General features: G+C 40.6%; 48 protein-coding genes and 1 pseudogene (2 of these 49 only partly in view). 29 read left to right on the top strand and 20 right to left on the bottom strand.

The window, feature by feature from the left end:
- From polA to PTRA_RS14345, 3 genes are all read left to right on the top strand, one after another.
- Positions 1-2176, top strand: partial view of a DNA polymerase I gene (gene polA / locus PTRA_RS14355; RefSeq protein WP_058374292.1) — the 3' portion only. 560 nt of this gene lie to the left of the window's left edge; the window shows 2176 of its 2736 coding nt (coding positions 561-2736); its start codon lies off the left edge, out of view; it ends in the stop codon at positions 2174-2176.
- Positions 2177-2646: 470 nt separating this feature from the next.
- A complete protein-coding gene (locus PTRA_RS14350) occupies positions 2647-3234 on the top strand; it encodes a YceI family protein (RefSeq protein ID WP_058374291.1) in 588 nt (195 codons plus the stop codon).
- The gene (locus PTRA_RS14345) at positions 3231-3749 is read left to right on the top strand and encodes a DUF1285 domain-containing protein (protein ID WP_058374290.1); all 519 of its coding nucleotides are present in this window, start codon (positions 3231-3233) and stop codon (positions 3747-3749) included. The genes PTRA_RS14350 and PTRA_RS14345 overlap by 4 nt, the downstream gene beginning before the upstream one ends.
- Before the next feature lie 443 nt (positions 3750-4192).
- Here the strand turns inward: PTRA_RS14345 and yihA are convergent, their stop codons facing one another.
- Positions 4193-4861 carry a ribosome biogenesis GTP-binding protein YihA/YsxC gene (yihA, locus tag PTRA_RS14340; protein ID WP_058374289.1) on the bottom strand — a complete coding sequence of 223 codons (669 nt, stop codon included), beginning with the start codon at positions 4859-4861 and terminating at the stop codon, positions 4193-4195.
- Positions 4862-5128: 267 nt separating this feature from the next.
- On the opposite strand from yihA, the gene PTRA_RS14335 reads away from it, so the two are divergent.
- From PTRA_RS14335 to PTRA_RS14325, 3 genes are all read left to right on the top strand, one after another.
- Positions 5129-5761, top strand: coding sequence for a c-type cytochrome (locus tag PTRA_RS14335; protein WP_011329395.1), 633 nt, complete (start codon positions 5129-5131; stop codon positions 5759-5761).
- 750 nt (positions 5762-6511) lie between these two features.
- On the top strand, positions 6512-7096 hold the full coding sequence (gene yihI, locus PTRA_RS14330) for a Der GTPase-activating protein YihI (protein WP_011329394.1): 585 nt from the start codon (positions 6512-6514) through the stop codon (positions 7094-7096).
- Positions 7097-7109: 13 nt separating this feature from the next.
- On the top strand, positions 7110-7625 hold the full coding sequence (locus PTRA_RS14325; RefSeq protein ID WP_058374288.1) for a DUF2489 domain-containing protein: 516 nt from the start codon (positions 7110-7112) through the stop codon (positions 7623-7625).
- A gap of 87 nt (positions 7626-7712) precedes the next feature.
- Here the strand turns inward: PTRA_RS14325 and hemN are convergent, their stop codons facing one another.
- Positions 7713-9086, bottom strand: coding sequence for an oxygen-independent coproporphyrinogen III oxidase (gene hemN / locus PTRA_RS14320; RefSeq protein WP_058374287.1), 1374 nt, complete (start codon positions 9084-9086; stop codon positions 7713-7715).
- 118 nt (positions 9087-9204) lie between these two features.
- A complete protein-coding gene (yjgA, locus tag PTRA_RS14315; RefSeq protein WP_011329391.1) occupies positions 9205-9738 on the bottom strand; it encodes a ribosome biogenesis factor YjgA in 534 nt (177 codons plus the stop codon).
- Positions 9739-9883: 145 nt separating this feature from the next.
- On the opposite strand from yjgA, the gene pmbA reads away from it, so the two are divergent.
- From pmbA to PTRA_RS14300, 3 genes are all read left to right on the top strand, one after another.
- Positions 9884-11233: a metalloprotease PmbA gene (pmbA, locus tag PTRA_RS14310; protein ID WP_058374286.1), complete on the top strand. Its 1350-nt coding sequence runs from the start codon at positions 9884-9886 to the stop codon at positions 11231-11233.
- A gap of 80 nt (positions 11234-11313) precedes the next feature.
- Positions 11314-11793: a DUF721 domain-containing protein gene (locus tag PTRA_RS14305; protein WP_011329389.1), complete on the top strand. Its 480-nt coding sequence runs from the start codon at positions 11314-11316 to the stop codon at positions 11791-11793.
- A 249-nt stretch (positions 11794-12042) separates the two neighbouring features.
- Positions 12043-14115 carry a M13 family metallopeptidase gene (locus tag PTRA_RS14300; protein WP_058374285.1) on the top strand — a complete coding sequence of 691 codons (2073 nt, stop codon included), beginning with the start codon at positions 12043-12045 and terminating at the stop codon, positions 14113-14115.
- 136 nt (positions 14116-14251) lie between these two features.
- Here the strand turns inward: PTRA_RS14300 and mutT are convergent, their stop codons facing one another.
- From mutT to PTRA_RS14285, 3 genes and pseudogenes are all read right to left on the bottom strand, one after another.
- Positions 14252-14650, bottom strand: a complete 399-nt coding sequence (mutT, locus tag PTRA_RS14295; RefSeq protein ID WP_058374284.1) for an 8-oxo-dGTP diphosphatase MutT — start codon at positions 14648-14650, stop codon at positions 14252-14254.
- A gap of 72 nt (positions 14651-14722) precedes the next feature.
- A complete protein-coding gene (gene secA / locus PTRA_RS14290) occupies positions 14723-17431 on the bottom strand; it encodes a preprotein translocase subunit SecA (protein ID WP_058374616.1) in 2709 nt (902 codons plus the stop codon).
- Between the two features lie 417 nt (positions 17432-17848).
- Positions 17849-19884: pseudogene (locus PTRA_RS14285) on the bottom strand (methyl-accepting chemotaxis protein).
- 112 nt (positions 19885-19996) lie between these two features.
- Between PTRA_RS14285 and PTRA_RS14280 the strand changes: the two are divergent.
- Positions 19997-20767, top strand: a complete 771-nt coding sequence (locus tag PTRA_RS14280; protein ID WP_058374283.1) for an NAD-dependent epimerase/dehydratase family protein — start codon at positions 19997-19999, stop codon at positions 20765-20767.
- Here PTRA_RS14280 and hutH read toward each other — a convergent pair.
- From hutH to hutC, 3 genes are read right to left on the bottom strand one after another with little or no spacing between them, the layout of a single operon-like run.
- Positions 20764-22296, bottom strand: a complete 1533-nt coding sequence (hutH, locus tag PTRA_RS14275) for a histidine ammonia-lyase (protein ID WP_058374282.1) — start codon at positions 22294-22296, stop codon at positions 20764-20766. The genes PTRA_RS14280 and hutH overlap by 4 nt on opposite strands.
- Positions 22297-22298: 2 nt before the next feature.
- Positions 22299-23972 carry a urocanate hydratase gene (gene hutU / locus PTRA_RS14270; RefSeq protein WP_058374281.1) on the bottom strand — a complete coding sequence of 558 codons (1674 nt, stop codon included), beginning with the start codon at positions 23970-23972 and terminating at the stop codon, positions 22299-22301.
- Positions 23973-23992: 20 nt separating this feature from the next.
- Positions 23993-24706, bottom strand: a complete 714-nt coding sequence (gene hutC, locus PTRA_RS14265; protein WP_058374280.1) for a histidine utilization repressor — start codon at positions 24704-24706, stop codon at positions 23993-23995.
- A gap of 120 nt (positions 24707-24826) precedes the next feature.
- On the opposite strand from hutC, the gene hutI reads away from it, so the two are divergent.
- Both hutI and PTRA_RS14255 read left to right on the top strand, forming a co-directional pair.
- Entirely contained in the window at positions 24827-26074 is a 1248-nt protein-coding gene (hutI, locus tag PTRA_RS14260) for an imidazolonepropionase (RefSeq protein ID WP_058374279.1), read from the top strand.
- 41 nt (positions 26075-26115) lie between these two features.
- Positions 26116-27885 carry a GGDEF domain-containing phosphodiesterase gene (locus tag PTRA_RS14255; RefSeq protein ID WP_418055002.1) on the top strand — a complete coding sequence of 590 codons (1770 nt, stop codon included), beginning with the start codon at positions 26116-26118 and terminating at the stop codon, positions 27883-27885.
- Here the strand turns inward: PTRA_RS14255 and PTRA_RS14250 are convergent.
- Both PTRA_RS14250 and rraA read right to left on the bottom strand, forming a co-directional pair.
- Complete coding sequence (locus tag PTRA_RS14250) at positions 27882-28931, bottom strand: formimidoylglutamase (RefSeq protein WP_058374278.1); 1050 nt, start codon at positions 28929-28931, stop codon at positions 27882-27884. The genes PTRA_RS14255 and PTRA_RS14250 overlap by 4 nt on opposite strands.
- A gap of 1 nt (position 28932) precedes the next feature.
- Positions 28933-29430: a ribonuclease E activity regulator RraA gene (rraA, locus tag PTRA_RS14245; RefSeq protein ID WP_011329377.1), complete on the bottom strand. Its 498-nt coding sequence runs from the start codon at positions 29428-29430 to the stop codon at positions 28933-28935.
- Positions 29431-29764: 334 nt separating this feature from the next.
- Here rraA and PTRA_RS14240 point away from each other — a divergent pair, with 334 nt between their 5' ends.
- On the top strand, positions 29765-31645 hold the full coding sequence (locus PTRA_RS14240; RefSeq protein WP_058374277.1) for a methyl-accepting chemotaxis protein: 1881 nt from the start codon (positions 29765-29767) through the stop codon (positions 31643-31645).
- 27 nt (positions 31646-31672) lie between these two features.
- Here the strand turns inward: PTRA_RS14240 and PTRA_RS14235 are convergent, their stop codons facing one another.
- The 5 genes from PTRA_RS14235 to priA all read right to left on the bottom strand — a co-directional run bounded on the left by PTRA_RS14235 (position 31673) and on the right by priA (position 36787).
- The gene (locus PTRA_RS14235) at positions 31673-32047 is read right to left on the bottom strand and encodes a gamma-butyrobetaine hydroxylase family protein (RefSeq protein ID WP_058374276.1); all 375 of its coding nucleotides are present in this window, start codon (positions 32045-32047) and stop codon (positions 31673-31675) included.
- Positions 32048-32114: 67 nt separating this feature from the next.
- Positions 32115-33443: an HslU--HslV peptidase ATPase subunit gene (gene hslU, locus PTRA_RS14230; protein ID WP_058374275.1), complete on the bottom strand. Its 1329-nt coding sequence runs from the start codon at positions 33441-33443 to the stop codon at positions 32115-32117.
- Positions 33444-33454: 11 nt separating this feature from the next.
- Positions 33455-33973, bottom strand: a complete 519-nt coding sequence (hslV, locus tag PTRA_RS14225) for an ATP-dependent protease subunit HslV (RefSeq protein ID WP_011329373.1) — start codon at positions 33971-33973, stop codon at positions 33455-33457.
- A gap of 79 nt (positions 33974-34052) precedes the next feature.
- Positions 34053-34580 carry an SPOR domain-containing protein gene (locus PTRA_RS14220; protein WP_011329372.1) on the bottom strand — a complete coding sequence of 176 codons (528 nt, stop codon included), beginning with the start codon at positions 34578-34580 and terminating at the stop codon, positions 34053-34055.
- Positions 34581-34600: 20 nt separating this feature from the next.
- Positions 34601-36787, bottom strand: a complete 2187-nt coding sequence (priA, locus tag PTRA_RS14215; protein ID WP_058374274.1) for a primosomal protein N' — start codon at positions 36785-36787, stop codon at positions 34601-34603.
- Positions 36788-37043: 256 nt separating this feature from the next.
- Between priA and rpmE the strand changes: the two genes are divergently transcribed.
- Positions 37044-37259, top strand: a complete 216-nt coding sequence (gene rpmE, locus PTRA_RS14210) for a 50S ribosomal protein L31 (RefSeq protein ID WP_011329369.1) — start codon at positions 37044-37046, stop codon at positions 37257-37259.
- 543 nt (positions 37260-37802) lie between these two features.
- On the top strand, positions 37803-39044 hold the full coding sequence (locus PTRA_RS14205; protein WP_058374273.1) for a malic enzyme-like NAD(P)-binding protein: 1242 nt from the start codon (positions 37803-37805) through the stop codon (positions 39042-39044).
- A 97-nt stretch (positions 39045-39141) separates the two neighbouring features.
- Here PTRA_RS14205 and metJ read toward each other — a convergent pair whose 3' ends face one another.
- Positions 39142-39462 (bottom strand): met regulon transcriptional regulator MetJ, encoded by a 321-nt coding sequence (metJ, locus tag PTRA_RS14200; protein WP_006793094.1) that lies wholly within the window; start codon positions 39460-39462, stop codon positions 39142-39144.
- A 199-nt stretch (positions 39463-39661) separates the two neighbouring features.
- Here metJ and metB point away from each other — a divergent pair, with 199 nt between their 5' ends.
- Positions 39662-40900 carry a cystathionine gamma-synthase gene (gene metB, locus PTRA_RS14195; protein WP_058374272.1) on the top strand — a complete coding sequence of 413 codons (1239 nt, stop codon included), beginning with the start codon at positions 39662-39664 and terminating at the stop codon, positions 40898-40900.
- Positions 40901-40905: 5 nt separating this feature from the next.
- Positions 40906-43251 (top strand): bifunctional aspartate kinase/homoserine dehydrogenase II, encoded by a 2346-nt coding sequence (metL, locus tag PTRA_RS14190; RefSeq protein ID WP_058374271.1) that lies wholly within the window; start codon positions 40906-40908, stop codon positions 43249-43251.
- Between the two features lie 123 nt (positions 43252-43374).
- Here metL and PTRA_RS14185 read toward each other — a convergent pair whose 3' ends face one another.
- Positions 43375-45885, bottom strand: a complete 2511-nt coding sequence (locus PTRA_RS14185; protein WP_058374270.1) for a penicillin-binding protein 1A — start codon at positions 45883-45885, stop codon at positions 43375-43377.
- A 131-nt stretch (positions 45886-46016) separates the two neighbouring features.
- Between PTRA_RS14185 and PTRA_RS14180 the strand changes: the two genes are divergently transcribed.
- The 9 genes from PTRA_RS14180 (at position 46017) to PTRA_RS14140 (ending at position 55151) form a co-directional block, all read left to right on the top strand.
- Positions 46017-47096 carry a pilus assembly protein PilM gene (locus PTRA_RS14180; protein WP_058374269.1) on the top strand — a complete coding sequence of 360 codons (1080 nt, stop codon included), beginning with the start codon at positions 46017-46019 and terminating at the stop codon, positions 47094-47096.
- The gene (locus PTRA_RS14175) at positions 47084-47656 is read left to right on the top strand and encodes a PilN domain-containing protein (RefSeq protein WP_058374268.1); all 573 of its coding nucleotides are present in this window, start codon (positions 47084-47086) and stop codon (positions 47654-47656) included. Before PTRA_RS14180 ends, PTRA_RS14175 begins: the two co-directional genes overlap by 13 nt.
- Positions 47646-48248 carry a type IV pilus inner membrane component PilO gene (locus tag PTRA_RS14170; RefSeq protein ID WP_058374267.1) on the top strand — a complete coding sequence of 201 codons (603 nt, stop codon included), beginning with the start codon at positions 47646-47648 and terminating at the stop codon, positions 48246-48248. Before PTRA_RS14175 ends, PTRA_RS14170 begins: the two co-directional genes overlap by 11 nt.
- On the top strand, positions 48248-48784 hold the full coding sequence (locus PTRA_RS14165) for a pilus assembly protein PilP (protein ID WP_058374266.1): 537 nt from the start codon (positions 48248-48250) through the stop codon (positions 48782-48784). Before PTRA_RS14170 ends, PTRA_RS14165 begins: the two co-directional genes overlap by 1 nt.
- Entirely contained in the window at positions 48771-50861 is a 2091-nt protein-coding gene (locus tag PTRA_RS14160; protein WP_058374265.1) for a type IV pilus secretin PilQ, read from the top strand. The genes PTRA_RS14165 and PTRA_RS14160 overlap by 14 nt, the downstream gene beginning before the upstream one ends.
- Before the next feature lie 442 nt (positions 50862-51303).
- The gene (gene aroK, locus PTRA_RS14155; RefSeq protein ID WP_008466255.1) at positions 51304-51822 is read left to right on the top strand and encodes a shikimate kinase AroK; all 519 of its coding nucleotides are present in this window, start codon (positions 51304-51306) and stop codon (positions 51820-51822) included.
- A 28-nt stretch (positions 51823-51850) separates the two neighbouring features.
- Positions 51851-52921: a 3-dehydroquinate synthase gene (gene aroB, locus PTRA_RS14150; RefSeq protein ID WP_058374264.1), complete on the top strand. Its 1071-nt coding sequence runs from the start codon at positions 51851-51853 to the stop codon at positions 52919-52921.
- Positions 52921-54240 carry an AAA family ATPase gene (locus tag PTRA_RS14145; RefSeq protein ID WP_058374263.1) on the top strand — a complete coding sequence of 440 codons (1320 nt, stop codon included), beginning with the start codon at positions 52921-52923 and terminating at the stop codon, positions 54238-54240. Before aroB ends, PTRA_RS14145 begins: the two co-directional genes overlap by 1 nt.
- A gap of 53 nt (positions 54241-54293) precedes the next feature.
- Complete coding sequence (locus PTRA_RS14140) at positions 54294-55151, top strand: Dam family site-specific DNA-(adenine-N6)-methyltransferase (RefSeq protein WP_011329357.1); 858 nt, start codon at positions 54294-54296, stop codon at positions 55149-55151.
- On the opposite strand, the gene PTRA_RS14135 is transcribed toward PTRA_RS14140, so the two are convergent.
- A complete protein-coding gene (locus PTRA_RS14135) occupies positions 55108-55293 on the bottom strand; it encodes a DUF2970 domain-containing protein (RefSeq protein WP_058374262.1) in 186 nt (61 codons plus the stop codon). The genes PTRA_RS14140 and PTRA_RS14135 overlap by 44 nt on opposite strands.
- A 2-nt stretch (positions 55294-55295) precedes the next feature.
- Positions 55296-55592, bottom strand: a complete 297-nt coding sequence (locus PTRA_RS14130; RefSeq protein WP_058374261.1) for a hypothetical protein — start codon at positions 55590-55592, stop codon at positions 55296-55298.
- Between the two features lie 215 nt (positions 55593-55807).
- On the opposite strand from PTRA_RS14130, the gene rpe reads away from it, so the two are divergent.
- The 3 genes in view from rpe to trpS are tightly spaced (at most 32 nt apart) and all read left to right on the top strand, a layout consistent with a single transcriptional unit that may run on beyond the window.
- On the top strand, positions 55808-56491 hold the full coding sequence (gene rpe / locus PTRA_RS14125) for a ribulose-phosphate 3-epimerase (protein WP_058374260.1): 684 nt from the start codon (positions 55808-55810) through the stop codon (positions 56489-56491).
- Positions 56491-57156 (top strand): phosphoglycolate phosphatase, encoded by a 666-nt coding sequence (locus tag PTRA_RS14120; RefSeq protein WP_058374259.1) that lies wholly within the window; start codon positions 56491-56493, stop codon positions 57154-57156. The genes rpe and PTRA_RS14120 overlap by 1 nt, the downstream gene beginning before the upstream one ends.
- A gap of 32 nt (positions 57157-57188) precedes the next feature.
- Positions 57189-57671, top strand: the start of a protein-coding gene (gene trpS, locus PTRA_RS14115; RefSeq protein WP_058374258.1) for a tryptophan--tRNA ligase. The gene runs 522 nt beyond the window's last position; the window shows 483 of its 1005 coding nt (coding positions 1-483); the start codon lies at positions 57189-57191; its stop codon lies off the right edge, out of view.

The following is a 57671-nucleotide window of genomic DNA, read 5'->3' as shown; positions in this document are numbered from 1 at the left end:
AGATAACATTCCAGGGGTAGAAGGGTGTGGTCCTAAAACCGCGGTTAAGTGGTTAGAAAAATACGGATCGCTACAGGGCGTTATGGATAATGCCAGCGAGATCAAAGGTAAAATAGGAGAAAAGTTAGCAGCTGCACTAGATCATCTGCCTTTAAGCTATCAACTTGCCACTATTAAGTGTGATGTTGAGGTTGAATCGGATCTTGATACCTTTAAGTTACAAGAACCAAATAAAGATGAGCTAATTGCCCTTTACGGTGAATGTGAATTTCGTCGTTGGTTAGCAGAGTTACTCGATAATCCTAAAGATACCGAAACACACTTAGCTGTTCCCACTGAGGCTAACGAAGTACCAAAAGTAGCAGAGGCGCAATACGAAACTATTTTAACCGAGAGCCAGTTTGATGCATTAATAGAGCAGCTAAATGATGCTGAGCTATTTGCCTTTGATACAGAAACAACCAGCCTTGATTACATGCAAGCACAGTTAGTAGGCATGAGCTTTGCGGTAAAAGCCGGTGAGGCTGCTTATTTACCCGTTGCTCACGACTATCCGGGCGCACCTGAGCAACTAAGCCTTGAGTTTGTAATGCAAAAATTAGGACCTATTCTAGCCGATGCCAAAAAAGCGAAAGTAGGGCAAAACCTTAAATACGATAAAAGCGTATTAGCAAATGCGGGTTACGAATTAAACGGTATTAAGTTTGATACCATGCTTGAATCGTATGTGTTTAACAGCGTGGGTACGCGCCATGACATGGATTCACTGGCGCTTAAATTTTTAGGCCATAAAAATATCAGCTTTGAAGATATTGCTGGTAAAGGTAAAAAGCAACTTACTTTTAATCAAGTAGAGCTAGAAAAAGCCGCCCCCTATGCCGCTGAAGATGCAGATATTACGCTGCGTTTACACCAAGTTCTATGGCCCAAATTAGCCGCTGACGAAAAACTAAAGTCAGTATTCGAAGATATAGAAATGCCACTGGTTAATGTTATTTCTGATATTGAACGCACTGGTGTAGCAATAGACAGCAAAATGCTTGCTGCGCACAGCCAACGTTTAGGCGAGCGTTTATTGGAGCTGGAAAAAGAAGCGTATGAAATAGCGGGGGAACCATTTAATTTAAGCTCTCCAAAACAACTACAAGTATTGTTGTTTGAAAAACTGGAACTGCCAATAATTAAAAAAACGCCTAAAGGCGCGCCTTCTACCGCAGAAGAAGTATTACAAGAATTAGCGCACGACTACCCACTGCCTAAAGTAATTATTGAGCACCGTGGTTTATCAAAGCTTAAATCAACCTATACCGACAAATTACCGTTAATGGTTAACGAAAAAACGCAGCGTGTGCATACCTCGTATCATCAAGCAGTCACGGCAACTGGGCGTTTAAGTTCAACCGATCCTAATTTACAAAATATTCCAATTCGATCAGAAGAAGGACGTCGTATTCGTGAAGCGTTTATAGCGGCCGATGGTTATAAAATTGTCGCTGCCGATTATAGCCAAATTGAGCTACGTATAATGGCGCATCTTTCACAAGATAAAGGTTTATTAAGTGCGTTCGCTAATGGTTTAGACGTGCACAGTGCCACTGCAGCAGAAGTATTTGGTGTAAGTTTAGAAGAAGTGACCAGCGATATGCGCCGTAAAGCTAAAGCAGTTAACTTTGGCTTAATTTATGGCATGTCGGCATTTGGTTTAGCACGTCAGCTGGATGTGCCACGCCATGAAGCGCAGCATTATATTGATAAATATTTTGAGCGTTTCCCAGGTGTTTTAGAATATATGGAAACAACGCGTGAAAAGGCTGCTGAAAACGGTTATGTAGAGACTATTTTTGGACGCCGTTTATATTTACCAGAAATTAAAGCCCAAAATGGTGCGCGTAGAAAAGGAGCCGAGCGCGCAGCAATCAACGCGCCTATGCAAGGCACTGCTGCCGATATTATTAAAAAGGCAATGTTAAGTGTACACAGTTGGGTATACGAGCAAGCTCCCAATACCGTTAAGCTATTAATGCAAGTACACGATGAATTGGTATTTGAAATTAAAACAGACTGTGTTGATGCTTACACAAAGCATATTTGCGAACTAATGTCGCAAGCGGCTACTCTTGATGTGCCACTTATAGTTGAAGCTGATGAAGGCGATAACTGGGAACAGGCTCACTAAGTTTATATAATAAAATGACAAAAAAGTGCTTAAGGGCACTTTTTTTATGCCAGTTTAAAAATATTTATTACTTAAATAAATAGTCGCTTTAGTTACATAAAAGTTAACCAAAGAAAAGGCCTATGTTAAATCATAAGGTGTTGGCAAATATACACAAATTATCTAGAATTTTATTGTACTAGTGCGCTGGCTTTTGTTAAAGTCGCGCCGTCCTCATCCTGTAGGACATCCTGTTGATGATGCATCTGCGAAGATGCAATTATTCATAGCTTCTCCCCAGTTTGCTATACCGGCCTATCATATATTTGATGGGCCGTTTTTTATTCTTAACCTTAATTATTCCCCATTTATTATTCTATAATTACACTTAATCCTTTAGGTGATACCATCATAAGCTCATAAAAAGTACTTTCTATTCATTTGTGGTTCTGATGAATGCGGGTATTGTTCATTTATAGAAGGAATTCGTCATGTTTAAAGCATTAGCTATTGCAGGTTTGTCGTTATCAAGTTTAGTTATTTCTAATATTGCGCAGGCCGATTGGCAGTTAGTAAACGATAAAAGCCAATTAAGCTTTGTTTCAATCAAAAAAAATAGTATTGCTGAAGCAAATCACTTTACTAATATTGAAGGCAGGCTATCAGATAAAGGTGAGTTTAGCGTAAATGTAGACTTAACCTCAGCAGAAACACTGATCCCTATTCGTAATGAGCGTTTAACAAAGTTATTATTTGAAGCCGATACATTTGCAAATGCCATATTAACCGCAGATCTAGCATCGCAGCTCAGCAGTATTAAAAAACCTGGCCAGTATGTGCTTAAAGGGATTAATGCGGAACTTGATTTTCATGGTAATAAAAAGCCGCTTACCATAGATGTACTAGTTAGCAGTGCAGAAAATGGTGATTTAAGTGTGTCTTCTTTCAGTCCTATTATTATTAATAGTAATGATTTTGCAATTACAGAGGGCATTATGGAATTACAAAAATTAGCGGGCTTACCGTCAATTGCGACCGCCGTACCTGTTACTTTTGCACTGACATTTAAAAAGCAGTGATTTCCCTTAGCCAACTAAGCAAGCAATTAAGCGAGCCAAGCAAACCCTTTGATAGTTGGCAGCCAACTCACTGTGGATCATTGCCAATGGTTATTAACGACCAAGGGCAATGGTTTTATGCTGGCAGTGAAATAACACGCCCAGCTATGGTAAAGCTGTTTGCCTCGGTATTGTGTAAAGAGGGTGAGCAGTTTTATTTAAAAACGCCAGTCGAAAAAATAGCCATCATGGTTGAAGACGCACCCTTTATTATTGTTGCTTGGCGATTTGAAAGTACCGAGCAAGGACAAGTGCTTTGTTGTATAGATAACCTAGACAGACAATGGCTCATCAGTGCTGAGCAACCTATATATATACAAGACTACAAAGATGCAGCCGTGCCTTATATACAGCTTCCTTATGGGGGCTGTGCACGCGTGGCAAGAAGTGTATTTTATCAATGGGCTGAAATAGCCGAAATAGATAAACAGGGTTATTTTATAACGTCTGCTGGGGAGCCATTTTATTTATCCTAAACTCGGGTTATAGCGGATAATAATGGCTTAGGGTTTGTAATGTGCGCGCGGCAAGAAATGTATGCTATTAATGCAATGGGCTGAAATAGCCCAGACAGATAAACAGGGTTATTTTATAACGTCTGCTGGGGAGCCGTTTGATTTATCTTAAACTCGGATAATAGCGGATAATAACGGCTTAAGGTTTGTAATACGCGCGTGGCAAGAAATGTATACTATTAATGCAATGGGCTGAAATAGCCGAAATAGATAAACAGGGTTATTTTATAACATCTGCTGGGGAGCCATTTTATTTATCCTAAACTCGGGTAATAACGGCTTAGCATATTGTAATATGCGCGTGGCAAGAAATGTATGCTATTAATGCAATGGGCTGAAATAGCCGAGGCAGATAAGCCCGGCTATTTATCGAATGTGTAAGCTTCTAAGCCTTGCAGAATAAATTAGCTTGCTGGGTTAGTGTCATCGTTAAGTATTTTTTCAGCAGGTGGTACCGCTACAACTGGGCCTAAAAACCATTCATCAAGTTTTTTGGCAACGTCTGGCAAGCCTGTACCTTTTAGTGATGAAAATGCATGTACCGTAATATCACCATCAAGGGCGCTTAATTCACGGCGAACTTTAAGTACTTGTGATTGACGCGGACCTTGTTTAAATTTGTCTGCTTTAGTTAATAGCGCTAAAACAGGAATTTCACTGCTAATAGCCCAATTAATTAAATCACGGTCTAAATCTTTTAATGGATGACGAATATCCATTAAAATTACAATACCTTTTAAACTCTGGCGCTTTTGTAAATATTCGCCTAGCGACTTCTGCCATTTCTTTTTCATTTCAATTGGCACTTTAGCAAAGCCATAGCCTGGTAAGTCGATAAGGCGCATGTCATCAACATCAGCAAGTTCAAAGGTATTTATTAGCTGTGTACGTCCAGGGGTTTTACTAGTACGCGCTAATTTTTGGTCAGTAAGCGCATTAAGAGCACTTGATTTACCTGCATTGGAGCGACCGGCAAACGCAACTTCAATTCCCGTATCAGCAGGTAATTTAGTAATGTCTGGAGCGCTTGTAACGAAAGACGCGGTATTATATTTGATACGAGATTTGAGCACGGGCTCTCCTAAAACTTAAAAAAGATCACATTGAGCTAAATTCGCTCATGGGGCGTATTTTATACTATAAAGGCGTTATTAAAAAGCTGTTAAACCACCATATACCGTACATTTAAACCAAGTTAAAGCTTAACCTAAGGCAAAACCCTATAAATTATAAGTTTAATATGAGTAGAAAACGTGCCAGAGAATTTATTATCGTGTAGAATATAAAAATCACAACATCCATATTGTAGATGATACAGGGTCGGAAACAGAGAATTCACCATGAAAAAAATAGCACTATCTTTAACTATATTGCTTGGTGCGTTGTCAGCAAGCAACGCAACAGCATTTGAAGGCGATGTAAACGCAGGTAAAGAAAAATCAGTAACGTGTGCGGCTTGTCACGGCCCAGACGGTAATGCACCGATTAATATCTATCCTAAGCTTGCGGGTCAACATGCCGATTATATTTATAAGCAACTTCAAGACTTAAAACTAGGTATGACCTCCGGTGGCAAAAAAGGTCGTATGGATCCGGTTATGAGCGCAATGGCTATGCCATTAAGCGAACAGGATATGAAAGATTTGTCGGCTTATTTTGCATCACTAAACATGAGCGAAGAAGCTACGCCTAAAGACGTAGTTGAAACCGGTAAAATACTTTACAAAGCAGGTGATGCAGATCGTGGTATTCCAGGATGTGCTGCATGTCATGGCCCCCGTGGTAATGGCTCGTCACTTGCAAAATTTCCAAAAGTTTCTTTTCAGCATCCAGGTTACGTTAAAGCGCAACTTGAAAAATTTCGTGATGGCACACGCCAAAATGATTTAAATGGTGTGATGCAAGATATTGCAAAGAAATTAACAGATAAAGACATTGAAGTACTTTCACAGTACTTAGGTGGCTTACACTAAAGTTGTATTTATTTAATTATTATTAATGTAATAAACTACAATATGTACAAAAAAGCAGCTTAGGCTGCTTTTTTTGTGCTTAAAATTACTTTTATAGTCTTTATTTATGTAAGACATTGACCATGCATAGCTGTGAGATAAGTCTTATTTTTAAAAGTATTAAATTGTTAACTTGATGTAATGTAATGGTTTTTGTGTTTTTTGTTATAATCCTTTTAATAAAAGATATATAAATTAGTTGTAACAAAATTATTAACAGGTACATTAACCCCTGTCGCAAAAAACAATAACAAAATGGAATAAGCTATAAGGACAGTAGCGCGACACGACTACATAGCACAAATTGGTGCTAGCAAAGGAAATAACAAAAAAGCGTTAGGAAGACCGAAAATAATAAAAACTCATGGAAGTTTAATAATAAAAACAAAATGGAATGCTACACGGAAGGTAAAAATAATAATAATAGGGATAGGTAAAAATAATAACAATAATAAAGACTAAAAAGTCGAAGGGAGAAGTGTCCAGATAATGGCGCTCAGATTAGTAGGCGGTAGAGATGTTTTCTCTACCGCCTTTTTATTTGTCCTGTTACAATAGCCACCGTTTAAAAACGAGCAGTAAGCTGTTTTAAGCGCTAAATAGAGAAACCCAGCCTCTAAAGCGCAAACTGAATTCTTCTGGCTAGGCCAGCATTGCGATGCCCATTGATTTGCGCCTCGCCCAAAACCTCTTAAGTGAGATGATCAAGATATGAGTAGAACTAAAAAGTCACGCAAAAGCCCAGCAAATGGACCAGTACGTTTAAGCCAAGATAAGCTTAAAGAAATGCGTGCATTAAAAGAGCAACGTGTTAAAAAAACCAAAGGTGCTAAGCCTGGATCTCGTAATACACCTGAGCTATTAAATGATGATAGCCAAAAAAGTAACACGGGAACTAAAGATAAACGCATTGGCAGTAAAAAACCAGTGCCATTAATAGCTGTTGCAGCTGCACCTAAAGTAGAAATAAAACGTAACTTAAAGCCAACTGTTGAGCTTAAAAAGTCAGCAGAGCCAGAGTTTACGCCTGAGCAAGAGCTAGAAGCACTTGAAAATGATGAGCGCTTACTTAAATTAGTAGAGCGTCATGAGAATGGCGAAATGCTAACGGGTAAAGACGCTAAGTACTTTAATAGTCGTATTGCTCGTCATCAAGCATTGTGTAAATTGCTTGGTATCGAGGATGAAGATGAAGAAGAGTTTGAAGATGACTTTAGCGAAGAAAGTAATTCAGACTTCGATCAGTATTTATCGAACGATCTTGCTAACGAATGGTTAGACGAAGAAGACAAGTAATAAGGGTTATTAAATGAGTACAGCGGTGATCTTAGCCTTATTTGTAGGTGCTGCTATTATAGTAGGCTTAGCATTTTATGCGGGTCAGTTGCTTTATAAGTTAAGCGCGCAAAAAAAACTGATTGCTAAAAAGCAGGCTGAACAACAGCAAAAGCTTAAGCAGTCGCGTTTAAAGCGTAACGCCAAATTAGCCGACAGCATTCATTTAATCGCGCGTGCAATGCATGAACAGCAGTGTGAGTTTTCAGAAGGCTGTTTACGTATTTGGGTACTTATGTCGCAATATGGTTTTGAAGACGAGCAAGATTTAACGACAAAATACTCGGGCATTTATAAAATGTACCAAGTAGTTAAAGAAATGCCGACTCATGATGCGCGTAAAAAATATACCAAAAAAGAAATATTTAAGTTAGATACAGCTCGCTGGCGTGCCGAAGAGGCACATAAAGATGAGATTATAGCTGACTGCGCTAAAATTATTATTGAGTTTAAAGCCGCCCCTGGCAGCGAAAACGTGGTATTTAATTAATCAGCGTTTAAATAATTTAAAGCACAAAATACAAAAGCAGACCTCAGGTCTGCTTTTTCGTTTTAAATTTACTACTTGAGCTGAGGATTAAATAACCCGAGAAAAACGCGTTGCATTTAGCTGTTTTTGTAAGTGAGCGTCAAAACACATACAAATAATACGAATAAACAAATTTCCTCTAGCAGTGACACTAATCATATTATTTTTAATAGTGACCATGCCATCAGCAATTAAAGGCTCAATTGCCGTTAGTGCATCAGCAAAGTAGTGGTTAAAGTTAAGCGCATGCTTGGCACTAAATGCCTCCATATCTAACTCAAACTGGCATATAAGTTGTTTAATTGCATCTGCGCGTATTACGTCATCGGCACTTAAGTGCATGCCTTTGGTGATGGCACAGCCGCTTTGCGTTTCTACGCTATGATAATAATGCTTTAATTCTTTTTGATTTTGCAAAATGGCTGTGCCAATTTGCGATATAGATGAAACCCCTAAGCCTAATAAATCGCAGTTTCCGTGAGTAGTATACCCTTGAAAATTACGGTGTAATTGTCCCGCATTTTGTGCCACAGCGAGTTCGTTATTAGTTTTAGCAAAATGGTCCATACCAATAAATTGATAACCGGCTTGAGTCATTTGCTCTAAGGTGTTTTTAAACATAGTTAGCTTGTTGTGTGCACTGGGTAAGTCGGCATCTTTAATTTTACGTTGTGCTGCAAAACGCTCTGGAAGGTGAGCGTAATTAAATACCGAAACACGATCAGGGCTAAGCTCAAGCAACTGCTCTATGGTTTGTTTAAAGCTTTGTGGTGTTTGCAGTGGGAGGCCGTAAATCATGTCGGCATTAATCGACTTAAACCCTAATTCACGGGCTTGAGTGATTAACTGTTTTACGGTATCGGCATTTTGCGGACGGTTTACTGCTAGTTGTACTTCATCATTAAAGTCTTGAATACCAAATGATACACGGTTAAAACCTAAGTTACTTAAATCAACCAACATATTATCGGCAAGCGAGCGAGGGTCAATTTCAATACCACGCTCAGTAGCGTCGGTAAAATTAAAGTGTTGCTCCAAAAGTTTAACTAAACGGCTCATTTGCTGCGTAGTTAAAAAAGTGGGTGTGCCACCGCCTAAATGCAGTTGCTCTAGGGTGTAGTCTTTAAATAGAGGCGCTTGGGCTGCAATTTCTATGGCTAAAAAATCAAGATAAGTGTCGGCTTTTGACTGATGGCGAGTAATAATTTTATTGCAGCCACAGTAATAACAAAGCTGACTACAAAACGGAATATGTATATATAAAGACAATGCACGGCTGTTTGATGACTCAATCGCACTGAGTAAGTCTTGTTGTTGGTAGCCCTCGGTTAGCGATAGTGCCGTTGGGTACGACGTATAACGTGGGCCAGACACATTATATTTATTTATTAGGGTTTGATCCCATTTTGGAAGTTTAATCATCACGCGCACCTTAGTATATTATTTAGGTGCTGATTATAAAAAAATGTTTAGCAGGGCGGGTTGATCTACAACAAAAAAAGGTGCCGTAGCACCTTTTTAAAGTATGTTTTTTAATCTGTTAGTAAGTAACTTGATGGGCATCTTTCAAATATTGAAATAGCTCTTTGTAACCTCTACCAGGTTTTTCATCTTTCGCTTCTTTAGCTGCATTACGAACTAGCTGGCGCATTTGTTGACGATCAAGCGATGGAAACTGCTCTATAGTCTCATTGATTAGGTCATCGCCTTGTTCAATTAGGTCTGCACGTAATTGCTCAATTTTTTTGACCAACACTTCAGCTTGGTTATTTTTATTAAGCATAACATCGATAATTGATCTTATAGCATCGATGTTCTCTACGGTGCGCAGTGTTTTAGCTATGTAGTTTAAATGACGACGATAAGCATCACTTTTATTGCTAATTTTATCGGCAACAACCATTGCGGCTTTTAAATCATCATTTAATGGCAAGCGCTCACGCTGCTTTTTACCCATTTTGGCAATTTCAGTCCCTAACTGATGAAATTCTTGTGCTTCACGCTTCAGTTCGGTTTTTGAGACATATTCAATTTCTTCTTCAATATCAGCAGGCTTGCTTTTTTTCTTCGCCATGGGGTGCTCTTAAATAAAAATAACTTCTGCCATTATACATGATTATCATACAGAGGAATATTAGCTGATGTGATGCATTGAGTGTGTTAGCATTTAAATATAAAAAATGTGTGCAACATTGCCTTCAAGGCTCAGGACTTAATTTATGAAAAGCCAACAACACGATCCAATTTATTCTCAAATATCTCAAGTAAAAGATGCGGTAGCAGAAGTGCTCGAGCATGCGAAAAAACTCGGTGCCACAGCGGCAGAAGCGGCTATGTCTAGCACTTCAGGGTTATCGGTTAGCACTCGCATGGGCGAAGTAGAAACCATTGAGTTTAACCAAGATGGCGGTTTAGGCATTAGTGTGTATGTAGGTAATAATAAAGGCTCTGCGTCTACTGCAGATTTAAGCCCGAAAACGCTACGCACTGTGGTTGAAAAAGCCATAGATATTGCAAAATTCACCTCAGACGACCCTTTTAACGGTGTTGCAGATAAAGAACTACTTGAGTTTGCACCCAAAGATCTCGATTTATACCATCCATGGGATGTAAGCCCAGAGCAAGGCATTGAGTTTTGTCATGCTGCAGAGCAAGCAGCGTTAAATGCCGATGAGCGCATTGTTAACTCAGACGGAGCAAGTTTTTCATCGCACCAAGGTTTGCGTGTTTATGGCAATAGCCATGGTTTAATTGCCGGTTTTCCGCGTACTCGCCACAGCATAAGTACTATGGTAATTGGTAAGGATGGCGAGCAAATGCAACGCGACTCTGCTTACACAGTAGCACGCGATCAAGCTGGTTTAAATGATGCCGCAGCAGTGGGGCTTGAAGCCGCAGCCGAAACCTTAGCTAAATTAAATAGCCAAAAATTAGGCACCATGAAAGTACCGGTAATATTTAGAGCTGACATTGCTAATTCATTGTTTGGTCATTTAGTGTCGGCCATTGGCGGTGGTGCGCTGTATCGTAAATCGAGTTTTTTACTCGATAGCCTAGGTACGCAAGTATTTAGCAATTGCGTAAATATTGCCGAGCGTCCGCATATACTCAAAGGGCTCGCATCGTCGCCGTTTGACAGCGAAGGTGTTAAAACCTTTGATAGAGAAATCATTCAAGGTGGCGAGTTACAAACTTACCTACTTGCAAGCTATGCTGCGCGTAAAATGAATATGACACCAACAGGGCACGCTGGCGGTATACATAACTGGTTAGTGGAGCAAACACATAACGATTTAACCGCGCTACTTAAAACCATGGGCACAGGCTTATTAGTAACTGAGCTAATGGGGCAGGGCGTAAATACAGTAACCGGTGATTACTCGCGTGGTGCGGCTGGTTTTTGGGTAGAAAATGGCGAAATTCAATATCCAGTAAGCGAAATTACAATTGCCGGTAACTTAAAAGATATGTTTAAAGGAATATCAGCCATTGGTGGCGACATAGAGCGCCGTGGTGGTATTCAAACTGGCTCTGTGTTAATTGAACAAATGCAAATAGCGGGCGCTTAGTCACTGCGCTCAGTGTATACTCAAGTCGAGGGTTATTTCGATTTGAGTAACCGCATTATTGAGTTTTTACGAGGTGTTAAATGGCTAAAGACAGGTATGCGCCAAAACCATTAACTGACATTATGGCAGGACTGAATAACCGCTTGTCGGCTTATGCAGGTAAAAGCCAAGCACTCGATACCCAGCAAACCTTACTTAAAGACTTTTTAGGCCCCAAACTCGGTGATAAATGCCGCGTGAGTAACTACCGCGATGGTACTTTAATGATCGAAGCGGTATCTGCGCCTATTGCGCTTAGGCTTAATTACTTAAAAATGGATATGCTCTCGCATTTTAGAGCCGCGGGCATGGCAGAGCTTGGACAAATAAAAATTACCGCTAATCCACAAGCAACACAACGCTTGGGCGCAGTAAGTAAAACCATTAATACCCCAATAACTAATTCGCGTAAAATGAGCGAACAAACAGCCGATTACTTAAATGCTATAGCCGCCTCAGCCCCCCCTTCGTTAAAAGAAAAGTTAGAGCGTTTAGCACTGCACGCAAAGCGTAAAACCTAGCGGCTAATAGCGCGTTTATAAGCTCACATAGTTATTGATAGCACTATGTGAGTCACTCATCGCATTATAATACTTTGTTACATATTCAATTTTATTGTTACCCCAATGAGGTTTATGATAGTTACTTAATAGGCCTATTTATTAGGTTGCAGTTGATGCTTATTTCATTAAGTAAAAGTACATAAAATGTCATTACGCAGCTTTAGTTAATGAAATAGGTATTTATTTTAACTAACAAACGGAATCCTTATGATTAAAATAACAATGACCGCCGCAGGTATTGCGCTGGCACTTGGGTTGGTTGGTTGTGGTGAACAACAAGAAATTAAAGTAAACGAAACCGCCGCGGTTAGCGCTCCAGTTCCAGCTCCTTTTGCCTTAGGTATTGAGCTGGAAAATATGGATAAATCGGTACGTGCTCAAGACGATTTTTATTACCATGTAAATGGTCAATGGCTAGCTAAAACCGAAATTCCTGGCGATAAATCTAACTACGGTTCGTTTTCGCAATTATATGACGAATCGCAAAAGGCGATGAAAACAGTACTTGAAAGTGCGGCAGCAAATAGCAATGTTGAAAAAGGCAGTGATGAGGCTAAGTTAGCGGCATTTTATAATAGCTACATGGCAGAAGAAGCGCGCGAAGAACTTGGCATCCAGCCACTTGAGCCATCATTGGCAAGCATTGACGCCGTTAAAGGTAAAAAAGATTTAGTTACTTTAATGGCGCAATTACAGATTAAAGGCGGCGACTTGCCATTTGGTTGGTATGTAAATAATGACGCTAAAAACTCCAGCGAAAATGCATTGTATGCGTATCAAGCCGGGTTAGGTTTGCCCGATCGTGATTATTATTTAAAAGATGATGAAAAATTCACTAAAATTCGTGCTTCTTATCAAGCTTACATTGCGAAAATCTTAGCCAAATCAGGGGTTGAAAATACAGAGGCAGTGGCTAAAAATATATTAGCGCTGGAAAAAAACCTTGCTGAGGCGCAGTGGAGTCGAGTAGAGAGCCGTGATGCAACCAAGTCTTATAATAAAATGAGCCTTGCACAAGCAAATAAACTAATGGGTGACTTTGATCTTGCTAGTTACTTTAAAGCGATAGGCATAAACCCCGAAGAGTTAATTATTAGCCAGCCGAGCTACTTTGAAAAATTTGCGACTATTTATAAAAACACCGATTTAGCAACATGGCAAAATTACCTTAAGTTTCACTTTGTAAGTAACTACGCTCAGCTACTCGATAAAGAGTTGGTGGACCTTAAGTTTAATTTTTACAGCACAACTTTACGTGGTGTAGAAGAACAAGCACCACTTTGGAAGCAAGCGGTTGATGCTTCAAACAGTGTGCTAGGTGAGATTTTAGGTAAAGTGTACGTTAAAGAGAACTTTCCACCAGAAGCGAAAGCGCGTATGGAAGAGTTGGTTGATAACGTAATTAAAGGCTACGGTGTTGCGATTGAAAATTTAGAGTGGATGAGCCCGGAAACTAAAATTGCCGCTCAAGAAAAACTAGACAAGTTTACGCCTAAAATTGGCTACCCAGATAAGTGGAAAGACTACTCAGCGTTAGAGATTAACCCTGATGAATTAGTCGGTAACTACATTCGTTATAGCGAATGGGCTTACAGCGATATGATTGCTAAATTGGATAAACCGGTAGACCGTTCAGAGTGGCACATGACACCACAAACTGTGAATGCATACTACAACCCAGTAAATAACGAAATTGTATTTCCAGCAGCTATTTTACAGCCGCCATTTTTTAACTTAGAAGCAGATGATGCAGTAAATTACGGTGCTATTGGCGCGGTAATTGGCCATGAGTTAGGCCATGGTTTTGACGACCAAGGTGCTAAATACGACGGCGACGGTAATTTACGTAACTGGTGGAGCGAGTCTGACCTTAAGCAGTTTGAACAGCGTACCGCGGCTTTAGTAGCTCAGTATAATGAATACAAACCTTTTCCCGATGCTGGCGTAAATGGTGAATTGACGTTAGGTGAAAATATTGGCGATTTAGGCGGCCTTACGGTTGCGCATAAAGCGTATATGCTATCTTTAGGTAATTCTAAGGCTCCAGTAATTGATGGCTACACTGGCGATCAGCGTTTCTTTATGGGCTGGTCACAAATTTGGCGTCGTAAGTATCGCGATGAAGCGCTGCGTAACCGTCTAATGACCGACCCGCATTCGCCTAGTCATTACCGCGTAATTGGTATTTTATCGAATATGCCTGAGTTTTATAAAGCATTTGACGTTAAGGAAGGCGACAAAATGTATATTAAACCAGAGGACCGCGTAAAAATTTGGTAATTTAATTACCTAACTAGGAAGTACCTAACTAAAAAGGCCAGCAAGTGTTAACTTGCTGGCCTTTTTATAGCTGCCTAATAATGGCGGTTTATTGTTATTATTATTTTACTAGATGAATATAGCCAAATATTAAGCGTTAAATATATTTCGCTTTTATAGCGCTAATAATATCGGCGTTAGCTGCTGGAAACTCGTAGTTATCTAGCTCGTCAATACTTACCCAAGCATTATCTTGCCCTTCTGCGCCATGTGCTTCACCACTAAAGTTACTCACCACATGCACGTTCAGCTTTACCGTTTTATCATCGTAATCGTGTTTTATTGTTAGCAACTCACTGGAGCTAAAAATAGTGATGCCAATCTCTTCTTGAAGTTCACGCTTAAGTGCTCTAAAAACACTTTCACCGGCTTCAATTTTACCACCAGGAAACTCCCACAAACCTCCTTGATGTTGATCATTTGCTCGCTTGCAAATAAACAGAGCGTTATTTTTTTTAATTACGCCAACAGCCACATTTACAATTATACTAGTCATTTTATCTCCCTTAAACACCATAAAAAAAGCGACGCAAGCGCCGCTTTTTACGAAATTTATTACACTATTGGATTATTTTAATTTACCACAACATTGCTTAAATTTTTGACCTGAGCCACAAGGACAAGGATCGTTACGGCCTACTTTTGGCTCGCTACGTGCCATTACAGTTGCGCTTTGTGGTGCTTCGCCGCCTACATGCTCAACTTCTTCATGCTGATATTCGCGAGGAGCGTTTTCACTTTTACGGTGTTGCTCTTCTACTTTTTCAACATCTTCTTCGGCGCGTACTTGTACTTTGCTTAAAATACTTACTACATCTATTTTTAAGTTTTCTAGCATTTCAGCGAATAGCTCAAACGATTCACGCTTGTACTCTTGCTTTGGATTTTTTTGCGCATAACCACGTAAATGAATACCTTGGCGTAAATGATCCATTGCTGCCAGGTGATCTTTCCAATGCTGATCTAGACTTTGTAACATAATCGCTTTTTCGAATTGACGTAGTACTGAATCGCCTACCATCTCTTCTTTTTGCTTATATGCTTGCCCAACCGACTCTTCAATGCGCTCACGAAGTTTTTCTTCATAGAGTTTATTGTCATCAGCTAACCACTGAGTAATTGGCAGTTCAATTAAGAAGTCTTGTTTTAAGCGCTCTTCAAGGCCTGGTACATCCCACATTTCAGCTAAGCTTTGCGGTGCAATGTACTGATCAATAATATTACTCAGCACATCACCACGAATAACCGTGATAGTTTCTGAAATATCGCCTTCTTCAAGTAGTTCGTTACGCTGTGAGTAAACCACACGGCGTTGATCGTTTGCTACATCATCGTATTCAAGTAATTGCTTACGCACATCAAAGTTACGTGCTTCTACTTTACGCTGTGCATTTTCAATCGCACGGTTAACCCATGGATGTTCAATCGCTTCACCGCGTTGCATACCTAGTTTACGCATCATGTTAGTCATGCGCTCGCCAGCAAAAATACGCATTAACGCATCGTCCATCGATAAGTAAAAACGGCTTGAGCCGGCATCACCTTGACGACCAGAACGACCACGTAATTGGTTATCTATACGACGAGATTCATGGCGTTCAGTACCAATAATATGTAAACCACCTGCATCAATTACTGCGTCATGGCGTATTTTCCATGCTGCTTTAATCTCAGCAATTTGTTCATCAGTTGGGTTTTCAAGCTTTTCAACTTCGCTGTGCCAATTACCACCAAGTACAATATCGGTACCACGGCCAGCCATGTTAGTGGCAATAGTTACTGTGCCTGGTAGGCCAGCATCTGAAACGATATCAGCTTCTTGCGCATGAAATTTAGCATTAAGCACGTTGTGTTTAATTTTTTCTTTACGTAAAAACTGTGATAAATACTCAGAGCTTTCAATTGAAATAGTACCTACAAGTACAGGTTGTCCGCGCTCTTGGCAGTCTTTAATATCAACTAAAATAGCTTCGTATTTTTCTTCTTGCGTTAGGTACACTAAGTCGGCGCGATCATCACGAACCATTGGCTTATTAGTTGGTGTAACAACTGTGTCTAGGCCGTAAATAGACTGAAACTCAAATGCTTCTGTATCGGCTGTACCTGTCATGCCCGCAAGTGTTTCGTATAAGCGGAAATAGTTTTGAAAGGTAATAGATGCAAGCGTTTGGTTTTCGTTTTGAATATTTACGCCTTCTTTAGCTTCAACAGCTTGGTGTAAACCTTCTGACCAACGACGACCTTCCATTGAACGACCAGTGTGCTCATCAATAATGATAACTTCGTTTTCTTTTACAACGTAATCAACATCTTTTTGATAAAGCTTATGAGCACGAAGCGCTGCATAAACATGGCTTAGTAGCGTAATGCTGGCTGCAGAGTAAAGCGAATCGCCTTCTGCAATTAAGCCGCGCTCAGTAAGTAGCTCTTCTACTTTAATTTGGCCACGTTCAGTTAAATGAACTTGCTTAGATTTTTCATCAATAGTGAAATCGCCATCGCCTTCAATACCTTCTTCGTCTTCTTTTTCTTGTAGTTCAAGTAAAGGCACCATGGTATTAATTTCAGTGTATAGCTCTGAGCTGTCCTCAGCAGGGCCTGAAATAATAAGGGGCGTACGGGCTTCATCAATTAAGATAGAATCCACTTCATCGACAACAGCATAAAATAATGGACGTTGTACACGCTCATCTATGCTAAAGGCCATGTTGTCACGCAGGTAGTCAAAACCAAACTCATTATTAGTACCGTAAGTAATATCGGCAACATAAGCTTGTTTTTTCTGCTGTGGCATCATACCCGGTACGTTACAGCCTACTGTTAAGCCTAAAAACTCAAATAACGGACGGTTAGTTTCCGCATCACGTTTAGCTAGGTAGTCGTTCACGGTAATTACGTGTACGCCCTTACCAGTTAAACCATTTAAGTAAGCAGGTAATGTAGCTGTGAGTGTTTTACCTTCACCGGTACGCATTTCTGCAATGCGGCCTTGGTGCAGTACCATGCCACCGAGTAGCTGTACGTCAAAGTGACGCATGCCATTTACACGTTTAGATGCTTCACGTACCACAGCAAATGCTTCAGGTAATAAGTCGTCAAGGCTTTGTCCGTTATCGTAACGTTCTCTAAACTCTGCTGTTTTCGCTTTTAAATCGTCATCAGAAAGCGCTTCTAATTGCGTTTCAAGTGCATTGATCAGTGCGACCGTCTTTCTTAGGTTTTTAATAGTGCGGTCATTGCGACTACCAAAAATCTTGGTAAATAAATTAGATATCATGATAAAACCGTTACAATGTATTTTTTGCCAGCCGTACATCGGCTAACCCATTTTTAACAATTGATAATTAATGTATTCTTTAAAGTAACACCGAGGACACATTAATTAGCAATTTTGTATTAAACCGTTCAAAAAGCACTGTTTATTACGTGTGCTACTATACCAGACTCTGCTAAACAACAAACCATCTCACTCAAAAGATATGGATTAAAAATAGAAAAACTTAATCTAGTACATAAAATTGCTATATATTTTTATACGAGGTGAAAACTGCTAGCAAAGCTAGTGATATTGAGTAAGTTTTCACTGTGAAATATCAACAGCCACTCAAAGATATGGTGCTGAATAAATTAAAAACAAGGGGGTAATAAGCGCTTAAAGTTTATCCTCAAGCGCTTAAATATAAGTAGCCGACGTTTATAGTTTAAACTGGTTTACCGTTTTATTTAATGCCTCTGCAAGGTCACTTAAATCATGCGCTTCATTGGCTAGTGTGTGTGCATGCTCTGCGGTACTATTAACTAAGCTATTAATGGCACTAAGGCTGGTATTAATATCTTCTGCTACTACCGTTTGTTGCTCGGTAGAGGTGGCAATTTGATGACTTTGATCTTGTACTTTAGTTACCGACAGGGCAATGCTTTGCAGTGAGCTAAGTACTTCTTGTGTTTGCAACACAGATTCTTCGGTTTGCTTTTGCCCTTGTAGCATCATGCTTGAGGCTTGCTGAGCAATTTGCTGTAAACGGGTAATCATATTGCGAATATCGTCGGTTGACTCTTGTGTACGACTCGCCAAAGAGCGAACTTCATCGGCAACAACGGCAAAGCCGCGGCCATGTTCTCCGGCGCGGGCCGCTTCTATGGCTGCATTAAGCGCGAGTAAGTTGGTTTGATCGGCAATTGAGTTAATTACATCAACCAGTGCGCCTATGTTATTACTTTCTTGCTCAAGTCCGGCAACCACCTTAGAGGCTTCGCCAATATGTTCAGCCAGCGCACTCATTACACTTTGTGCTTGGCTTGAACGGCTTGCACCATCGGCAGTAATTGCTTGTACTTCCTCTGCTGCGGTATTTGTTTGTTGCGCGTTACGTGATATTTCTTGCACGGTTGTGGCCATTTCTGTCACCGCTGCACTAACACTATCTACTTGTTGTTTTTCTTGCTGAATTTCTGAATTTCTGAATTTGTTTGTTGCGATACCGTTTTAAGCTGATCGGCAGCGGCACTTAATTGCTCAGCTTGCGCTGCGGTGTCTAGCATCATCGCTCGCAACTTATCAATAAAGGTATTCATATGATTAGCCAGTTGGCCTACTTCGTCTTGGCTATCAATATTAATTTTTTGGGTTAAATCACCCTCGCCAGAAGCAATGTCGCGCATAATATGCGTGAGTGTGGTGATTGGTTTTGAAATCATATGGGTGGCCCATAAAATCATCGCTAAAATAATCACTAAAATAATGATAACGGCGGTCGTAGTGGTTGTAACCGCAGCATTTACCGGGGCTTCAATCATACTGGTTGGAATTAATAAGCCCACATACCAATTTAAATGAGGCTGCTCTAATTGTAGGCGGTTATAAACCACATAAAATTGCTCGCCTTTAAGCATAACAGTTTGGCTACCCGCGAGGTTATTTTGCATTGCGCTGTTAAGTGTTTTAAACCCTGAGGTATTATTAAATTGTTGTTCAAGCGCATCGAGTCCGTCTTTACCGTTAGGGCCTTCGTCGGTGATAGAGAGTTTATGGCCAGATGCTTTTGAAAAGTGCACTACTTTTTGTTGATCATCTAATAAAAAGCCATAGCCCTGGCCGTTAAAGCGAATGTTTTCGACCATGTCGTTAATTTTATTAAGTTGTAAGTCAACGCCGCCTACACCAATTAATTTGCCTTGCGGGTTATAAACGGGTTGTTGTACAACTGCTGAGGCATCGCCGGTGGTTAAGTCTACCGAAATAGGGCCTACGTAAAGCTTATTAATTTGCATTGCTTCTTGCCACCAACCTCGTTTGTACGCGTAGTAAGGTTCGCCATTATAATAAGCTGTACGCTCGTTTTCTTTAAAGTATTCGCCGGTAGTGGCGGAGGCAAAAAAAGCGGATAAAATATTTTCATCATTTGCACTTATGCGTACAAAGTCTTGATTTATAGCCAAGTAGCCGTTGGCATTTTCTAGGGCTTGATCGCGCTTATCCCATGCGGTAAAAAAATTCACTAAATGCGGATTATTAATAAAGGTAGCAACCACTTTACCGTATATAGCAAAGTAACTTTGCATTGATAATTGCTCGCTTTGTAAGTAGCTTTGAGCCTCACGCTCTATATTAACTCTGGATAGTTTGGCAATATGGTTAACAAAAAAAGTAGAGGCAATGAGCAGTAAAATAGTAATTGTTCCGCCAATCAATAATAATATTTTTTTTCTTAATGATAAATTATTTAGCATAAGTGCACATGTTGTTATTGTTTTTGTAACAGATATCTAAGCATATTTAATTTTATAACTCTATGAAATGAGTTAAAAATTACATTATTTTTAATAAACGGGGTCATATAAATTGAATCATCAGAGTAACAACTTAGTGGTACTAGGCGCGGGTTGGCTAGGCAGTGCTTTATGCGTTAATGCACAGCAAGCAGGTTGGCAAGTGCAGGGTACACACCGCTCAGCAGTGCATGAACATGATTTTGAACGCCAGTTTTTGCTAGAAAATGGCCAGTTAACGCATCAAATTGATTTACAAAATGCCTACTGGGTGTACGCTATTCCTCCACGTAGTCGCCACAGTGAAAGTAATTATGCGCAAACATTAACGGCGGCACTTACGCTGGCAAAAAAATTGAATGCTAAAGGCTTTTTACTTTGCTCATCAACGGGAGTGTACGATCAAGAGCCAGGTGTATATAGCGAAAGCAGCGATATTTCGTGTACAAACGAGCGACAAATAAAACTATATGAAGCTGAAGAGCAAGTACTAGAGCAAAACGGTAAAGTGCTACGCTTAGCTGGTTTAGTTGGGCCCAATAGAGAGCCTGGGCGCTTTATTGCAGGAAAAGAGCTAAATACCTCTGCCGAGCAAGTCGTTAATATGGTGCATCAGCAAGACGTGATTAACGCTATTTTTGCGGTGCTTGAGCATTGGCATCAAGGGCAGAGCATTTATAATGTAGTTAATCCGGCGCATCCTTGTAAGCGCGATTACTATGCGCAAAAATGCCAACAACATGGCGGCGAAATGCCACGCTTTACGGGGGCAGATACGGCTGAGCGCAAAGTGCTAGGCTCAGCCATTGAGGCATTAGGGTTTAGTTACCAATACGCAATTTAATAAGAGACTAAGCAGTTACCCTCAATAAAGTTGCATAACGTGCCTGCGTTTAATAACGCATTTGCTGCTTCAATATCGGGGGCAAAGTAACGGTCTTTATCGTAGTAGCTTACATGCTCGCGCAGTAAGCTTTTCGCACGTTCTACTTTAGCAGCTGCTGTAAGCGGCTTTCTAAACTCTAACCCCTGCGCGGCCGCTAACCATTCAACAGCAAGTACGCCTTGGGTGTTGTCGGCCATTTCCTTCAAGCGCCTTGCCGCAAAAGTGGCCATAGACACATGATCTTCTTGATTCGCCGAGGTAGGCAAACTATCTACAGAAGCTGGGTGAGCAAGTGATTTGTTTTCAGATGCCAGCGCTGCGGCAGTTACTTGGGCGATCATAAAACCTGAGTTTACGCCGCCATTTTCAACTAAAAAAGGTGGCAATTTAGATAGGCTAGAGTCAATTAGTAAAGCAATTCGGCGCTCCGCAAGTGCGCCAATTTCAGCAATGGCAATAGCTAAGTTATCGGCGGCCATTGCCACCGGCTCGGCATGAAAGTTACCGCCAGAAATAATATCACCCACATCGGCAAATACCAGCGGGTTGTCGGTTACGCCGTTAGACTCACATAATAAAACTTCTGCCGCCTGGCGAATTTGGGTTAAGCAAGCACCAAGCACTTGTGGCTGACAGCGTAAAGAGTAGGGATCTTGTACTTTTTCGCAATTTACGTGAGATTCACTAATTTGTGATTGTGGACCTAGCAAGGCCCTAAATATGGCCGCTGTATCTATTTGCCCTTGTTGACCTCGAATTTCATGAATGCGCGCATCAAATGGTGCTCTGCTGCCCATGGCCGCTTCAATACTCATAGCGCCAATTACGCAGCTTTGTGCGTATAAATCTTCTGCTCTAAATAGCCCTTGTAATGCAAAAGCAGTAGAGGCTTGAGTGCCGTTTAAAAGGGCTAAGCCTTCTTTAGCGGCTAAGGTAAGTGGTTTTAGCCCCGCAATTTTAAGTCCTTGTTCGGCACTGATTATTTGCCCTTGGTGGCGCATGTGGCCTTCGGCTAGTAACGGTAAGCACATATGAGCAAGCGGTGCTAAGTCGCCCGATGCGCCCACTGAGCCTTTTTTAGGCACGCAAGGGTACACTTGGCTATTAAGCAGCTGGATAAAAAATTCAATGACCTGCAAACGAATACCAGAATAACCACGCGACAGTGAATTAATTTTTAAGATGATCATTAAGCGTACGGTACTGTCATCCATATACTCGCCAATACCTGCCGCATGCGAAAGCACAATAGAGCGTTGTAATAGCTCTAGTTCGCTATCGGCAATTTTGGTGTTAGCTAATAAGCCAAAACCGGTATTAATACCATATACAGTGCGGTGCTCGTTAATTACGTTTTGCACTGTTTGTGCGCTGGCAGCTATTTGTGACTCGGCATGCTTTATAAGGCTTAATTTTACTGGTGAATTATTAATTTTTCTTAGCGCGTTTAAATCAAGCGATCCGGGGGTGAGAGTAAGTTCAAGCATGATCATTCCTCGTTTAACATTGGTAAGTCTAGGTTTTGCTCTTTTGCACAATTTTTTGCTATATCGTAGCCTGCATCTGCGTGGCGCATAACCCCAGTAGCGGGGTCGTTCCACAATACGCGGGCAATACGCTGTTTTGCTTCGTCGCTGCCATCAGCCACAATAACTACGCCGGCATGTTGGCTAAAGCCCATACCTACACCGCCGCCGTGGTGTAGCGATACCCAAGTAGCACCACTGGCAGTGTTAAGGAGTGCATTGAGTAATGGCCAATCAGATACCGCATCAGAGCCATCTTTCATACTTTCTGTTTCGCGGTTAGGGCTAGCAACCGAGCCAGAGTCGAGGTGGTCGCGACCAATAACAACTGGGGCTTTAAGCTCGCCATTTTTAACCATGTCGTTAAAAGCGAGCGCAAGACGGGCTCTGTCTTTTAATCCTACCCAGCAAATACGCGCCGGTAAGCCTTGAAACTGAATGCGTTCACGCGCCATATCAAGCCAGTTATGTAAGTGTGCGTCATCGGGGATTAGCTCTTTAACTTTGGCATCGGTTTTATAAATATCTTCGGGGTCGCCCGACAGTGCCACCCATCTAAATGGGCCAATGCCTTCGCAAAATAAAGGGCGAATATACGCAGGTACAAACCCTGGGAAATCAAACGCGTTACTTACCCCTTCATCAAATGCCATTTGCCGAATATTATTGCCATAATCAGTGGTAGCAGCGCCTGCTTGTTGCAGCGCGAGCATAGCTCTTACTTGTACAGCCATTGATTGCTTAGCCGCTGTTACAACCGATTTTGGGTCTTGTTCGCGCATTTTAGCTGCATGTGCCATGCTCCAGCCTTGTGGTAAATAGCCATTTAGCGGATCGTGCGCTGAGGTTTGATCGGTGACCACATCGGGAGTAACGCCACTTTTAACTAAAGTGCTAAACACATCGGCGGCATTACCAAGTAACCCGACCGAAAGGGCGTCACCTTTTACGCACGCATTAGTTATAAGTTGTAGCGCGTGTTCAAGGTTGTTGGCTTTAATATCTACGTAACCGGTTTTTATTCTAAAATCGATACGGGTTTCATCGCATTCCACCACTAATGCACAAAAGCCTGCCATAGTTGCAGCAAGAGGTTGTGCGCCGCCCATGCCACCAAGCCCGCCAGTTAATACCCATTTACCTTTAGCGCTGCCAGCAAAATGTTGTTTAGCCATGGCCACAAAGGTTTCGTAAGTGCCTTGTACTATGCCTTGTGAGCCAATGTAAATCCAAGATCCCGCGGTCATTTGCCCGTACATCATCAAGCCCTTTTTATCGAGCTCGTTAAAGTGCTCCCAATTAGCCCAGTGCGGTACCAAGTTAGAATTAGCTATGAGTACTCGCGGCGCATTACTGTGGGTTTTAAATACCCCTACAGGTTTACCCGATTGTACGAGTAGCGTTTCGTCATCTTCGAGTCTATCGAGGGTTGCAATAATTTTGTCGTAACTTGGCCAGTCACGTGCAGCGCGACCAATGCCGCCATAAACAACCAATGCATGGGGATGCTCTGCAACGTCAGGGTCTAAGTTATTCATTAACATGCGTTTAGCCGCTTCGGTTTGCCAACTTTTAGCGCTAATTTTATCGCCGTGAGGGGCGCGTATTGTGCGGCTGTTGTCGAGTCGATTGTTCATATTTACTCCTGTTGTAGTTTTTAATTATTATTTTTAAAAGTTAAGTGACCACCTAAACGATACTTACTTCCTGGTGAAATAAGCCGGGCATAACTCACAATGCCGTTACTTGACCAAGTACGGCGAATGAGTTGCAGGCAAGGTTCTTGACTTGATAAGTTAAGCCACTGGCACATTTGTTTATTGGGCATAATGGCTTCCACCGTATGCGTCGCTTGGGTAAGCGGGGCTACATTCGATAAGTATTCATGTGGAGTAAGTAGCGTAAAGTTTTGTTGTAAGTACTGCGTGGCAAAAGCGGGGTTTACAAAGCGCTCCTCTACTTGTAGTGGTTTGGCATTTTCGTTATGCAGTAATACACTGCGATACACAGTGCTGTTAACTTTAATACCCAGTGCAATGGCAATGCTAGTGATTGCGGGTAACGACTCAAGCGCCAATACCGTACAGCTATAATTACCATTACGTTCTTTTACTTCATCGGCAATATTTTTAATTTCAAGTAATGACGACTGCGATTTAAAGCTAGCAACAAAGGTGCCTAACCCTTGGCTGCGAGTTAAAATTCCCGCCTCAGTTAGCTCGCTTAATGCGCGCCGAGCGGTCATACGGCTTACAGAAAATTGATTGCTTAGCTCGTTTTCAGAAGGTACACGCTGGTTTTCTTGCCATGTAGCACTGCTAATTTTATCAACTATAAACTGTTTTATTTGTGCAAACTTAGGCGTTGTCATGGTGTATTTAATTGTATTAAAAATAAACTATAAGATTAAGATGGCATAATTACCTTGTATATACAAGATGGATTGTTAGACTATATTTTAGTCATTATAAAAAACACAAGAGCGCGCAATATGCAAAGTGCAACATTAGATTATGAATTAGAAGATATTGATTTACTGCTTACCGATGCCAACATTGCCACTATGGATAGCACTGTAGACGCGCCTTATGGCGCAATAGAAAATGCAGCCTTAGCAATTAAAAATGGAAAAATTATGTGGCTAGGTGAGCAAAAAAACTTACCTAGTTTTGATGTGTTTGCAACGCCTACCTTGAGCATAAAAGGGCAATGGTTAACCCCAGGGTTAATAGATTGTCACACGCATTTAGTGTTTGCAGGCTCTAGAGCAGAGGAGTTTGAGCAGCGCTTACAAGGGTTGAGTTATGAACAAATTGCTGCCCAAGGCGGCGGTATAACTAGTACAGTTAAAGCCACCCGTGCAGCTGATCATGAGCAGTTATTTGTAGCCGCCAAAGACAGGCTAAATACCTTGCTTGCAGAGGGCGTGACAACAGTTGAAATAAAGTCGGGTTATGGGCTCGATATAGCCAACGAAATAAAAATATTAGAAGTGGCGCGTTTACTTGATGAGCATCACCCTATTAATATTAAAACCACCTTTTTAGGGGCGCATGCGCTACCACCAGAGTACAAAGGGCGTAGCGATGACTATATTGATTTAGTATGTAACGATATGCTTGATCAGGTAGTGGCTAATAACCTTGCTGATGCGGTTGATGTTTTTTGTGAGAATGTAGGCTTTAGCTATACCCAAACCAAGCGGGTATTCGAGGCGGCAAAAAAACATAACTTGCCAGTAAAATGCCATGCCGAGCAACTCTCTAATCAACACGGTGCAGAGCTGGTGGCGCAATTTAACGGGCTGTCGGCTGATCATATTGAATACCTAGATGAAGATGGGGTAAAAGCGATGGCACAGGCGGGCACAGTGGCGGTATTGTTGCCTGGCGCATTTTACTTTTTAAGAGAAACGCAACTTCCGCCAATAGCTTTGCTTAATCAATATAAAGTGCCTATAGCTATTGCTAGCGACTTTAATCCGGGTACCTCACCGCTGTGCTCGCTACAATTAATGATGAATATGGCATGTACATTATTTAGATTAACACCCGAGCAGTCACTTGCGGGAGTAACCCGTAATGCTGCTAAAGCTTTAGGATTAACAGACCGCGGGGTTTTAAAAGTAGGTGCGAGGGCCGACATTGCACATTGGCAAATAAGCCATCCAGCACAATTAAGTTACCAGTTTGGGGTAAATAAACTGTTAAATTTATGGATTATGGGTAAACTTAATTAGTCACACCTTTACCCCAGATCGATAAGTAGGCCTTAATATTTATGCTTTTATTTAATTTTTTAGCCAGTACCAGTAGTGCTAATTTGGGCTTACTTAGCGACAGCGGCTTGCCGATTTTTTTTAGTGGCGCTTTATTTATGGCGATGATCGCCACCTTGCTGAGCGTAAAAAATACGGCATCTAGATTAAGCTATTTATGCACAGGGTTAATAGGGTTGGCTATTTTAAGCAGTGGCGCTGCATGGCTTAGCGCTTTACTCGCATTAGGTTTTGGCTTTAATTTGTGGCATGCAATTGTACATAAAAACAAGCTGTTAATTATATTAAGTGCACTTGCTGCGGTGTTGTTTATAGCATTACTTATAGTCATTGCAGCGTTTGGTATTGCACTGTTTTGGGTTGTTATTGCGGTGTTGTTATTATCATTAACTGGGTTTGTTACTAATAATGAGGCACTTAATCAAGCGCCCTTAAAACAACAGCAAGCAGCGCCTGATCATTACATCGAAAGCTCTCCGCTGGCCTCTTTTGCCGATAAACAAAAATTACGTCAAGGTTATAATATGTGGCGTAATAAAGCGCCGTCACTAGGGGCGTTGGTAATTCTTCGTTTAGAAGGTTTCGAGCAAGTAAACCAGCATATTGGGCGTGATTTTGGTGATTTATTGCTTGCTCAGTCGGCGAATAGAATAAAAGAATTACTCAATAATGATGGCATTGTATCGTTAGAAGACGATGAAAAACTAGCCCATTTAGGAGGGCTTAACTTTGCCTTCATTTGTAATTTAGCCAGCCATAAACACTTGCATGAAAAAATAATAACCGAAATATTCGGCGCTACACTTAAACCCTTTAATGTAGCTAACTGCACTATAGAAGTGACCGCAAGAGCAAGCTATGTACATTGTAATGAGCAAGATGATGACTTTGATAATTTAATTAAATCGGCTTACTTAGCACTTGATAGCCAGCCAAAACAACAGGTAGTTGCTTATCATCAACAAATGATGATCGAGCAGTTAGAGCAGCAAGCACGATTAAAAGAGCTTGCAGAAATTGACTTTACCAATGAGTTCGAGCTGTATTTTCAGCCGGTTATTGTAAATGATAATGGCCAAATTGAGTTTTTAGAACTATTACTGCGCTGGCAGCATCCTAAGCAAGGCATACTTTCAGCGAGTCGTTTTATTGATGATATTAGAATTGCAGGGCTTGCTTACCCACTGGCTATATTTGTTATAGAGCGCGCCGCTGAACTTGCAATGGCATTACGTATGGAGGGCTTTGCAGTGCCATTGAGCATTAATGTATTTGGCCCTGAAATGCTCAATGAAGAGTTTGTAGAATTTGTAACGAGTGCTATGAAAGAGCATAACTTAAGGCCTGGCGATTTAATTGTTGAGTGCCCGCTACATATTTTTACTAACCTAGATGACAAAGGACGAGCCATGATTGCGCGGCTTAATAATATAGGCTTAAAAGTGTGTGTTGATGGCTTGGGCGATAACCCCGTTTCGCTCTCTAAGTTACCTAGTTTAGCGGTAGAGTACATTAAAGTCGCACCAGCATTAACTGCTGATTTTAGTAATCAAAACAATATTCGCAGCTTAGTTGTTGGTATGGTGCAAATGCATAATCAACAAAGTACTAAGGTTATTTTTGAAGGGGTTGAAACCCTAGATCAGCTTAAATTTGTAAAAAGTCTAAAAGGCTATGCCGCACAAGGCTATTATTTTGGCCACCCATTAAGCAGTGTTGGTTTAATGAGCTGGTTAAAGCAGTGGCAATTAGCACAGCAGCAAAGTAATTAAACGGACTCTTTGGCTTGCAGGTAACTATTCACTAGTGCGCTAATAACTTGTCCGCAATGCACTTTACCGGCTTCAATCCCGCTGGGATGTTGAATAGGAGCTGCTTCGCATAAGTGTAAATAGTGAGAATGGCGGTTACTTGCGGCTAAATGTACAAAGTGCTCAGCGTCACTTACACTAAAACCACTACAGGTATAAGCACTTACAGGCATAAATGCAATGCTATCTAAATCAACCTCAACGCCTAGAGGTGCTGCATCAAAACTCTCCAGCGCATTACTCACTGCTTGAGTTAGATTAATTTCACGCTTAACGGCGATTGACTGATAGCTATTAAAAGTAAAATTAGCTGCGGTTAACGCATCTATAATAGCTTGATTGTTTTTTAGCTCGTGCAAGCCAATAACATGGTAACTCTTTAAACACTGCGCGCTGTACGCATAGCTAAAGCCATTCCCACTGTGGCGGCCTTCGCATTCTCGAAAGTCAGCGTGGGGATCAAAATTTATAGCGTTAATAGCGGTGTTTTTATACTTAGCTAACGCTTTTATAATACCTAAGCAATTATTATGGCCACCACCAATAACAATGGGTTCAAGCCCCGCTTTAAATATTAAACTTAATATAGCTTCTACGCGTTGATCAAGTTGCTCACATAGCTCACGCAACTGTGTTAAATGGGCAGGGTTTTGGTTGTCGAGTAGAGCGCTTTGCGCCATTAAATCAGCGGTGTGCACTTCGCCAAGTAACAGTACTTTTTGCGTGGCAATAAATTGATTATAAGGCTGGTTTAAAAAACGTTGTAAAAAAGCCGGCCATGCTTGCTCTGCACCCCCGGCTCCTAAGTTTGCTTTTGGGCCAATATCTTCACAAATACCCAGTAACACGTAGCGCATGCCAAATTGTGCGGCATCGCTAAGCGCTTGTTGTATATTTACGTCGGTATCGAGTAATGACATTGACTGCCATACTTTGGTTTCGTTAGCGCGACTAGTGCAAAACGACTTAACCGCGCTTTCATCGTAAACGTTTAAATAGTGCGCCACGTTAAATTTCTACGATTTCCAGTTCTAGCTCTTCTGCCGATAATACGATGCCGGTGCTGTCGGCATAAATAAAGTCATCATCAAAAAACGATACGCCAGCAAAGTTAACCCCAATGCCGTCTTCGCCTGCGCCTTGGCTATCTGCTGCAACCGGAATAGAGGCAATGGCTTGAATGCCTAAATCAAGCTCTTCAATTTCGTCTACGTGGCGTACAGCCCCGTAAACAATAATACCTTGCCAGTTGTTTTCAAGTGCAAGTTCGGCCAGTTCAATATCGATAAGTGCACGACGAGTAGAACCGCCACCGTCAATAAGTAGCACTAGGTCTGTACCATCTTGAGAAAGTAATTCACGGATAAGTTCATTATTTTCAAAACATTTAACCGTTTTAATGCGGCCACCAAAGCTGTGTCGGCCACCAAAGTTGATGAACATAGGTTCAAGCACGTCAACCACATCGGCAAAGTGGTCACATAAATCAGAAGTGCTGTAATCCATTATTTTATCCTCAAAAGATACATTAGTTTATACTTCAGTATACCCTCCTTATATGCAATAACAACGACTTAATCGCAGTAAATTTAGGCAAAGTAGGCCGCTAATAAATAATTTGTAATCATTGGCCTATACAATTTATAGGCCTTAAGTTAATGCTGGCATATAATCCGCGACTAAATAATTGCGTGGCTAAGTAAGTTAAATAACGTCACTTTAAATAGTGCTCAGCAGTGCAGGTGTTTTAGTGTTTTTCGGTATTTATTTCTTTGTTAAAAGCTTAAGTTATTTAAGTGTAAGTAACAAAGTTGCTCATTAAATTTTTAAAGGTGTAACAATGATTGTTTTACAAAACGTGACCATTAAGCGACGTTTACAGCTAAATGCTTTAACAGTTGCTTTGGCCATGCTGGCTTTTTTATATGTAATTATCACAGGTTCACAAACCACGTTAAAGTTAACTAATATCACGCAACAGGCCGAGCAGTTAAACATTCATCAGTTGCAGTTAAGTGCACATGAAAAAACATTTTTGTTTTATAAACAGCCACAAGCACTCTCATTATTTGAACAAGAGTACGCACAGTTAAATAAACAAATAATTGAACTACAATCGCAAATGCAAGACTCAGAGATTGATACACAACAGATAACCCTCTATACGCGTTTAATAAAAAGCTTTTACAGTGATTTTAATGATGTTGTGCGGCTGCAAAAAAGTATTGGCTTACATCAAGACGATGGGCTTTATGGGCAACTGCGAAGTGCTGTACACGAAGTAGAAAGTTTGCTCAATCAACAAGATGAATATCAACTATTGACCCTAATGCTACAGTTAAGACGTGCCGAAAAAGACTTTATGTTACGTTTAGATGAAAAATATTTAGCAAGTTTTCAAGATCATGTTGATACGTTACAGCAAAAAATAGCGAGCTCATCACTAAGTCAAAATATTAAAAGTAACTTAAAAAGCCTACTGTCTAATTATCAAAGTGCCTTTCAAGCATTGGTAAAAGCGCAGCTTGAATTAGGTGTCGATCTAGACTCAGGCGCACTTGGCCGCATGCAACAAAGTGTAGAGCAAAGTGATCAGTTGGTAATGCAGCTAGTAGCAGATACTAAATTGCAAGTTGAAGCCAGTATAGCTAAAGCACAGTCGGTCGCTATTATGGTGTTTATTATATCGGGTATTATAGTTTTAACCCTGGTTTACTTAACCAGTCGCTCTATTATTGTACCTGTAGAGCGTATTTACCAATCTATAAACAAGATTCGACGCAATAATGATTTAACAGTAACTATTGAGCAAATTGGCAATGACGAAATTACGATTATGTCGAAAGATTTTAATAGCTTAATTGGTGACTTTAATAGCCTTATAAACGAGGTGAATGGGGCTTTAAATGCGTTAAATATCGCTACTGAAAATTTATCAGAAAGTACCGCAGCAACCAGCTCGGGTATGCAAGATCAATTACATGAAGCCGATATGGTGGCCACCGCGGCGACCGAAATGCAGGCGACCATTCAAGATATTTCACATAATACCGAAGCTGCGGCTAAAAAAGCAGAATCAACTAATTTAAGTGCGCAACAAGGTCGTAGTGAGGTTGAGTCAACCGTCGCGCATATTAGAGGGTTGTCTGATTCTTTAGAGCATGCGTCAAGTGTTGTTTCTTTATTAGAAAAAGACGGTGAAACAATAGGTTCTGTGCTTGATGTTATTCGTGCAATAGCCGATCAAACTAACTTGTTAGCGTTAAACGCCGCTATTGAAGCCGCTAGAGCGGGCGAGCAAGGCCGAGGGTTTGCTGTGGTTGCAGATGAAGTGCGCTCATTGGCTCAGCGAACACAAGAGTCTACAAGTGAAATAGAAGGTATAATAAATACTCTACAACAGCGCACTCAAGAAGTGGTGAGTATTATGCACCAGTGTCGCTCACAAGGTGATGAAAGTGCGTCGCAAGCAAATAGAGCTGGTGAGTTACTCGGAGCAATAACCGAAGATGTGCAAACGATTATGGAAATGAGCACACAAATTGCTGTAGCAATTGATCAGCAAAGCCAAGTAGCATCTGAAGTAAATAAAAATGTGGTAAGTATTCGTGATATTGCCAGAAACACCTCAGGGCACGCTGCTAACAATGCGCAAACAAGCGAAGAAGTATCAGCGCAAGCACGAGTGCTTTTTGCTGCAATTGACAAATTTAAGGTTTAAAACTTAGCAATAAAGTACCCGTATAGTTTAAGGAATAAACTTTATGGGTACGCTGTCTTTAGAGTTATTGTGCTCACTAACCCGCTTTAAATATTCATCCCATAGAGTTGTTTGCTGCGCCTGTAGCTTTGCAAAATATTGCCAGCTAAATAGCCCGCTATTGTGACCATCGTCAAAATCTATACGCAGTGCGTAATGACCAACATGAGCAATGTTTTTAATACCAACAGACTGTTTATTGAATACTAATTTCATTGGCCCTGAGCCATGCCCTTGCACTTCTGCAGAAGGAGAGTGCACACGTAAAAATTCACAACTAAAGACGGCTTGGCTGTCATCATCAAAGTAAACATCTAAATTTTTGCTAACGCTGTGGTAATGTACGTTTGTTACGTGTTTCATTTTTATCTCATTAAAAAGCCCCCAGTGCGGAGGCTTTTAGTATAACTGTTTATGCAGCTAATTTTAATTAAAGAATATAGCGGCTTAAGTCTTCATCTTCAACCAGCGCACCTAAGTGTTTTTCAACATAAGCGGCGTCAACCAGCAGTGATGTTCCGGCTTGCTCTGAAGCGTCATATGAAATTTCTTCCATTAGTTTTTCCATTACCGTATGTAAGCGACGAGCACCGATATTTTCGGTTTTTTCGTTAACTTGCCAAGCGGCTTTAGCAATGCGCTCAATTGCATCATCACTAAATTCAATAGTAACTTGCTCAGTTTTAAGCAGTTCACGCTGCTGCTCGGTAAGCGATGCATGCGGCTCTGTTAAAATACGTTTAAAGTCATCAGCAGTAAGTGCTTCAAGCTCTACACGAATAGGAAGACGACCTTGTAGTTCAGGGATCATGTCTGATGGCTTAGCCATTTGAAATGCGCCAGAGGCAATAAATAGCATATGATCAGTTTTAACCATGCCATGCTTAGTGCTAACCGTACAACCTTCAATTAATGGTAGTAAATCGCGTTGTACGCCTTCACGGCTAACGTCTGGACCTGATGTGTCACCGCGTTTACAAATTTTGTCTATTTCATCAATAAACACAATACCATTTTGCTCAACTGCAAAAATAGCCTGCTCTTTTAGCTCTTCAGGGTTAACTAGCTTAGCGGCTTCTTCTTCGCTTAATAGTTTAAAGGCTTCTTTAATTTTTAGCTTACGTTTAGTGCGCTTATCGCCACCCATGTTTTGAAACATGCTTTGCAACTGGTTGGTCATATCTTCCATACCAGGAGGAGCCATAATTTCTACGTTTGGTTGTGCTTGAGCTAAATCAATTTCGATTTCTTTGTCATCTAATTGGCCTTCACGTAGCTTTTTACGAAACGTTTGACGAGTTGAAGAGCTGTCATCGCGTTGGCTTTCGCCATATTGATCTTTAGCTGGTGGTAAAAGCGCGTCTAAAATACGCTCTTCGGCTGCTTCTTCAGCGCGATGCTTAAACTTTTTAGTTTGTTGCTCACGCGTCATTTTAATCGCAACATCGACTAAATCGCGAATGATGGTTTCTACTTCCTTACCAACATAGCCAATTTCGGTGAACTTAGTTGCTTCTACTTTAATAAATGGCGCGTTAGCAAGTTTAGCTAAACGACGCGCAATTTCGGTTTTACCAACACCCGTTGGACCAATCATTAAAATATTTTTAGGCGTTACTTCATTACGTAAATCATCACTTAACTGCATCCGGCGCCAGCGGTTACGCAGTGCAATAGCAACGGCTTTTTTAGCCTTTGCTTGACCAATAATGTGCTGATCTAGCTCGTGAACAATTTCTCTTGGGGTCATAGCAGACATAGCGGTTCCTATTACAATTCTTCGATAGTTTGAAAGTCGTTAGTGAATACGCAGATATTGCCTGCAATGGTTAGGCTTTTTTCTACTATTTCGCGAGCACTTAAATCGGTGTTTTCCAGTAAAGCAGTTGCTGCCGATTGGGCAAAATTACCGCCACTGCCAATGGCAATTAAGTCATTTTCTGGCTGTACTACATCACCATTACCGGTAATGATTAAAGAGGCCGTTTCGTCGGCTACAGCAAGCAGCGCTTCGAGCTTGCGCAAAGCGCGATCGCTGCGCCAGTCTTTGGCCATTTCAACCGCGGCTTTAGTGAGGTTACCTTGGTGCATTTCTAGTTTGCTTTCAAAGCGTTCGAAAAGAGTGAAGGCATCAGCAGTACCGCCGGCAAAGCCAGCAATTACTTTGCCATTATAGAGGCGTCGAACTTTACGGGCATTGCCCTTCATTACTGTATTACCAAGCGAAACTTGGCCGTCGCCGCCAATTACAACATTGTTGCCGCGGCGTACACTTACGATAGTAGTCATATTATTCCTCATCATCGAGCTGCAGGGGCAACTCGTAAAAAACGATTATGAAGAGGTTATATGGGTGAATGGTTTATTTTCAAGTCCAGCCCCAAATTCCGCAGCCGACTATTTTTACACGTTTAAGTTTATTTTTATCGCTCTCAGCTTGGCGCTTGGTTTTATAAGGGCCTAAGCGTACTTTATACCAAATGCCACTGCTGCCTGTGGTCTCTTTTATTTCAGAAATAAGCCCTGCAAAGGCTATTTTAGCTTTTAACGATTCAGCCTGCGGGTAGGTTCTAAACGAGCCGCACTGCATAACGTAAGGGCCTTTTTGTTCAAGTTCTTTTACTTCAACCTGAATTTCGTGGTTTCTAATTTCTTTAATAAACGCAGGCGTACGTGGTACAACAACTTCTACAGGGGTTGTAGGTACAGGGTTAGCTTGTTTTTCAACTAGCTCAGGATCGGCGTTATTTTTAATAAACCATAAGCCATAAGCAAAACCTGCCACCAATAAAGTAACAATTAAAACTAACAGTATTGGAAAGGGTTTTTTAGCGGGTGCAGATTTCGCTTTTTTGCGGTTTGCTGGTTTTTTGTTAATGTAATCGTGCTGTGCCATAGCTTTATTTTGGCCTTAACCTAAATCATGTCTATAGGGTCTACGTCTAGGCTCCAGCGTACTTTTTGTGCAAGTTTGCTAGTGCTTAGATAATCAACCATTTGCGCAAGATATTGGTGCAATACGCGGCGATCTTGCGCTTGAATGTGTAATTGAAAACGATACATACCAGCTACTTTTTCGAGAGGAGCAGGTATTGGACCGAGCAATTGTATACCAGTTACCCCGCTTACTGGAACCAAATCTGTCAAAAAATCGACGACTTGTTTTATATTGTGTCCTTGGGCGCGAACAATGGCCATATTTGTGATTGGTGGTAGGTCTGCATCTTCACGTTCACGCAATGCAAAGCGAGCAAAATCCTGATAACCATTATTAACCAAATCTTGTAATAGTGGGTGCTCAGGAAAATGTGTTTGCAATAACACTTGGCCTGCCTCACCTGAGCGCCCAGCACGTCCGGCCACTTGCGTAACAAGTTGGGCTAAATGCTCAGTTGCTCTAAAATCACAGGAGTACAAGCCGCTGTCTACGTCTAAAATAACCACTAAACTTACATCGGCAAAGTGATGTCCTTTAGCTAACATTTGCGTGCCAACTAAAATGCGCGCGCCGCCTAGGTTTATTTCATCCAGTGCTTTTTCAAGGCTGCCTTTACGACGAGTAGAGTCGCGGTCGATACGTGTAACAGGAATTTGTGGAAATTCACTCGATAAAAACTCTTCTATTTGCTCAGTGCCTTTACCATTAGGAAAAATTTGCGTGCTACCGCAGTCGGGGCATTGGTGTGGAACATGATATTGATCGCCACAGTGATGGCAAATCATTTGCCCAATCGCTTTATGAAAAGTGGCGCTGGTGCTGCAACGCTTGCATTCGCTTAACCAGCCACATTCATGGCAAATTAACGTGGGCGAAAATCCACGACGATTTAAAAACACCATCACTTGTTTGCCGCGCTTTAAATGTTGGCGCATGGTAGCAAGGCTGGCATGCGCAATGCCTGCTTGGTCGGGCTGGCCTTTCATATCGAGTAATTTAAATTGGTTATCGGTAGCGGTTTGCGCACGCTCTGTAAGGCTCAGCAGTTGGTATTTATTATTAATTGCTTTGTGCAGAGTTTCGAGTGCCGGTGTTGCACTGCCTAATATAAGCGGGATTTTATGCTGATATGCACGATACGCAGCTAAATCACGGGCATGGTAGCGCAGCGTGTCTTGCTGTTTAAAAGACGAGTCATGCTCTTCATCAACCACTATCATGCCGAGCTTTAAAAATGGCAGAAAAATACTCGAACGTGTGCCTATTACTATGGCGCAGCTGGCTTTTTCGCAAAAACGCCAGGTTTGTAAGCGTTCATTATCGGTTAAAGCTGAATGCCAAAGCATAATGGGGGTGTCGGGAAAACGGCGGCGAAAGCGGTTAACTGTTTGCGGGGTTAAGCCTATTTCGGGCACTAATACTAGTGCTTGTTCGCCGCGCTTTAGTACTTCTTCTAAACATTGTAAGTACACTTCTGTTTTGCCGCTACCGGTTACACCTTCTAATAAAAAACTGCTAAAATCGCTGCTTTGATTAATTGTGGTGCAGGCTACCGCTTGCTCTTTGTTAAGTGTTGGTTTGCTACCCACTGTTGGGGCTACACTTTGCCAGTGATTATCATGCTCAATTGACTGCGTTATGAGTGCCTTATCTATTAAGCTATCAATGGTTTTTTTACTAAAGCCTAAAGCTTTTAACTCGGTTAATGACGACTTGCCTGATTGCGATAGCTGTTTTAGTAAATTAAGCTGAGTTTTAGCTTTTAATGACGGCAGCAGCGCGCCTTTTTCAGTTAGGGCTACCATATTAATGCTGGTTTTATCAGGCGATTCGCCTTGGCGTAGTGCGCTTGGCAATGCAATATGAATGGTTTCACCCAGCGGGTAGCAATAATAACGTGCCGTAAAGCGTAGTAACTCTATGTGCTCTGCAGATAAAATTGGGGTATCGTCGATAATTTCAAAAATTGCCTTTATTTTGTTTTCAGGCACTTCGGTTGTTGTTTTAAGCGCTAAAACTACGGCTACTTTACGTTGATTACCAAAGGGGACTAACACCCGCATTCCGGGTTTTAATGGCGCTGAAGCTTCACCAAGCTGGCTATCTACTTTATAATCAAAGGTGCGCGGTAGTGGAACTTTTATAGCAACTTCAACAAAATACATAGTAACTCAACTGTTAAAAAAATAATGGGGGAGGGCGTGCTAATACTTGGCCCTAATGTACTAAAAATACAGCTAAAAACCTACTACCAAATAACCTTGTTTACTCAAAATGGTTATTTTTTTAGCAAAAATACTAATTAATGCTTGTGTGCTTGATGGTTGTTGGATAAAATCCGCCACCAATAAATTTGTTTTAACGACGTATGGTGCCAGACTCCGGGTTTGGAGAGCGATGCGGCCTTAACTAGAGGTTTCTATGAAAGAAGGTATTCACCCTAAGTACGAAGTAATTTCTGCAACTTGTTCATGTGGAAACGAATTCGAAACTAGCTCTACTCTGTGTAAAAATATTCACCTAGACGTTTGTTCTGCGTGTCACCCGTTTTACACTGGTAAGCAAAAGATTTTAGACACTGGCGGACGTGTTGATCGTTTCAACAAGCGTTTCGGTGCACTTGGTAGCAAAAAGTAATTATTGCTATTTAGTTAAAAAAAGCATCTTAGGATGCTTTTTTTATGCCTAAAAATCCTCTAACTTCCCCCTAACCTCGTTAGTTTTAAGTTTTTGCCTTTGCATAACTATTTCCTGTTCTTATTCTCGGTATGCATAAACCTTTGCAGACAAATGACGTAATATTCTCTATATTTTTAATAGCTTAATTTTAAACTCGGTTTCTAAAAGTAGCCAACATGAAGCTATGTGTTGTTAAAGCAGAATAAATAATCGCTTTTAGCTGATTTTATTTACGTTTTATAAACACTGTTTTATGAATAATACTTTTAACTAAAATAAGCTTAAAAAGTGTCTTTTAGCACAATTTATATTTATGAAAAGTAGCAGTGTTTTTATCGAAGTTGCTGAAAATTCGCTTAAAATTAACAGATCTAGCATATAACAGGATAGACCTGATATTGCTTGGAATTTAAAAATAATAAGGGTATCGTACTTTAAGGCATGTTAAGTGTCGCTTTACTCCCTCTCACTTTAACTTAAATTGCAGGATATAATCGCGTTATGTCGGACTTTCGTGAACAAGCACTACATTATCACTCTCACCCCGTTCCAGGTAAAATCAGCATTGAGCTAACCAAGCCTGCAGAAACGGCTCATGATCTCGCTTTAGCTTATAGCCCCGGTGTAGCTGAGCCGGTGCGTGAAATTGCTGCTGACCCTGTAAATGCCTATAAGTACACAGGTAAAGGTAATTTGGTTGCAGTGATCACCAATGGTACTGCCATTTTAGGCTTAGGAAATTTAGGCCCGTTAGCATCAAAACCGGTAATGGAAGGTAAGGCGTTGTTATTTAAACGCTTTGCAGGTATTGATTCAATTGATATTGAAGTAAAACACCGCACTACCGAAGACTTTATAAATACTGTGGCTAATATTGCTGATACTTTTGGCGGTATTAACCTTGAAGATATTAAAGCACCTGAGTGTTTTGAAATTGAAAAGGCGCTTATTGAACGCTGTAGTATTCCTGTTTTTCATGATGATCAGCACGGCACGGCTATTGTAACGGCTGCAGGCATGATAAATGCGCTGGAAGTGCAAGGCAAAGATATTGAAGATGCAGTTATTGTATGTTTAGGTGCCGGCGCTGCTGCGATTGCTTGTATGGAGTTATTAATTAAGTGTGGTGCACTGCGTGAACATATTTATATGCTTGATCGTAAAGGTGTTATTCACACTCGCCGTGATGATTTAAACGAGTACAAACAGTTATTTGCTAACAATACCGATAAGCGCACATTACAAGATGTAATTGAAGATGCCGACGTATTTGTTGGTGTATCGGGCCCTAACTTGTTATCGGCCGATGATTTAAAATTAATGGCGGCAAGGCCAGTCGTATTTGCTTGTTCGAACCCAGATCCTGAGATTGATCCGGCACTGGCACACGGCGCACGTAGCGATTTAATTATGGCAACAGGGCGCTCAGATTACCCTAACCAAGTTAATAACGTGTTGTGTTTTCCGTTTATTTTCCGTGGTGCGCTTGATGTACGTGCTAGTGAAATTAACGATGAAATGAAAATTGCAGCGGTTGAAGCTATTCGCAGCATTGCCAAAGAGCCGGTTCCGGTAGAAGTGCTAAAAGCAGCCGGTGTAGATAAGCTAGCGTTTGGTGCAGAGTATATTATTCCTAAACCTATGGACCCGCGTTTATTGCCGCGTATTGCTAAAGCGGTTGCATTAGCGGCTATTGCTTCAGGCGTAGCGCAAATAGAGCTGCCAGCAAACTATATGGAATAAGCAGCATTATTTACTCGGTGTTAAGTTACTTCAGTGTAATTTATAGCCATAAAAAAACCTCAGCATGGCTGAGGTTTTTTTGTTTAAAAGCAGCTGTTTAGTCTTCGTTTAAAACAGGAACTTCTAAGCCCATTTCTTGCATTATTTTTTTCACTTCTTCAGGCACTTTTTCGGCGTTATCTTTACGTAAATCATCATCGTTAGGTAACGGTTGCCCGGTAAACGCATGTAAAAACGCTTCACATAATAGCTCGCTATTAGTTGCATGACGTAAGTTATTAATTTGCCTACGGGTGCGTTCATCGGTTAGTACTTTTAATACATTTAGCGGGATCGAAACGGTGATCTTTTTAACTTGCTCTGATTTTTTCCCGTGTTCTGCGTATGGGTGAATATACTCGCCATTCCATTTTGCCATAAGATGTATCGTTGCCTCAGATTATTAATTGCTCACCCTACTAAAAAATAGCGTGAATATGCGTGAAATTCTATCGATTTAAACAAATTAGTCAAATACTTGTTGCACAGAAGGCTAGGTGTTTAAATGTTTTGACTTCTTAAGTTGAATGAATTAATGTTTTAGACGTCTAAACATCTAAATAAAGCAGGTAATAAATATGAGCGAAAAAAATAAAGCGACAATTGCAGTTCGCAGTGGTGTCGATGCTGATAAGCACCATGGCGCGGTTGTACCTCCGCTGTATTTATCAACCACTTATTCGTTTGCCGACTTTGATAAAAAACGTCAATATGACTATGGCCGTAGTGGTAATCCAAATCGTGATACTTTAGCCCAAGCACTCAGCGAGCTTGAAGGTGGCGCTCGCGGCATTATTACTGCAACAGGAATGGCTGCCGTACATTTAGCCACTCAGCTGCTTAATAATGACGATACGTTAGTGATCCCCCACGACTGTTATGGCGGCAGCTACCGTTTATTTACCTCATTACAAAAGCGCGGCCTATTAAAGCTCGAAGTGTTAGATTTAACTAAACCAGAAAGTTTGCAGCAAATTTTAGTAATTAAACCTAAGTTAATTTGGATAGAAACCCCGAGCAATCCTATTTTACGTTTAACTGACATTAAAGCAGTAACCGATATTGCTAAGCAATGCGGTGCTTTGGTCGCCGCAGATAACACTTTTTTATCGCCCGCATTACAAAATCCGATTAAATTTGGCGTTGATATTGTGGTGCACTCAACCACTAAATACATAAATGGCCACTCAGATGTGGTTGGCGGTGCGGTTATTGCTGCAACTGACGCACTAGGTGAAGAACTGGCTTGGTGGGCAAATAATATTGGCATAACGGGGGCACCGTTCGATAGTTATTTAACCTTGCGTGGCTTGCGTACTTTAAATGTACGCTTACGGCAGCATCAAGAAAACGCCTTAGCTATTGCTAAGTACCTTGAAAGCTCAAAATTTGTTAGCCAAGTATATTACCCGGGGCTAGAGTCGCATCCACAACATGAATTAGCTAAAGCACAGCAACTTGGTTTTGGTGGCATGGTTAGTTTTGACATTAAAGGTGATGTGAATGACGCCGCAGCATTTTTAACAAACCTACAAACATTTAGCTTAGCTGAATCTTTAGGTGGCGTAGAGAGCTTAATATGCCACCCAGCAACAATGACGCATGCAGGAATGGAAGCCGAGGCTCGTTTAGCCGCTGGCGTTGGCGATACGCTTATTCGTGTGTCGGTAGGTATTGAAGATGTAGCAGATTTATTAGCAGACTTTGATCGGGTATTTAATTTAGTGCAACCAGGCCAGCACAATAACGCAGGTAAAGCAGGTGCTAGCGCAAGTAGTAATGTTAAATTGAGCGCTGCTCACCCGGCGTTGTGGTAATTAATATGACTAATAATATTCATAAATTTGGTGGTTCGAGTTTAAGCTCAGCCGAGCGCTATAAAAGCGTTGCAAAAATAATTTTAGGGCAAGCTCAGCCTGGTGATTGTGTAGTGGTATCGGCTGCGGGGAAAACCACAGATACATTAGTAAAACTGTGGCAAAGTTATCAGCAGCACGATACTCAAGCGCTCGCTGATATTGTATTGCAGTTAAACAATCATCAAAGTGATTTAATAACGCAGTTACTGCAGGGGGATTTAAAGCGCAGCGCCTTAACCACGCTAAATGAAGAGCTAAGTTTAGTTACTAAATTAGCGAGTACTGAGCAGTTGCAAGAAGCAGCGTTACTCGCCCATGGTGAGTTGTGGTCAGCTCGTTTGCTCGCAGCGTATTTACAGCAACTTAATGTTGCTGCATGCATGCAAGACGCAAGAGGCTTGTTTACGCTAAGTGGTGGACAATTATTGCATAGCCAAAATACGCAGCAGTGTAGTGAGCTTATTAGCCAGCACAAAATTAACGTGGTAACAGGGTTTATTGCGGCTAATACCATGGGCGATACGGTCACTCTTGGTCGCAATGGTAGTGATTACAGTGCAACCTTATTGGCAAGTTATTGTAATGCTAAACAAGTCTATATTTGGACCGATACACAAGGGATATTTAGTACCGACCCACGTAAAGTTAACAAGGCCATTAAATACGCTAAGGTATGTAGAGCACAAGCTAACTTGTTGGCACGATTAGGTAATCCCGTTTTACACGCTAAAACATTATCGCCACTTAAAAATACCGATATAAAGCTTGCGGTGCGCAGTAGTTTTGATGTGCAAGCAAGCTCAACAAATGTAGTGAAAGAGGGCTGTGTAAAACAAAAACGTTTTATTACTACATTAGAAAATATAGATTTACTTAGTGTTGAAGGACTAGTTGAGGGCGAGGTAACTCAGGTTAGCCAGCTTATTCAACATAGTTTGCATCATTTTAGTAGCGCGGGTGAAACTTACCTAATAGTACCGGCAGTAGCTACCCATCAAGTAGTTAGTTACTTTGCTGGAAGAGCCAATATTAGTGAGTCTAACCTACATGGTTGCGCGCTAGTTGCCCCTGAGCAAGATATAAATTCATTGAGCACTCAAGCACGCGAACTGCTCAATTTGCATAATATTGAACCACGCTTTGTGCATCAAGATAGTGGTTATGTATTGCTATTGACGGATCAACTTATTGATAGTGATGTGCTTAATGTGTTGCACGATAAACTGATCACTAAAGGCCAAGAAATTGCCTTAATAGTAGCAGGGCTTGGTAACGTAGGGGATGTGTTTGTTAGCCAGTTATCGGCGCAACTAGCACGCTTATCAACCGACTTTAATATTAAGTTAGTAGGATTAGCACGTTCGCAAAAACTGCTATTTAATCCCAGCGGCATAAATGTACAGCACTGGAAAAACCAATGGCAACTAGAGGCTGTTGACTATAACAGCCAAGATTTATTAACGGCTATTGGCCTGCTTGATTACGAGCATAAAGTGGTTATAGATATAACCGCCAGTGAGCAATTTAGCCAGCTATACCCAGATTTTGTTGCACTTGATTGTCATTTAATTAGTGCTAATAAGTATGCTGGTACCGCGCCAACTCCTTGGTATAAAGCGTTGCAACACAATATTGCACAGCGTAATTTACATTGGCGCTATAACGCCAGTGTGGGTGCCGGTTTACCAATTAACTTTGCCCTTGCAGACTTACAAAACAGTGGCGATAAAATAACACGCATAGAAGGCGTTTTTTCGGGTACGCTATCGTGGTTATGTAGTATGTATAATGGCGCCACTGCATTTTCTGACTTATTACTTGAAGCGCAACAAATGGGCTTTACTGAACCCGATCCGCGTGAAGATTTATCGGGACGAGATATGCAGCGTAAGCTCCTTATTTTAGCGCGAGAGTTAGGAGTTGAGTTAGACCTTAACGACATTGCCTTAGCGCCATTAATGCCCGATGAGCTAGCGCTAGGTAGTTGGGATGACTTTTTAGCTAATAAACATAAGCTCGATACTTTTATTGAAGAGCATGCGCGCAATGCAAAATTACAAAACGCGGTACTTCGTTATACAGGTTTACTGAGTATTGAGCACGATAGCGTAACGGCCAAAGTAGGGTTAGCGTATGTTGCGCCCAATGACGCATTAGCAAACTTAACCCCGGGTGATAATATTTTTGTTATTAACAGCCAGTGGTACAGCAATAATGCCTTGATTATACAAGGCCCAGGTGCCGGCAAGGAAGTGACTGCTGCAGGCGTTCATTCTGACTTATATTGGCTGATAAAAAACTTAAAGTAATAAATGGTTCGTAAACAAAACAAAAACGGCAACCTAAAGAGGTTGCCGTTTTTTTAGCGTAATTAACTATTTAACCTGAGCTCTGGTTATTTAGTCATTTAGCTAATGAGTATGCGCTTATGGTTAAAATAGCTCTTCTTCTGTTTTGGTGTTTTCTTCAAAAATATCGCTTGGCTGCGAAAGCACATAACTAGTTGGGGTAGTGCCTTTTTCAAAGTATTCAAAGCGGCTAGTATAATCATTTTTGTGGCTTAATAAGCCAGTCGCTAAATCAATACGAATAGACACTAATCCTTCAGGTGGTTCAATTGGCGCTTCTGGTTGCCCATCAAGAGCTGCCCTCATAAATTCATTCCATGCCGGTTGAGCTGTTTTTGCGCCCGATTCAGCCCCTGTTATTTGACCACTATCAAGGTTGTTGTTATATGCAGAACGACCTAGAGTATTGCCCGGATTGTCAAAGCCAACCCATACTGAAGTGAGTACATTGCGGTTAAAACCACTAAACCAAGTGTCAACAGAATCGTTTGTGGTACCTGTTTTACCCGATAAATCACGACGCCCTAAACGCTGTGCTCGCCATGCAGTTCCCGTCCAGCCTGTTTTATTGCTCCAGCTTCCGCCGCCCCAAATGGCACTGTTCATAGCATCTGCAATTAAAAATGCATTTTGTTTAGAAATAATACGCGGGGCGCATTGTACTGTTTGCTGCGCTTTTTCGCCCTGCTCAATGTTTTCTATCGCTAGGCTGCTGTTATTTGTAACAGCGAGGGGCTGGGGGTTGTCATCGCAGGCTAGAGCTGGGTTTGCTTTAAATAACACGGTACCAAAGGCATCTTGAATTTCAGATATAAAATACGGTTCTATTAAATGCCCGCCATTAGCGAACGCGCTCATACCACGAGCAAGTTCTAATGGAGAAATTGAAGCACTACCAAGTGCTAAAGATTCACTGCGATTAATGTCTTTATTATCAAAACCAAATTTGAGTAAATGATCGGCAGTGCGTTGTAAGCCTACACCACGCAGAAGGCGTACCGAAATAACGTTTTTAGATTGCGCTAAGGCGCGGCGAATACGAATAGGGCCATTATAAACGGCAGGGCTGTTTTTTGGACGCCATGCAATACCTTGGCTTTTATCCCATTGATTAATGGGGGCATCGTTTAAAATTGATGCCAAAGTGTAGCCTTTTTCCAGTGCTGCAGAGTAAATAAAGGGTTTAATGTTTGAGCCTACTTGGCGTTTAGCTTGCACTGCACGGTTGTACTGGCTTTGCTCAAAACTATAACCACCAACAATTGCTTTTATACGGCCATCTTGAGGGTCTAAAGACACAATAGCACTAGAGGCTTCAGGAATTTGACTCAATAAATACTTATTATCGTCATTTTTACGTAGCCATATTTGTGCACCTGGAACTAATATTTCAGTTGCAGCTTTAGGAGCAAAACTTTGGCGGTAACGCGTAATGTATTTACGTGCCCACTTTAAGTTATCCCATGTAAGTGTTGCCAGCTCACCATTTTTTAGTAAAACGTCGGCTGTTTTTTCGTTAACCGCCAATACCACTGCGGCTTGTAAGTCGCCAAGCTGTTTTACATCTTTTAGCTGGCTAAGAATTTGCGCTTGGCTTAATGCTGGTTGTGTTTGTGCATCCCATAATAAACGCTCTGGGCCTCTAAAGCCGTGGCGCATGTCGTAACTGTGTAAGTTATTTACTAAAGCCGTTTGCGCAGCTTGTTGAACGTGGGACTCTACCGAGGTAAATATTTTAAAGCCAGAGTTATACGCTTTATCAATACCGTATTTAGCAACCATTTCTGCGCGCACCATTTCAGATATATAAGGTGCGTATAAATCTATTTCAGCGCCATGAAAAAAGGCCGTTATAGGTTGGTTAATAGTCTCTTCATATTCGCTTTGAGTTATATAGCGTTCAGACAACATTCTACCAAGTACGACATTACGACGCGCTTTAGCACGCACTGGGTTGCGAATAGGGTTAAGCGCTGAAGGTGCTTTTGGCAGGCCAGCAATCATTGCCATTTGCGCAAGGGTTAAGTCTTTTAGTTCTTTACCGTAATAAACTTGCGCCGCTGCACCAATACCAAACGCCCTATTACCTAATTCAATTTTATTTAAATACAGCTCAAGAATTTCGTTTTTGCTTAATAGGTTTTCAATATGTACCGCGATAAAAATTTCTTTTACTTTACGAATGTAGGCTTTTTCGCGGGTTAAGAAAAAGTTACGTGCTAGCTGCATAGTAATAGTACTAGCGCCTTGTTTTTTCTCTCCGGTAGATATAAGTACAAGTGCAGAGCGGACTATACCTATGGGGTCAATACCAAGGTGATCATAAAAACGGCTGTCTTCGGTGGCTAAAAATGCATTAATGAGAGATTGTGGTATTTGCTCTATTGTGACCGGAATTCGTCGTTTTTCACCAAATTGATTGATCAACAGACCATCTTTAGTGAATACTTGCATAGGAGTTTGTAATTGCACGTCTTTTAAAACTTGCACACTGGGGATATCAGGTTTAACGTAATAATAAAGGCTGAACAAAGTGAACAGTCCAATTAATGTGCAAATGATAAAAAATTGTAAAGTTCTTTTTAATAAAATCACTGATATTTCCCTAAATGGACTCCCAATTACAAGTTGAGGCTGCTAGTATATATTGATTAAAAAATGAATAGTATTTTTTCAGATAAGAATTATAACTTGTTTATTATTAAAACAAAGGCAAAGTTGCAAACATGCTAAGTCAACTATTTAAAAAGCCATCGTCGATGATGGTAGGCATTGATATAGGATCGCACTCTATCAAAGCTGTACTGTTAAGTGAAACAGACACTGGGCTTCGATTAGAAGCACTTGCAATTGAACCTATGCCAAAAGGCGCCATGAGTGAGCGTACTATTCAAGATATTGAAGCAATTGGTAATGTAATAACTAAATTAAAACGAAAATTACCTAAATCACTAAAAGAAGCCGCGGTAGCTGTTTCAGGCCAGACCGTGATCACCAAGGTGATTTTCATGGATGTCACCTTAAGTGACGCTGAATTAGAATCGCAAATTGAAATTGAAGCAGACAGCTTAATCCCTTATCCATTAGATGAAGTTAATCTTGATTTTGAAAAGCTATCAACCAATGCCGCCGATCCTAGCAAAATGAATGTATTGCTTTCGGCTGCGCGTACTGAAAGCGTTGAAGCACGTGTTGGTGCATTAGAAGCTGCGAATTTAGTTGCTAAAGTGGTTGACGTAGAAAGCTACGCATTAAGCCGTGCAATGGATGTTTACTATCAACAGTTACCAAGTGACGCATTTAATAAGTGCGTGGCTATTGTTGATATTGGCGCGGTATTAACACTAGTAAGTGTAGTGCAGGCGGGCGATACAATTTATACCCGCGACCAAGTGTTTGGTGGCGATCAATACACTAATAGTATTGTTGCCTATTATAATAAAGGCTTTGATGAAGCTGAAATTGGTAAAGCAACCGGCGACTTGCCACCAAATTATACCTTTGAAGTACTTGCGCCATTTCAAACGGCCTTGCTACAGCAAGTGCGCCGAGCGGTGCAAATGTTTTTAACCACCACGGGTAAAGATCAACTAGATTATATTGTATTAACCGGTGGTACAGCTATGATTAGCGGTTTTGAGCGCTTATTAGTCGAAGAGTTAGGTATACACACAATTGTAGCTGAGCCATTTGTAAATATGGAAATATCTCCTAGAGTTGACCGTAATGTATTACAACGTCATCGCACGCAATTTGCTATTGCAACCGGACTCGCTTTGAGGAGCTTTTCATCATGCCACATATAAATTTACTGCCTTGGCGTGAATTACAGCGTGAAGACTCAAAAAAGAAGTTTATTACTTTATTAATTGCAGTTGTTGTTTTATGTTTTTTGAGTATGTATTTATTGAGCTCATTTTATGGCGCTTTAAAAGAGGGGCAAAATCTAAAAAACAATTATCTTAGTGCAGAAATAAGTATGCTAGATAAAGAAATAAGAGAGATTAGAGAGCTAGATAAGAGAAAAGAAAACCTGCAGCAGCGTATGCGCTTAATTGAAAATTTGCAAAAGAGTCGTAATTTAGGCACGCAAATTATGGATGAAGTCGCAAAAATAGTTCCTGCAGGGGTTTATTTAACTAAGCTAGAGCGTCGCGGTAATCAAATACATGTACTTGGAAAAAGCGAATCAAATAATCGCCTTTCAACCTTGTTACGTGAAGTGCAAAGTTCTTATTTATTAGAGCGCCCAGTAATGCAAGGCATTGTTGCTGGCGATAAATCTTCGCGTTTGTTGAGTGATTTTAATATGGAATTTTATGTAAAACCATTCGATAAAATTGGCGAGGTACATGATGAACCTTGATTTAAAAGCATTTAAAGATATAGATTGGAATGAAATAGAACTTGATAACATCGGTGAATGGCCGGTTGTTGTTAAAGTTATTTGTGGTGCTTTTATCGCGGGTTTAGTGTTGTTTTTTAGCTATAGCTTATTAGTTTCAGATGAAATAGACAGTTATCACAATGCGGTAGCCAAAGAAGTGGAGCTGCGCACTACTTATCGCACCAAATATGCGGTAGCCAGTAAACTGGATATTTATCGTCTGCAAATGATTGAAATGGAAGATAAGTTTTCTCAGCTATTAAAGCGCCTACCAACCTCTAATGAAACCCCAGGCTTGTTAGATGACCTATCTTATGTGGGCACTACCAGTGGCTTAACCTTTTTAAAAATTGGTTGGTTGCCTGAAGTTGAAAAAGAATTTTATACCGAGCTGCCAATAAAAATAGAAGTGGTGGGGACTTATCATGAATTTGGTCAGTTTGTAGGTAAAGTGGCTCAATTACCGCGAATTGTTAGTTTACATGACTTTTCTATTTTATCATCAGGAGAAAAGCAGTTAACATTTAGTGTGGTTGCAAAAACATATCGCTACGAAGAGGGGACTAAATAATGAATAAACTCCCTTTAGTGGCTATTTTTACAATGTTATTGAGTGGCTGTAATAGTGACACTTCTGAACAAAAAGAATTTATTGATCAGGTAAAAGCAAGTACAACCCCCAGAGTTGAAAAAATACCAGAGCTCATTCAGTTTGAGTATTTTGAATACAATGCGGGTCAATTACGTAGCCCATTTGTAGCTCCACAACCTGAAATTATACAAAATAAGTTAACGCAAATTAAAAACTGTTTGCACCCAGATCCAGATAGAGTTCGCCAGCCATTAGAAAAATATCCGCTAGATAACCTAGCGATGAAAGGCACACTAGGTTCTAATAGCCAAACATGGGCACTTATTACCGCTGCTGATGCAACGCTGCATAGAGTAACCGTAGGGAGTTACTTGGGCACTTACGACGGAAAAGTAAAAAAAGTGAGTAGTGACTATATTGAGTTAATAGAATTAATCCCTGATGGGTCTGGCTGTTGGAAAGAGCGTCAGACTAAATTAGAAATGTTAGAGGCGACAATTGATGGCGCAAATTAATAACAAAAAAGGTCATACAAATATGTATAAGGATGTAGGTTCGCTTCATCGTGTATTGTCAGCTTTATTAGTGATTTTAGCACTATTGATAGCCAAAACTGCAGTAGCTGAGCCGCTACTTTATGACGTACGCTATAATCCATTATTAAAAGGCGAAACCGAACTACAGCTGGTATTTGATGAAGAATTAACCCTGCAACCAAGTATTCAAGTGTTCAATAGCCCAGCACGTATAGAAATGCTTTTTACCAATGCACAGTTAGAGCAAGGGTTAGCCGATGTTGCTGTTAATTTGGCTGGAATAAATAATGTAACCAGCGTAATGACAAGTAACGGTTTAAAAGTAACGGTACATCTTGAGCGTTTGAAAATTTATGAAACCCAGGTTAATAATAACTTGGTCTCGCTGCGTATCTCTGATAATCCATTAACCGAGCAAGCGCTAACGACTGAAGATGCTGCAGATAGCATTGGTGGTAGCTACATTAATCGTATTCAATCTATTGATTTTCGCCGTGGTGAAAAGGGCGAAGCTAAAGTATTGGTATTTTTGCAAGATACTCAAGCCGCAATAGAAGTGCATGAAAGTGGCGGTAAAATTATTGCTGAGTTTCATCATACTGATATTTTAGATGATTTATTATATGAATTAGATGTACTTGATTTTGGTACTATTGTTAGCAATATAGAAACGTTTAAAGAAGATAACCTAAGCAGAATTGTTATTGAGCCAAACGCAGCATTTACGTTTACTTATCAGCAAATAGATAACATTTTCACCTTAAATGTTGAAAAAGACGAAACCCAAAATGCTTACCTTGATGGTGGTAAAGAATATCAAGGTCGACCAATGACCCTGAACTTTCAAGACATTTCGGTACGTGCAGTGTTGCAAATTATAGCCGGCTACAACGACTTTAACTTGGTAACCAGTGATTCTGTAACGGGGAATATAACACTGCGTTTAGATGGCGTGCCGTGGGATCAAGCGCTTGATGTGGTACTCAGAATAAAAGGCCTTGATAAGCGTATGGATGGCTCTATTTTAATGGTAGCCCCATCAGAAGAGCTTGCAGCACGTGAAGCAAAAGATTTAAAAGCAAAGCAACAAGTAGAAGATTTAGAGCCTTTGTACAGCGAGTACATTCGCTTAAATTATGCAAAGGCCGAAGATTTTGCAGACTTACTAAAAACGGACACTAACAGCATTATAACTCCAAGAGGGAGTGTGTCGGTTGATCAGCGTACCAATACATTATTAATGAAAGATACGGCAAAAAGTATCGAAAGCGTACGCCGTATGGTCGAAACGCTAGATATACCCGTAAAGCAGGTTGTAATTGAAGCGCGCATGGTTACCGTACGCGACAACGTAACAGAAGATTTAGGGGTACGTTGGGGCTTTAGTGATCAGCAAGGAACCGATGGTATTTCAGGTACCCTAGAGGGGGCTGAAAACATCTCTAACGGAAATATTCCAAGCTTGTCTGATAGATTAAATGTAAACCTGCCGGTTGCTAATCCTTCAGCTAGCATAGGTATGCATATTGCTAAACTAGCTAATGGTACGTTAATTGATTTAGAGCTAACTGCGCTTGAAGAAGAAAATAAAGGTGAAATTATTGCTAGTCCGCGAATTACTGCGGCTAACCAGCAAAAGGCGCGGATTGAACAAGGTACCGAAATACCTTATGTTGAGTCTGCCTCGAGTGGTGCGACAACAGTAAGCTTTAAAAAAGCAGTGCTTAGCTTAGAAGTAACACCGCATATAACACCTGATAACAAAGTTATTTTGAATTTAATTATCACTCAAGATACCCGAGGTGATACAGTACAGACCGGAACAGGGCCTGCAGTTGCAATTGATACGCAACAAATTGAAACGCAGGTACTAGTAGAAAATGGCCAAACAGTTGTTTTGGGTGGTATTTTTCAACAGCAAATTATTAATTCGACCAAAAAAGTTCCTTTATTGGGCGACATTCCATATATTGGAAGACTGTTTAAAAGTACCAGTGAGTTTAACGAAAAGCGTGAACTACTGATTTTCGTCACTCCTAAGATACAAGTTGATTAGGACGTGATTATATTTTGATATTGATTTTGCAGCACTCTACTTAGTTTACTAAGTAGAGAATATGCAGTGTGGTTACTTCCCAAAATATGCGATAGCAGCATAAAACCAACATGCGCTGCCCTTCGGGTGCACTCTAGTGTTATTTTGCGCTTTACTGTGTGAGTTTTACATAGCATTACGTAGTAAAGTTATCAGTAATTTGATAAATACAACTTTGGATTGCACAAATTTTAACCATGAAAAATAAATACTCCCTAAAATAAGCTAATGTTTTGTTAACTAATGGATGATTATTTAGATTAATTGCTCGTTATATGGCTTTTTATGCTAATTGACTTGAAATACCCAACCGATTACTGAGATAATCCTCTCCTTAATTTTGGGGCCAGGTCGTTAGGCGGGGTTTTATTTCAAATTTTAGAGTTCGTTTGTACTAAAAGATATGGCTGAGAAACGTAATATATTTCTAGTTGGCCCCATGGGGGCTGGCAAAAGTACGATTGGTCGTCACATCGCTGACCAATTACACCTTGAATTTGTTGATTCTGATCAAGAAATCGAACGCCGTACCGGTGCAGATATTGCCTGGGTGTTTGATCTTGAAGGTGAAGAAGGCTTTAGACTTCGTGAAGAATCTGTTATTGGCGATCTAACCGAAATGCAGGGTATTGTACTTGCAACCGGTGGTGGTTCAGTAATGAGTAAAGAAGTTAGAAACAAGCTTTCGGCTCGCGGTATTGTAGTATACCTAGAGACACCGATTGAAAAACAAGTTGCACGCACACAACGCGACAAGCGTCGCCCATTACTGCAAACAGAAGAAGCACCTCGTGATGTATTAGAACGTTTAGCAGAAGAACGCGAACCGTTATATAAAGAAGTGGCTGATTTTGTTGTACGCACTGATGAGCAAAGCGCTAAAGTTGTTGCTAACCAAATCATCGAGAAATTGGATTTTTAATTACTAATATTAAAGGAAATAGCTAAGCATGCTTGAATTATCTGTTAATTTAGACGAGCGAAGTTACCCTATTTATATTGGTCAATCTACACTTCAAGATAATGGCCGCCTAGTTCATCACATTGGTGATTGTCGGCCTATCATCATTACTAACGACACTATTGCGCCTTTATATTTACAAGGCTTATTAGCGCAGTTAGCACCATTGAATCCACTGCATTTTATTATTCCTGATGGCGAGCAATATAAATCGCTTACCTGGTTTGAAAAAATATCGGCATTTTTACTCGAAAATAACTGTGGTCGTGACACCTGCTTAATTGCATTAGGTGGCGGCGTTGTTGGTGATTTAACTGGTTTTGTTGCTGCATGTTATCAGCGTGGCATTCCCTTTATTCAAATGCCAACGACACTATTATCACAAGTTGATTCGTCGGTAGGTGGAAAAACAGCGGTAAATCATCCATTAGGTAAAAATATGATTGGGGCATTTTATCAGCCACAAGCCGTTTTTATCGACACACAATCATTACGTACTTTACCAGCGCGCGAGTTTGCAGCCGGTATGGCTGAAGTGATTAAATACGGTTTGATTTACGATACTGAGCTATTTGCTTACTTAGAGCAAAATGTTGAGCGTTTACAGCAATTAGATGAAGACTGTTTACAGCATATTATTTATAGGTGCTGTGAAATTAAAGCGCTAATTGTAGCTCAAGACGAAAAAGAGCAAGGCCTAAGAGCACTATTAAACCTAGGTCATACCTTTGCGCACGCTATTGAAGCACAAATGGGCTACGGTGTTTGGCTACATGGTGAAGCAGTAGCAACTGGTATGGTACTTGCTGCAAAACTAGCACATACACGCCAAGACTTAACCGCTGAGGATGTTACTCGCATCTCTGGTTTAATTGCGCAATATAGCTTACCCACGCAGATTCCGCCGGTAATGACCAGCGAGCATTTTTTGCAGCATATGCGTAAAGACAAAAAGAATAAAAAGGGTACTATCCGCTTTATTCTACCCACCCAATTTGGACAATGTGCATTAGTGGATGATGTTTCAGATGACCAAGTTCGAGCGTTAATCGAGCAATAATGCAGCCACAAATTTTACCAAGCCGTGCGGCATTGGTGGATAGAATCGCACTGCAATTTGAGTACGGACAAAACCTGATTGTTTTACTAGGCACCTCTGGCCTAGGTAAAAGCTACCTACTCGAAACTTTCATTACTGATAAATACAACGATTTTAATAAAGCCTTTGTGCAAGTAACAGCACAAATGACAGACATTCAATTAATGAGTGAGCTATTAGAGCAAAGCTTTAATGCGCCTTTAATTGATCATAGCTTGAGCCTATCCGAAAATTTTTATCAATTATTACAACAGCAAGCTTGTGGCCCTTGTTTATGGGTGCTCGATAACGCTAGGCACTTATCAGAAGAATTACAGGTAGAGTTAGAACTACTGGCTAAAAACTCCCCCAGTACGCTTTATATTATGCTTGCTGCGCAGTCAAAACTGGCCTTTACAGCGGCAATAAACATTCACTTAGAGCCATTAAACCAAAGTGAAAGCAAGCAGTTAATGAGTTGGTATTTTAGCGACCTACCTTATGATGAAGACCCAGTTTATCAAGCTTTTATAGCTGCGGCTCAGGGTAATCCTAATTTATTACTAAGCTGGCAAGCAACAGAGCATATAGCGGATGTTGTTGTAAAAGACAAAGTGTCTTGGCGTTTGCATTTATTAATTTTGATGTTAATTATTCTGTTTTTAATAATTGGCTTGTTATATAAATCAGACATGACTCAATGGTGGCAACAATACTACCAGCAAGCTGAGCCTGAAGTACTCACAACGGCAATTTCGGTTAAGCAAATACAACAGCCATTAGCGACAGCTAGCGACAATAGCGTTATTACAGCGTCACCTAACTTACCTGCAAGCACAGTTGAGCTACAAACACCGAAAAATGATGTGCCTGCAATTATGCAAAGCCTGACCGCGAAGCAAGCAACTTCAAGCTCTCAAAATGCTCCATTAGTAGAGCGAAAGGTATTAGCCACGCAGCAACACAGTAATATTTCAGCTCAGGTCGAGAGCAAAACACTCACAGGTAATGCGTGGTACTTACAGCAGCCCGAAACAAATACAGTTATTCAATTATTAGCGATTACTCAGCAACAAGTCAGTGCTGAATTTATTAGCCAACATAAACTACAAAAAGTGGCGCATACCTATCAAACTAAAAGAAACAATAAAACTTGGTGGGTGGTAACATTAGGTAGTTTTACTAATATGAATGCTGCAAAGTTAGCTATGAATGCTTTGCCTGCAGAGGTTAAAGTAAATAAGCCTTTCTATAAAAAAATAAGCAAAATAAAACAAGAAATTGTATTAGTTGATCAGTAAACTAAGCAACTTTAGTGTAAAATCGCGCAACACCAGATTGAAGTAAAGAGCCAATGCAGCAAAAGAGTAGAGCCTTCCTTAAATGGGCTGGCGGAAAATACAGTCTAGTTGAAGATATTAACGCGCGATTAAAGCAAGCTAGCCAGCAGGCTGATACTTTGGTTGAACCTTTTGTTGGTGCCGGCTCAGTGTTTTTAAATAGCGATTTTAAACACTACATTCTTAATGATATTAATGCCGATTTAATTAATTTATACAAAGAACTTAAAAACTCGCCCGATGAGTTTATAAGTGATGCTAAAAAGCTGTTTGTGGATTTAAATAATCACCCCGACGCTTACTACGAATACCGCGTGCAATTTAATCAAAGTAGCGATATATACGAACGCGCAATGCTGTTTTTATATATGAATAGACACGGTTATAACGGGCTTTGTAGGTATAACTTAAAGGGTATTTTTAATGTTCCCTTTGGTAAATATAAAAAACCTTATTTTCCCGAAAAAGAAATGTACTTTTTTGCTAAAAAAGCGCAACAGGCTACTTTTACCTGCCTTGATTACGATGACATTTTTAAACTAGTACCTAAAAATGCAGTTATTTATTGTGATCCACCGTATGTACCTTTAAGTAAAACAGCCTCGTTTACTTCGTATGCGAAGGGCGGTTTTAATTTAGATGATCAAGCCAATTTAGCTAATTTAGCCGAGCAAGCGGCGTTTGAAAACGATACTCCAGTGCTTATCTCTAACCATGATACGGTATGGACGCGTAAAATTTATAGCCAAGCCACATTAGATCAAATTCAGGTAAAGCGTACTATTAGCCCCAAAGGCGGATCGCGTAATAAAGTGAGCGAGCTAATGGCTATGTACTTAGCACCGAAACAACAATCGCGTAAATCGAAATAATAAAAACAATAAAAAGCAAAATAGCTATTATGATAATGCTAACTGGTGAGTGGTGTTTAAAATCTGCGTGGCGTTTATGGTTAGATTGCACCCCAAAAAATGCAGCAAGTACACTTTGTAAGGCGCTAAAAAATTGTCGCATGTTTAAAATGATGGTTTTAAAGAGGGAAGCTTTTTAGCATCACCAGAGCTTGTAAGTAACTCTAATAAATCTAAATAATGAAACTGTGCACTGCGGCTGTCGCCTGTTATCCATGAAGACCAAGACGATTCATCTGCTATTTTAAGGCAAGCACTTACAGCTGTATCTGTAGTGGTTGTTTGTTTTTGCTGACAATTGTTAATTGCCGTTAAATCTTGCTCAGAACTTGAGATAAAATTTAACGCTCCAACAAACAGAAATGGCGACGCCATTAATATCCCTGTTTTAAAAGCCCGCATGATTTAAACCTAATAATTTGATCCTTTTTTAAGCATAACAAAAATTGCTTAAATAACAAACTTAAATTTTAGCGTTAGCTTCTAAAGTCGAATAAAAATAAAGGCTTATCAATAATCTTTATTTTTATTAAGTCATTATATTTGTCACGATTACTTGGGTAACATCATTAATTAAGTTACATTAACGCAATATATTATTCATTGTCGGATTAACTATGTTGAACCCAGAAAAAAAATACTTAATAGCCCCTTCTATTTTATCTGCTGATTTCGCTAAACTAGGCGAAGATGTTGATAGCGTACTTGCTGCGGGTGCCGATGTGGTTCACTTTGACGTGATGGATAATCACTATGTGCCTAACTTAACTATTGGCCCTATGGTGTGTAAAGCGCTTAGAAATTACGGCATTAAAGCGCCTATTGATGTGCATTTAATGGTTAAACCGGTTGATAGCCTTATTCCTCAGTTTGCCGAGGCCGGCGCTTCAATTATTACTTTTCATCCAGAAGCCAGTGAGCATATTGACCGCACATTACAATTAATAAAAGATCATGGCTGCCAAGCTGGTTTAGTGTTTAATCCAGGTACTAGCTTGAGCTTTCTTGATCATGTGATGGATAAAATTGATATTATTTTAATTATGTCGGTTAATCCGGGGTTTGGTGGGCAAAGCTTTATTCCGCATACTTTAGAAAAACTACGCCAAGCAAAACAACGTATTGTAGAATCGGGTCGCAATATACGCTTAGAAGTTGATGGCGGAATAAAAGTTGATAATATTGCCGCTGCTGCAGAGGCGGGAGCTGATATGTTTGTAGCGGGATCAGCCATTTTTAACCAGCCAAATTACCAAGTAGTTATCGATCAAATGCGTGAGCAACTAGGAAGTGTTAAATAATGAAGTACGACCTAGCCCTGTTTGATTTAGATGGTACCTTAGTAGATAGTGTATACGATTTATACATAGCACTTAATCTTACTTTGAGCGACTTAGCATTTCCGATTGTTAGCCAGCGCTTAGTAGAAAGCTGGGTTGGCAATGGTATAGAAGTATTAGTAAAACGCGCACTGAGTGGCGAAATGCAAATAAGTGAGCATTTAGATAAAACACTTAGCGATAAAGCATTTTCATTATTTTACCAACATTATGAACAGCAAGTAGGTGAATATAGCGTACTTTACCAGCATGTTGAAACTGGACTTGCAGCCCTACGTGATATGCCCAAAGCATTGATCACTAATAAAGATCGTTTATTTACCGAAAAATTACTGGATAAGTTAGCGTTAACGAGTCATTTTGAGCTAATAATTTGTGGTGATGACATAGCTAAAAAACCATCAGCAGAGCCGTTGTTATTTGCCTGTAAAAAACTAAATGTTGAGCCCAGCAAAGCGATTATGATTGGCGACTCTAAAAGCGATATACTAGCTGCCAATGCAGCTAAAATTGACGTTATTGCGCTGAGCTATGGTTATAATCAAGGTGAAAACCTTAAGGACTATAATCCACAGTACCTATGCGATAACTTCTTAGATATAATACCTGTTCTTACACAGCGCTAAGTGCTGTTAATTAAGCAAAATAAAGGAAAATCATGAGTAAACCAGTAGTTTTAAGTGGCGTTCAGCCAACCGGTGGTATGACAATAGGCAACTATGTTGGCGCTATTAACCAGTGGCTAAAGTTACAGGAAGACTATGATAGCTACTTTATGCTTGCAGATCTTCACGCAGTAACTGTGCGCCAAGACCCAGAATTACTTCGCTCACGCGTTTTAGATGGTGTAGCGCTTTATACTGCTTGTGGTATTAACCCAGAAAAAGCCGCGTTATTTGTGCAATCGCAAGTACCAGAGCATGCACAACTTGCTTGGGTATTAAATTGTTATGCACAAATGGGCGAACTTAATCGTATGACCCAGTTTAAAGATAAGTCGGCAACGCACGCGCACAATATTAACGTGGGCTTATTTGCTTACCCAGTATTACAAGCGGCCGATATTTTATTATACCAAGCAGAGCAAGTGCCGGTAGGGGAAGACCAAAAGCAACACCTGGAACTAACCCGCGATATCGCA

The organism is Pseudoalteromonas translucida KMM 520 (genome assembly GCF_001465295.1).
Taxonomy (GTDB): Bacteria; Pseudomonadota; Gammaproteobacteria; order Enterobacterales; family Alteromonadaceae; genus Pseudoalteromonas; species Pseudoalteromonas translucida.
The sequence above is the reverse complement of the archived record's forward strand: the minus strand, read 5'-3'. Positions and strand labels throughout refer to the sequence as shown.

Bases quoted from the DNA above. Each gene is read 5' to 3' on its own strand.
- PTRA_RS14350 (WP_058374291.1), top strand. From the start codon at position 2,647: ATGTTTAAAGCATTAGCTATTGCAGGTTTGTCGTTATCAAGTTTAGTT.
- PTRA_RS14335 (WP_011329395.1), top strand. From the start codon at position 5,129: ATGAAAAAAATAGCACTATCTTTAACTATATTGCTTGGTGCGTTGTCA.
- yihI (WP_011329394.1), top strand. From the start codon at position 6,512: ATGAGTAGAACTAAAAAGTCACGCAAAAGCCCAGCAAATGGACCAGTA.
- PTRA_RS14325 (WP_058374288.1), top strand. From the start codon at position 7,110: ATGAGTACAGCGGTGATCTTAGCCTTATTTGTAGGTGCTGCTATTATA.
- hemN (WP_058374287.1), bottom strand. From the start codon at position 9,086: ATGATTAAACTTCCAAAATGGGATCAAACCCTAATAAATAAATATAAT.
- yjgA (WP_011329391.1), bottom strand. From the start codon at position 9,738: ATGGCGAAGAAAAAAAGCAAGCCTGCTGATATTGAAGAAGAAATTGAA.
- pmbA (WP_058374286.1), top strand. From the start codon at position 9,884: ATGAAAAGCCAACAACACGATCCAATTTATTCTCAAATATCTCAAGTA.
- PTRA_RS14305 (WP_011329389.1), top strand. From the start codon at position 11,314: ATGGCTAAAGACAGGTATGCGCCAAAACCATTAACTGACATTATGGCA.
- PTRA_RS14300 (WP_058374285.1), top strand. From the start codon at position 12,043: ATGATTAAAATAACAATGACCGCCGCAGGTATTGCGCTGGCACTTGGG.
- mutT (WP_058374284.1), bottom strand. From the start codon at position 14,650: ATGACTAGTATAATTGTAAATGTGGCTGTTGGCGTAATTAAAAAAAAT.
- secA (WP_058374616.1), bottom strand. From the start codon at position 17,431: ATGATATCTAATTTATTTACCAAGATTTTTGGTAGTCGCAATGACCGC.
- hutH (WP_058374282.1), bottom strand. From the start codon at position 22,296: ATGCTTGAACTTACTCTCACCCCCGGATCGCTTGATTTAAACGCGCTA.
- hutU (WP_058374281.1), bottom strand. From the start codon at position 23,972: ATGAACAATCGACTCGACAACAGCCGCACAATACGCGCCCCTCACGGC.
- hutC (WP_058374280.1), bottom strand. From the start codon at position 24,706: ATGACAACGCCTAAGTTTGCACAAATAAAACAGTTTATAGTTGATAAA.
- hutI (WP_058374279.1), top strand. From the start codon at position 24,827: ATGCAAAGTGCAACATTAGATTATGAATTAGAAGATATTGATTTACTG.
- PTRA_RS14255 (WP_418055002.1), top strand. From the start codon at position 26,116: ATGCTTTTATTTAATTTTTTAGCCAGTACCAGTAGTGCTAATTTGGGC.
- rraA (WP_011329377.1), bottom strand. From the start codon at position 29,430: ATGGATTACAGCACTTCTGATTTATGTGACCACTTTGCCGATGTGGTT.
- PTRA_RS14240 (WP_058374277.1), top strand. From the start codon at position 29,765: ATGATTGTTTTACAAAACGTGACCATTAAGCGACGTTTACAGCTAAAT.
- PTRA_RS14235 (WP_058374276.1), bottom strand. From the start codon at position 32,047: ATGAAACACGTAACAAACGTACATTACCACAGCGTTAGCAAAAATTTA.
- hslU (WP_058374275.1), bottom strand. From the start codon at position 33,443: ATGTCTGCTATGACCCCAAGAGAAATTGTTCACGAGCTAGATCAGCAC.
- hslV (WP_011329373.1), bottom strand. From the start codon at position 33,973: ATGACTACTATCGTAAGTGTACGCCGCGGCAACAATGTTGTAATTGGC.
- PTRA_RS14220 (WP_011329372.1), bottom strand. From the start codon at position 34,580: ATGGCACAGCACGATTACATTAACAAAAAACCAGCAAACCGCAAAAAA.
- priA (WP_058374274.1), bottom strand. From the start codon at position 36,787: ATGTATTTTGTTGAAGTTGCTATAAAAGTTCCACTACCGCGCACCTTT.
- rpmE (WP_011329369.1), top strand. From the start codon at position 37,044: ATGAAAGAAGGTATTCACCCTAAGTACGAAGTAATTTCTGCAACTTGT.
- PTRA_RS14205 (WP_058374273.1), top strand. From the start codon at position 37,803: ATGTCGGACTTTCGTGAACAAGCACTACATTATCACTCTCACCCCGTT.
- metJ (WP_006793094.1), bottom strand. From the start codon at position 39,462: ATGGCAAAATGGAATGGCGAGTATATTCACCCATACGCAGAACACGGG.
- metB (WP_058374272.1), top strand. From the start codon at position 39,662: ATGAGCGAAAAAAATAAAGCGACAATTGCAGTTCGCAGTGGTGTCGAT.
- metL (WP_058374271.1), top strand. From the start codon at position 40,906: ATGACTAATAATATTCATAAATTTGGTGGTTCGAGTTTAAGCTCAGCC.
- PTRA_RS14180 (WP_058374269.1), top strand. From the start codon at position 46,017: ATGCTAAGTCAACTATTTAAAAAGCCATCGTCGATGATGGTAGGCATT.
- PTRA_RS14175 (WP_058374268.1), top strand. From the start codon at position 47,084: ATGCCACATATAAATTTACTGCCTTGGCGTGAATTACAGCGTGAAGAC.
- PTRA_RS14170 (WP_058374267.1), top strand. From the start codon at position 47,646: ATGAACCTTGATTTAAAAGCATTTAAAGATATAGATTGGAATGAAATA.
- PTRA_RS14165 (WP_058374266.1), top strand. From the start codon at position 48,248: ATGAATAAACTCCCTTTAGTGGCTATTTTTACAATGTTATTGAGTGGC.
- PTRA_RS14160 (WP_058374265.1), top strand. From the start codon at position 48,771: ATGGCGCAAATTAATAACAAAAAAGGTCATACAAATATGTATAAGGAT.
- aroK (WP_008466255.1), top strand. From the start codon at position 51,304: ATGGCTGAGAAACGTAATATATTTCTAGTTGGCCCCATGGGGGCTGGC.
- aroB (WP_058374264.1), top strand. From the start codon at position 51,851: ATGCTTGAATTATCTGTTAATTTAGACGAGCGAAGTTACCCTATTTAT.
- PTRA_RS14145 (WP_058374263.1), top strand. From the start codon at position 52,921: ATGCAGCCACAAATTTTACCAAGCCGTGCGGCATTGGTGGATAGAATC.
- PTRA_RS14140 (WP_011329357.1), top strand. From the start codon at position 54,294: ATGCAGCAAAAGAGTAGAGCCTTCCTTAAATGGGCTGGCGGAAAATAC.
- PTRA_RS14135 (WP_058374262.1), bottom strand. From the start codon at position 55,293: ATGCGACAATTTTTTAGCGCCTTACAAAGTGTACTTGCTGCATTTTTT.
- PTRA_RS14130 (WP_058374261.1), bottom strand. From the start codon at position 55,592: ATGCGGGCTTTTAAAACAGGGATATTAATGGCGTCGCCATTTCTGTTT.
- rpe (WP_058374260.1), top strand. From the start codon at position 55,808: ATGTTGAACCCAGAAAAAAAATACTTAATAGCCCCTTCTATTTTATCT.
- PTRA_RS14120 (WP_058374259.1), top strand. From the start codon at position 56,491: ATGAAGTACGACCTAGCCCTGTTTGATTTAGATGGTACCTTAGTAGAT.